Genomic DNA, 57,671 nt, shown 5'->3' on the forward strand with positions numbered 1-57,671 from the left:
ATGTCGAACGAACGATCCATGTTGAGCGTTCCGGCAAATACGTGATCGCCTTCCTTCTTATCGACAGGAATCGATTCGCCCGTGATCGGTGCTTGATTGATGGTCGTCGTCCCGTTCAGGATCGTGCCGTCCAGTGCAACCTGATCACCTGGTCGAATCCGGAGGATTTCTCCGACTCGCACCGCTTCCACCGGTTTACGTCTAACGTCCCCGTCCGTCAGCACGAAGGCTTCCTTCGGAGACAGTTCGATCAGTTTCTGAATGGAATTGCGCGTCCGCGCAAGGGAGCGATTCTGAAGCAAATTGCCGATGGCTCGAGGAAGACGACGGTCGCTCCCTCGAGCCACTCCCCGATACATGCGGCACCGATGGCTGCTACGCTCATCAATACTTTCATGTCGAGTGAGCGGGCACGGACGGCATAATAGGCACTCCGGAAAACTCTCCCCCCACTGAGGATCAAGGCGATACCGTACAAAACATTCGGAAGATACGCTACTCCGCTCGTTTGGATGAGCAATCCCAGACCAATCAAAATCCCGGACAGGATCAAGGAGATCCCCTCGAACGACCGGACCGGTGCCTCGGACGTTTTCTTTCCCTTGACGTATCCATCGAAACCGATCTTGTTCAGCTCGCTTTGGACTTGTCGAGCATCCAGCTGATGGTCGATTTCCATCTCCCCACGGGCAAACGAAACTGTGACGGTCTGGACATTTTGCATCTTTTGAAAGTGTTGTTCGATCGTCTTAGCACAGCTACTACAGTCCATCCCGGAAACGGTGAATGTTTGGACGAGCTGATCTGATTTATCGGGAAGGGGCGGAAGCGATGACCGCGCTCTATCTGATCGGCGATACGCTCCTCTACGGTTGTCTTGCGCTGTTGATCGGTTTCTTTTCCGTCCAGCTCATCCCTCGTTCTTACCGACCTGACGTATCGCTTTCAATCCGCTGGGTTCGCATGCTCATCGTGCTGATGCTGTTATCCTTTTCCCTGTCCGTCTTACGAATCGTACTGTATTTATATGAAGAGATCGGTTTTTGGATAACACTGCAATCCGTGTTACTTACATTCGAGGCAGGGAACGCTTGGATTCTGATGGCTCTCTGGAGTGTACTCCTTCTCATCGTCATCAATCGTTCATCACTCAGTCCTGGACGTATAAAACTAGGGGTATTCCTTGTTATAGCGATGGTCGTTACGTTCGCGTGGTCCGGGCACGCCTCTAGCATCAAAGGGGCAGAAGGCATGCTCGTACATTCTATTCACGCACTCGCCGTCTTCATCTGGACCGGTGGATTGCTCATACTCGGCTTTTGGAGTCCATCAGACCGTAACTGGGGCATCTTCCTCGAATGGTTCAAACCACTCGTGACGCTATGTTTCTTACTGATCGTCGGTTCCGGCATCTATCTGATGTCTGTCGTCGTGCAGGTAGAGGAGTATTCCGATTCCTGGATTTTACCGTATGGACAAGCCTTACTCTGGAAACACGTCCTGATTCTACCCGTGCTGATCATCGGTATCATGAACGGGAAGTGGAGTTACGCGTCTCCTGAACGATCGTTTGAAGTCCGACGGATGCGGATGCGCATGGAAGGCATCTTGATCCTGCTTCTCTTCACAGCGACTGCGTGGCTCGGTCAACAGGAACCCCCTCACTCGATCAAGGATACTCTTCAATCCAGCGGGGCTGGTCCACTGTCAGGGTTTCTTTTCCCTAGCTTGCGTTTCACCTATTCTGATATCCGGTTCGAGCCGACCATGATATCCCTCTTCTTGATGGCAATCAGCCTCCTTTTCGTGGGATTGTTGGTGTACGTCATCCGATCAACCCAAGACTCCATCAAGACCCTCTATCTTGGATTAGGCGTCTCGATCTCATTATTTTTCGCAGCGTTGTATAGTATTTCCGTGTATTTATGATCCTCCACATGAGCATTTCAGCGTGTGCGACGTCTTATACAAAAAGAAAGGCATGCGATACAGCAGTCTTTCTTTTTTCATACTTATTCATCATTTTCATACTAGTTATAACAGGTTCAATCCTATTTTAAATCGGTGCCATTTCTAGACTACTACTGGAATATGTATTACAATGTATTACAAAGGAGCTGATAATCATGAGTACCATTTCCGTACGTCTGGATGACCAGGATACACGACTCATCAAAGAATATGCGAAGGCAAAAAACATCACGATTTCTACACTCGTTCGCGATGCCGTCCTCGACCGCATCGAAGACGAAATCGATTTACAACTCTATCATGATTCGATGGCAGCACACCGTAAAAAATCAGAAGCGATCTCTTTCGACGATATGATGAAGGAACTTGATTTAGAATGACAGCATTTACGGTAGAGTTTGAGCGCGGAGCTCAAAAGTCTCTCAAGAAGATGGATCCTCAACAAGCGCGGATCATCATGTCCTGGATCAAGAAGAATCTGGTCGGGACGGATGATCCGCGTCGTCACGGTAAAGGACTCGTCTCGAATCGCTCGGGTGAATGGCGGTATCGCATCGGTGATTATCGTCTGATTGCTGACATTCAAGATGAAAAAGTCGTGATTTTGATTCTCGAGATCGGGCATCGTCGTGATATCTATAAATAAGACAGGTAGAACTCACATCTGAGGAAATATGTGAGTTTTCTTTTTTTGTTTTTAAAACGACCGTTATGTATACAAAAATGATTATTCTCTCACAATGATATATCTAGCTGATTGATTGTGCTATTAAGAGTTCTATAAACTCATCTTTTTATCAATGTGCTTTAAATAACCTGGAATACGTATTTACGATAAAAATTATTTTTTAAATTGTGTTTCGTCCAACCGTTGTTAGTCAAAAAATATATAATTCTTTTCAGAGCTCCAATCAGTCTTTTTAAACAACTGTATGAAAAGAGGCTTCTCTCTGCATTAATATTTTGATCAATATCAATCAAAACGGACTTTTCTTCATCTACCTAATTATCAACGATTATGTTCGTAAAAATAGCTCTAAAGAGCATAGAGAAAAGCGTATACATTTCGATGTCGAAATATGTATACGCTTTTCTTATTTATTCATAATCGAACTTTCTAATAGCATCTTCAAGTCCACTCAGAATGAAAAATGCTCATCCACTTGCCCCATCATTCATCGACCGATGTGGACGGAAGTGAAGACGAACTTATCGTAACGGTGCCTCGAGAACGAGTACTCGAACGGCTTCCCGTTCCCGAGGAAGACGACTTGCTCGACCTCGATGATTGGATCGGTCTCCTCGTTCCCGAGATAATCGCGGTCCCACTGGTCCGGTTTATCCGCGCGGATCATCTTGTGTGAGCTCGTGATCGTGTAACCGAGGTCCTCCTGGATGTATCGATAGATCGAACTATCGAGAACCTCCTTCGTCACACCAGTAATCAACGAGGAGGGCATGAACGTATGCTCGATCACGTAAGGTTCGTCATCGACATAACGGACGCGCCGGATTTCATAGACGGGATCCGTCTTCTCAATCATCAGATGACGGGCGACCTCTGCATCCGGGAAGCGTACCTCGAACTGGAGGACCTCACTCCTGACGGCCCGCTCGCCGAGCAGCTTCGTCAACCCTTGGGATTCTTTGTTCAACACGTTGATCCTACCCTGCGAGAAGCTCGAAGGCAGGATGAAGGTCCCCTGTCCTCGCTGGCGATAGATGATGCCTTCCGATACCAGGATTTCGAGAGCCCGCTTCATCGTCATCCGGCTGACCGCGAACTCCTCCGCGAGTTGGATCTCGTCCGGCATCGCTTCCTCGACATCATAACCTCCGTTAAGGATTCGTCCGCGCAGTTCATCTGCGATTTTCTCATACTTTGGTTTCTTTTTAGTAGACATGATTACACCCCATGTATAGACATATACGTATAATATAACAAAAAAGGATGACCAGGGCTAGATATACCCTGATCATCCTTCCTCATCTCACGAACCCATTCTCTTCGATCACGCGCTTGAACCAGTGACCACTCTTCTTGACCGTCCGGCCCTGACTCGTAAGGTCCACGCCGACGAAGCCGTAGCGGTTCTTGTAGGCGTTACTCCAAGACCAGTTGTCCATGAAGGTCCAGAGGTGGTAGCCCTTGACGTTCGAACCTTCCTCCATGGCTAGATGCACCCACTTCAGGTGCTCCGCGATGAAGTCGATCCGGTAATCGTCCTGGATGCTGCCGTTCGCGTCGCGATAGCGTTCCTCCCCTTCGACCCCCATCCCGTTCTCCGAGATGAAGCACTCGATGTTCCCGTAGTTCTCACGAAGGTTCGTCAGGATGTCATAGACGCCCTTCTCGTAGATCTCCCAGCCACGATGACGGTTCATCTTCCGCCCTGGCATCTCATAGTAGTCGAACAGGTGCTCCGGCATGAACGGTGCCTTCGGGTTCGGGAGATGTTCCTTCACCTTGATTCGTCTCGGCTGATAATAGTTGATGCCGAGCAGGTCGACCGTGTGGGTCGCAATCTTCTGTCGATCCAGTTCCTCCATCAGAGGAAGTGCATCCTGTTCCTTCAACAGGTCTATCAACTCTGACGGGAATGTCCCGAGCACGGACGGGTCTAGGAAGGAACGGTTGAACAGGATGTCCGCCAGATGAGCGGCTCGTAGATCCGCCTCGTTCTGGCTTCTCGGATAAGACGGCGTCAGGTTGAGGATGATGCCAATCTTACCAGCCTGGCCCGACTCCTTATACGCCTCGATGGCAAATGCACTCGACAAGATCGAATGATAGGCGACCTGGACAGCGCGCTTGAAATCCACCACGTTCGGATAATGGAAGTCGTACAGATAGCCCCCCTCGACCGGGACGATCGGTTCGTTGTGCGTGAACCATTTTGTCACACGGTCCCCGAACAGCTCGAAGCAGACCTTGGCATAGTCGACGTAACGTGCGACAACATCCCGGCTCTCCCAGCCACCCTGATGCTGCAACGCGAGCGGCATGTCGAAGTGGTACAGGTTGACGAAAGGCTCGATGCCGGACTGGATCAGCTCGTCAATCACGCGGTTGTAGAAGTCGACGGCGAGCGGGTTGACCTCTCCTTCCCCGGTCGGGAACAGACGGGACCAGGAGATTGACATCCGGAACGAGTTGTGCCCGAGTTCCTTCATCAGGGCGATGTCCTCTTCGTACTGGTGATAGAAGTCGGACGCCACCGTCGCACCGACGCCGTCGAAGAAACGATTCGGCTCCTGCTCGTACCAGTAGTCCCAGATGTTCGGTCCTTTTCCTCCCTCATACGCAGCGCCTTCCATCTGCGTCGCGGATGCGGCCGTCCCCCACCAGAAGTCGGTCGGGAAGGTATACTTCTTCTCCTGCACGGTCGTGTTCTCTGTCTGATTCATCCTATGCACATCCTATCTATAGTTGTTTTTCACTCAACCGACGTCGTTCAGCCGATTTGTTCCTTCTTCTCCTGCGTGGCGTTCGCCTCCTCGCGCTCCTTCTTCAGGTTCAGTCGATCGATGAAGACGAGGAACGGGAACCATACCGCCATGATGATGGCGAAGTTGACGAGCTGTAACAGACCTCCGGCGAGGGAGTTGGTCGCCATCATGCCGCTGATGAACATCGGGACGGTCCACGGCACGGCTACGCCGGTCGGAGGCGGGACGATGCCCGTCGACATGGCGAAGTATGTCACGGTCACCGTGATCAATGGTGCGACGATCCATGGAATCATGATCAACGGGTTCATGACGATCGGGAGCCCGAAAATCATCGGTTCGTTGACGTTGAAGACACCAGGCCCGATCGATAGTTTCCCAATCTGCTTCAATTGCTTGGAGCGCATGAACAACAGGATGGCGACGACCACCGCCAGCGTCGAACCGGATCCCCCGATCCCGACGGTGTAGATTTCGATGAACTGCTTGCTGATGATGTTCGGGATTTCTCCGTTCGCGGTATAGGCGTTCAGGTTCTCGAGGGACAGCGTGTTCCAAATCGGATCCATCACCGAGTTGACGATGACCTGTCCATGGAGACCGAAAAACCAGAACAATTGGACGAAGAAGATGGCAATCAATGTCGGGACGAGACCGTTCCCTAGGTTGACGAGTGGTTTCTGGACGAGATTGAAGATGAGGTCATGTAGGTTCGTGTCCAAAAGTGAAGTGACTGCGATGTTAATCCCGAGGAAGACGGTGAGCGTAAGTAATGCCGGTACGAGTGCCGAGAACGATTTGGCGACCGCGGTCGGTACACCAGCCGGCATCTTGATTGTCCAGTTCTTCTGGACGATGAAGCGATAGATCTCTCCTGCCAGGAATCCTGTGATCATGGCAAGGAACATGCCCTTCGCGCCGAGTCGGTCGAGCGGGATGACGTTACCCACCGGATCCGTGACGTTTTCGACCGAGACGAAGAACGGCGTAAGTAATAGGAACGAGACGAGGGCGATAACACCACCGAATACAGCTTCGACCTCATAACTTTTGGATAGATAATAGCCAATCCCGAAAACGACGAACAATGACATGATGCCCATCGTCGCGGATGGTGCATTCCCGAGCGACGTCTTGAAGGCATCGAGCACTCCAGGGGACATGAACTTGTCGAGAAACGGTAGGTTGGCGACGACGACGATCAAGGAACCGAACATCGTAATCGGGAAGGCAAGCATGAATGCGTCACGTAACGTCTGCAGGTAGCGACTGTTGTTCAAGAATGCCGCCATCGGCATCAGGAAACGGCTCAACAGGTCGAACCACTTACTATTCTCAGTCATCTCAAACACTCCTTATCGTTTTTTAGAGAACTTATGCTCCATGAGCTCGATGAGCCCGGCCGTCAGATCCAGCATCGTCTGCGTCGACATCAGATGGTCCTCTGCGTGTAGCAACAGGAGGGACAGCGTCGTCGGTTCACCGCTCGCTTCCTTCTGGACCTGCCCGAAATGGACCTGATGTGCTTCTTGTAGTTGAGCGCGTGCATCCGACAGCAACCGCTCGAACTCCTCGAACGTCCCTTCCTTATAGGCTTCGATCGCCTCACGAATCGTACTTCTGGCATTCCCGCTGTGTAGGATCATCATGAACGCGACTTGCTCGATCGTCTGTTCGTTCGTCTGCATGTCGTTCACCCCATCAACTTCACGGCTTGTTCATAGGCCGCTTTTCCGTCCGCCATGCCGTACGCCATCATGTCGATCACCTCGACGGGCTTGTCCGTCGCCTGCTGGAACTTCGAGAGAAGGAACCGCATCTGTGGTCCGATCAATATGACGTCGGCGCCATCCATCTCCTTCATCGCCTGGTCCTGTCCGACCGCCCAAATCTTCGCTTCTTCTCCGATGCCCTTCGCATGCTCCTGCATCTTCGACACCAGGATGCTCGTCGACATTCCTGAACTACACGCCAACATGATTTTCTTCATCTGAAATCTCCTCCTTATTTGTAATCGCTTACAAATATGATTATACGTATTTTTTATTTCATGTCTATACTTGATATTTAATTTGTTTATTTTTATTTTATAAAAGTGTAGAGTTGTAATTGAAAATAGGATGAAGGAGGAGTTAGCATGCAGGAAGCGATTTATTTCGAACCAATCGTCAAGGAACGGATATGGGGCGGACAGAGACTTCTCGAGTATGGATTTTCCATTCCCGAAGACATTCCGACGGGAGAGGTATGGACACTCGCGAGTCATCCGGACGGGACTACGCGCGTCAAATCCGGACCTTTCGTCGGTCTCGATCTGGAAGAGTTGTGGTCAAACCAACCTGAAATCTTCGGCATGGAGACGGATTCCGATTTCCCGCTCCTGTTGAAGTGGATCGATGCCTCGACGGACCTATCCGTCCAGGTCCATCCGAACGACGCCGATGCAAGATGTTATGAGCAACAACCTTACGGAAAGAACGAATGTTGGTACATCATCGATTGTCCGGAGGACGCTTCGCTCATCCACGGTCATTCCTTGTCCTCCCCGGAAGAGTTCGACGAGGCCGTCCGTCAGGGGACATTGTTGCAGTCATTGCATCACGTACCGGTATCGAAGGGTGACTTCCTCTATGTACCGGCGGGGACAGTCCATGCCTTGACCGAAGGATGTGTCGTCCTCGAAATCCAACAGAACTCGGATACGACCTATCGTCTGCACGACTATGATCGTCTCGATCCAGTCACCGGCACTCGGCGCACACTCCACATCGAACAGGCCCGTCGCGTGATACGGTTCCCTCACTATCGTTACTTAGAGCCTTCCGTCCCGTTGTCCCCATCCAGAAGACGGTTGACGCGGAATCCTGATTTTTTCGTCGAGGAGTGGACCATCCGTCAGACCCATGCACTAGACCCGAGTCCGTCGTTCCGTATCATCACCGTCGTCGAGGGGACCATCGAATTGGACGACGTCGTGTTATCGGTCGGGGCGACCGCACTCCTCCCTGCCGGCAACGAGCATGTCGTCTCCGGGGACGGTCTCATGTTGGTCACCGGACCTGCTCCGAAGACGACGAAGCCATTCCGGATCGGTGTCGACCTCGGTGGTACGCAGACACGCGTCGCCGTCGTCGATCAGGAGAACGTCATCAAGCAGTTGTCCTTCCCGACTAATCCGGTCGCCGGCCCTGAGCAGACCATCTCGCACATCGAACATGCCATCCGATACTTCTCGGAAGAGTTCTATCTGACGAACATCGGCATCGCCGCACCTGGTCCACTCGACGCGAGGACCGGACACCTGTTATCCCCACCGAATCTGCCTGGCTGGGACGACGTCGACCTCGTCACCCCCATCGCCTCCCGATTCGGGCTCCCGACCCATCTCGAGAACGACGCGAATGCAGCGGCGCTCGGCGAGGCGTTGTTCGGAGCAGGACAGACATCCTCTTCCGTCTATTATGTGACGGTAAGCACCGGAATCGGTGGTGGCTATGTCCATGAGAAAAAGCTCATTCGCGGGGCCAATGGGTATGCGGGAGAAATCGGCAACACCATCATTGATTCATCCGGGCCCGTCCATCCGGTTCTCAACGTCGGATCCCTCGAGGGGTTGGCGAGCGGCACCGCACTCCAATCACGTGCCTTGGAGAAGGAAGCCTCGTCCATCGAGATGTTGCTCACCGTACCCTCAGAACGAATCCGGTTCATCAACCACTTGGCGACAGGGCTCGCGAACATCATCCATACCATCGACCCCGAGGTCATCATCATAGGAGGGGGAGTCACAGGATCTGCAGTTGTCTTCTGGGAAGAGTTGATCTGTCGAGTCCGCGAGCTCGTCTATCCTGCTCTTCGTCCGAGCATCGAAGTACGTCTCGCGACGCTGGAGGGTCATGCGGGGGTCATCGGTGCTGCCCATCTCGGCTGATTCTGATCATGTCAAAGAAAGTCTCGAACATCGCACTCATTGGCTAATCAATCGTAAGTGATGTTCGAGATTGAATGTATTAGTTAATAATGAATTAGAGAACAAAAAAAGATTGTATACATTTCGACATCGAAAAGTATACAATCTTTTTATTTAAGATTAGAAATCGACGTGCCGTATATATAAAGGAATCAGGCACTAGTATGAGTAAACAAGTGGACCTTTATTTTATTTTAAAAGAAGATGATATACACAGATTCCAATCAATCGATTGATTGGATAAAAAGTCATAGAACTAGAATTATTACGCAGATTATACGGTTGGACCTCTTCAGAAAAATGAAGTCGTATACGGCTCATCATCATTCGTGATGTTCAATGCCTTCTTCCTTCTAATATTTCAATCAACTGTTCGACCGTCAAAACTTCATCTTTTTTTCTATGAATCATTCTATGGCAGTTAGCGCACAACGGGATTAAATCAGTTCTAGGATTAATTTCAGCGGGCTCTTCGAGCCCACTCAATTGCTGGATATGATGGATTTCGATATACTCCTTCCCACGTTCTCCATAGACGGCTTCAAAATCAAAACCACACGCCTTACAGATGACGCCATGCTCTTTGATTGCCAACAATCTATTTTTAGGATTGCGCTCGTAGCTCTTGACATATCGATACTTGATTCCGCCATCGACAAATCGTCCTTCTTGCACGTCTTCCGACGCGACGTCTAGATTCACGACTTGCTCTAGCCTCTGCGAATCCTGAGCCTTTTTCAAAAGTTCGATTGCAATCCTGAAATCTTGATCATCATTTTTACTGTTGTTATTTTTATTGGAATTAAATAGAGCGTATACATTCTAATATCGAATGTATACGCTCTTTAACCTATTTTTCTTAGTTTTTAGTTGTATATCTGAACGAAGATATTTTATGTTTATTTAATCTTTTATCCTCCCCATGACGGAAATTCTTTTTTATGATCACTTAACCAATCAAGCTGAATTTGCTTTAGGGTATTAATCAGATTTAGCAAATTGTCCGAATACATGTTGAAAAAAAGTTCGGAAAACTTCAACATAAAATGAATCAAGAATATACATGAAAAATAAATTACGAAATAAATGATTAACTCCTCGATGGATGTACTACTTTTATTTGCAAATAATGCTATAAGCGTAATTCCTATAGCAACGTAAGGGATTGTTACGCCGAATTTTTTAATACTTTTATCTCTTTCTTCTGTTATAGACTTAATAGCTATCTCGAGTTGAGGCACATTAGTAATTTTAAAATCTTTTTTCAATTTGCGTTCAAGTTGTCTTTGATAATCTTTATTGTCATAAAGAAAATATTCTGTGTTTTTTTCTAAATGATCGATATAAAGAAACATGCTACTACCGCTTAAAATTGCCAGTACAAATAAAATAAATGACGTAATATTGTCGACAACACCACTTAAATTAAATAAAAAAAACGTGCTACCCATAAAAATAACCATTAAAATCACACTAATAGCGAACTCTTTCGTCTTAAAATTTCTTTTGATTTTTTGTGGTTTATATGTGTTTTTATGAAAGACAATTAATTTCCTCATAGACAACTCTCCCTGATTACTTTGAATAAAATTAAGGATGGGGTTATTTTAAACCATCATCCTTAATTAAATCTTACAGTCCTTACTTACACTCTTTCAGCTCGGTTAACGCTTCAGAGATTTTCAATTCAATCTCTTCAATAACCTCTTGATGTACTGGAGAAAGGAATACTGTTTCCGTACATAATGGTGGGAATACAATACCTTTGCTAGCTAGCTTTTGAATAAATGTTGTATACGTTTTAGAGTCGTGGTTAGGACTAAGTCCTTGCTCGAACTCTTCACAGCCGAACGCAACAGTTAGCATAGAACCGACTCCTTGTACACTAGCGTGTAGATCTAGTCTATCAATCTCATCTCGAATATGCTTCCGTAGTCGGTCACCAAGAGCGTTCACCTTTTCATGAATTTTTCCGTCAGACAATCGAGAATAGACGTGCTTAGCAACAGCTAAAGCTAAAGGATGTCCATTAAAAGTCCCAGCAAAGAATACATTTCCTACTGGCATGAATTCGTTCATAATGAACTCCTTACCACATACTACAGATAGGGGAAGAGCATTTGCGATTGCTTTAGAAAACACCGTGAGGTCTGGAGTAACGTTATAATAACTTTGTGCCCCACCCACATGAATTCGTGTTCCAGTTACCACTTCGTCAAAAATCAAAATAGTATCAGTTTCACTGCAAATTTCCCGTACCTCATTTAAATAATTTTCGCGTGGAGGCGTACAACCAGAATTTGCTAAGATTGGTTCTAAAATAAATGCAGCGTACTCTTTTGATTTTAATTTTTCTTTTACATAATAAATATCGTTATAAGGTATGAAGTCAACGTTTGCTTCTGTAATCTTGTTTACGCCTGCACTTTTAATCACACCTTCGTGAACACCATGATACCCTCCTTTAATTGTAAGAATTTTATCTCGTTTCGTATGAGATCTTGCAGCACGAAGCGCATATGCAACTGCATCTGAACCTGTAGTTGCGTATCGAACTTTTTCTGCGGAAGGAATGAGTTTATGAATTGTTTCTGCTAATTCCAATTCAACGATTGGCGGGTTAGAGAAAAACCATCCATTAGTAATTGTTTTTTTGATTACATCAATAATTTGTTCGTCAGCATGACCAAAAAGTAAAGCGCCGTACCCCATCCATAAATCGATATATTTTCTTCCACTCGTATCATAAACATATGCTCCTTGTCCTTTAGATACCCATTTCGGATAATTTTCTGGGAAAGAAATTGGAGAATTTGTTCCACCAGCTAGTAAGTTTGGAAGTGTGTCTAACATTATATTTACCTCATCTCATTAAATTTTAAGTTAATTAATTGAATACATATCCTTCTCGTACAAAGGTCTTATCTGTGAACTTTTCAATCCATGTACTCGGTCCAGAAGTGCCACTCTTACCTAAACCACCCCAAGGATCTGTCAAATACACTCTTTCTGGATAATCATTTATAAGCAATCTCGCACTCTTATAGTCATTAGCAAAGTTACTAATGTCTTCTTTTGAACTTCTTGAGAAGACTGCCAAAGATAGCCGATACGGATTAGTCAACATACTTTCTTTTAATACTGTTGTATCACGATACTCTGTCCACCAAATTTCTGAAGAGAACGGTGTTTCTCTATAGTCAGGTGTATCAACATGTTTCAAAACTGGGGTCTTAGTCACTTCTGTCTTCAAGTCGAATGAATCACCAACTACGACATTTTTTATCATTTGTTGAAAAGCATTTAAAAAATGATCTTTAACATCGGAATGGACATAAACGCCTTTAATAGATTGACAAATTTGCCCATCGTGTCTAACTAAACTGTCACCAATTGCATTAACTGCATGCTTAATATCTTCTGGTGATAGTGTGTTGTCTAAAATTGAAATGTCATGACCTTCTGCTTCAAAAGCAAATGCTACATCATTTTCTAAGCACATTTTTCCAATTTCTTTACACGTTTTATATGAACCAAACCAAAAAACGAAGTTACTTTTTTTAATATCCTCTTCAACAGCTTCACGGTTCTGATCTGCTAAAGAAATTTGATTTTTTGTAAAACCACTTTCTTGTAGCATATTAACAATACGCATCATCAGTTCTCGGTTAGTCCCTGCTGATCTAATCTTTACATCATTACCCATCATTAGAGCCACACATACAGGGATGATCCCTACAATTAAAGGCTCGTTAGCTGATAGACCGATAAAGATTTTTCCTTTCGGTCTTAGATTTTCATCGTTTCTAATTTTTTTCGACAGAATTAAATTCTCAACCGCTTCACACGCGTGTTTTACGTCCTCATTATGATATTTTAGTGGCGTTCCGCTGTTTTGAGCTGCGAAATAAGCTAATTCTTGTGAAGCATCTTTAACTTTTTTTATAAACGCAGATAGTTGATTAGAGTAATCTTCTCTCTCGAAGAAATTTTTGATTTCATTCATTCATATCACACCATTTCCTGTTAAATTGTAGTTCCTGTGTAATTAAAAAAGTTTTAACTTATTTTCAATTATTGATTTTATTCATATTTATCCATTCAACAAGTTCCGGTTTATTCTGAAAATAGCTTTGATAAGTAGAAATTCGATTCCACAGATGATACGTCACAAATTGTTTTAACTCTTGAGGTCCAATAATATCTTTTTCGTAGAGATCACATAATTCATCAAAGCTAGAAATGATTGCTTGTCCTTCAGGTCTTAAATTAATCGATACTGGCTTTTCTTTAATCCAAGGCCATACAGAATATTTACATAATTCAATCAATGGATTGTCACTGATTTGTTGAATCGGAGCATATGTTTTTTTAATTTTCTTCGCAATGCTACTTTGTGATTCATGAATACAAATTCTTGTTTTGGAGGTGCTTTGCGACAACTCATTTCCCATTAGATCATGTCCTAATTTTGCACTAAGTACGATTGGTTTTTTAAATCCAATCTTAGGTAATATTTTCCTAGCGAGAGAATACACTCTCAATTGTCCAGAATCACCAAAAGCAATTTGTGCTTTGAAATAGATTAAATCCACAATTTGCATTAAAGATTGTACTAAGTCAGAAATCTTGTTGTTTTCAAATGTAGGAACAGTTTTAGATACATCAGAGAGATTGCTTTGAACAAATGCATTATGCAATAGTTTTGTATATTCTTCTGTAAATTGAAATGAAGAACCGAAAACATAATTAACATTATCTAAGCCGATCAAGTCTTTAAAGTAGGCATGATAGTATTGGCTTTTTATAGATGTAAGATCATTATCATTTTGCTTGGCTAATTTGAGGTGAATGTCTGCTAAGATAATAGTATGTTCAAATCCAGCACTTAATAATTTTTTTTGATTTAAAAGTAACTTATCATACCCTAAATGAATCGGTGCATTTGGTGAAATTCCCCATAAAGAATGAATACTTTCATTAGTTAATCTCGATTTTTCTAATGACTTTTTAAGATCCTCGACTCCTAGCACACTTTCATTAAATTCAGTATCTTGAAATTGATCTAAAATCGAGTTTATGTTGTAGTCTATTGCGCGATCCAAAATCATGTTTGTCATATTGAATTCACCATACTTTCGTCCGAATTTATTCGGTATTTTCAAATACATTGAACATATTAAAAAGTAATTTCCATATCAAAATAAGGTTGCTCTATATTTGGTTCTAAATAGTCTTTTATTTTTTTATCGTCGTTTTCAACTATCTCCTCTAAAAGACTCACATAGTCTTCTATAACACTTCTCATTGTCGATTCTTCATAAAGATTGTTGTTATACTCCATTTTCAAAATGAGCTTATCGGAGATTTTCTCAACATACATTGTATTATCGAACTTTGATGTGTTCTTTGAGACTGCATCTACAGTTACTTTGCTGTCACCAAGATAAAATTCGGTGTTCTCTTTCTCTTGATAGGCAAACATAGAATCAAACAATGGATTTTTAGCCGGGTTTACGGTAACTTTCATTGAACGTAATAATTGATCAAAAGGGTAGTTCTGATATTCAATAGCCTTTTGAAAAATGTTCTTATTTTTCTTAAGTTGACTTCTTAACGACTCTCCCATACCTATTTCAAACTTGAGTACAAGGGTGTTCGTGACCATTCCTACAAGGTCATGAGATGCTTGAACTGTTCGACCGTTTATTGGAGCTCCAATGACTACATTTTCTTCATCCCCATATTTAGATAATAAAATTGAATATGCGGATAGTAGTAACATATAAAGTGTGACTTTGTTGCTTCTCGCTACTTCTGTGAGTCGAGCACATATTTCTTCGTTTAAAATGTAGCGGATTGTAGTTCCATTGAAATTCATAATGGTCGGTCTTTCGTAATCCAGTGGAAATTCTGCATGTGGCACTTTAGGATTATCTAAATGATTGATCCAAAACTTCTTCTCATCTTCAAAGCAAATATTTTTGGTTCTGTCATTTTGCCATTTTGTATAGTCTCGATACGAAATTTCAGCGCGTTTTAATGGTTTATTAGTGATAGTGTTTTTAAATTCTTCTAATAATATTTCTAACGAAACTCCATCAACAATTACATGGTGAAAATCCATAAACACATATGTTTTGGAAGCAGCTATTTCATAAATCTTAAATCTAAATAACGGATCACTTTCCAAATTAAATTTTTTAACCTGTGCTTTGATCACATCATCCACATTCTCTTCTTTTAACAATAAATGTTCTATTTCGATAGATAATTCACTATGAACTATTTGAAATAGTGTTGATCCTTCAAATGAAAAAGTAGTTCTTAGCGATTCATGATTTCGAACTAGCATCTTTAGAGACTCTTTAAGCTGATCGATACTCACTTCACCTTCGATTTTAATCAGAATTGGTAAATTGTATGCTAATACTTCTTCATGTACTTTAGAAATTGTATACAATCGAATTTGTTCAGAAGATGCAGGATAAGTCAAAGGAAGATCTTGGTGCGTTAATACACATTCGTTTTCAGGATTACTTTTTGTTTTTTCTACGTATGTAGCTAATTTATCTATGTTAGAATTCTGAAAAATGTCTTTTACAGAGATTTCAACATTCAATTCTTTAGACAAGTCATTAGCTACTTTCATTGCAGCTAATGAATGACCGCCTATTTCAAAAAAATCATCAGATAGATCAATGGCATCGATATAAAGATGCATTTTCCATATCTGAAGTATCTTTTCTTTTAAAGCACTAGGTTTTGATGCATGATTCTGTGTAGTACTTTCAGTAGAAATAGATGCTTCTAGTAGACGAACGTCTAGTTTACCGTTCATTGTCAATGGTAATTTTTCAATTCGATATAGCTTTGAAGGAATCATATAGCTAGGAAGATAATCTAAAAGGTAGTTCATCAAATCTTTAGGTGTGACTTCTGTTTTAGAAGTATAATAGCCAATCAAATGATTAATGCCGTCTTCCATCGTTTTAACCATCACTACAGCTTTACCAATAAGATCATGAGATTGTATTGCCCTCTCAACCTCTTTAGTTTCTACTCTATATCCTCTAATTTTTGCTTGACCATCGTCTCTCCCTAAAAATTCAATTTCACCTCTTTCATTTTTTCTGACGAGATCTCCAGTCTTGTAGATTAAACCCATTGAATTTTTTGGATTATTTATAAATTTTTCTTTTGTCAGCAGTAAGTTATTGATATAACCTAATGCCAACCCTTTACCACCAACGTAAAGTTCCCCTTTTTCGCCATCTTCAACTTCTCTACCTTCATTATCTAAAATTAGAATATGGACGTTATTTATAGGCTTTCCGATTGGAATAGGATCATGGTAATCTTCTACGAAGTTCGCAATACATCCGATTGTAGATTCCGTTGGTCCATAGTGGTTTAAAATCGAGATCCCATCATTATCTTCAGAAATTTTTTGTACAAGTGATCGTTCGAGTTGTTCTCCGCCAAAAATAATCAATCGGAGCGTTTTCAAATCAAAATGTCCTACAATATCAAACATGACCTGAAATAAAGATGGAGTAGACTTTATATAGGTGATCTTCTTTTCTGATAAATACTTAATTAATTTGTGCGGATCCAATATTGTATTGAGATCAGGTAAATATAAACTTGCTCCAGAAATTAATGCTGAAAATAATGATGTATATGATAGGTCGAATGAAACAGAGGTTAACAAAGCTGCATTATCTTTTTCTGTTATTTTTACTTTTGGCAAGAGCCATTCAAAATAATTAGATAAACTATCATGACCAACCATAACTCCTTTTGGTGAGCCTGTTGTTCCAGAAGTATAGATTACATATGCTAACTGGTTTTCTACTATATATTTATCACTTGTTTGACGATTCTTTTCTGAATGAGAATGACTGTGAGTGAGTTTTTTAACATCAAATTTATAAAAAGTTGATGATTCATTATCGATCAATTTCATATCTTGGGCTGTTACTAAGCACACCGGTTTACTATTCTCAATAATCTTTGCTAATCGATACTCTGGTTGACTGATGTCTAAAGGTAAGAATGCCCCACATGCCTTCCATACTGATAACATTCCAATTATCGACATCATCTTATCTTCTAATTTAAGTGCCACTAAGGAATTTTGCTGTATTCCGTTCTCTTTTAATCTACAAGAAAGTTTGTTTGCTTCTTCATTCAGTTCTTCAAAAGTCAATGTTTTATATGGTGATGCTAAAGCTATTTTTTGAGGATGTATTTTCACTTGTTCTTCGAAAAGAGCGAGTAACGAAAGCTTTGATATCTTTTTCTCCTCCGTAAAGTGATTAATTGATTTCATTTTTAGACACCCCTAGAACTTTTCATCTAAATTATGCTTAATTTAAAACAATTTTTTTCAAACATTAGATCAATCAATTCATTTATTCTATAGATAATCCTTTTACGACTATTAACCAGGAGCTGACTAGATTGGATAAATGTATTATCAATCTAGTCTTACTCTAGTTAGACAAAATAACGTAATTTAAAAATTTATCGATCTATATGCTATTTACGAAATCATTTTGATCAATTCAATCTTTATAGTAACTGGTGCACTTTACTGAATTTCTCGATGATATTATTCTTTAATGTCTTTTTGAATGAATCAGGAACACCATTGAAGAACGTTATTCCTAATTCGTTTCCTTTCGTATATCCCATGATTGGAAAACGTGCAAAGTTTTCATTCTTAATATCCTTCAAAATTTCTGTTTCAGACTCTTCAGTAATTTCTCCGATGTAGTTAAAATTAATAGCTCGATCAATAGCATGTTCAATTTCTGGTGAATCTTTTTTCTCTGCATATCGATATACTGCACTAAGTTCCCACTTATTTTTTTGGAATTCAGTTTTAACAGATTCTAATTCATCAAACTGGTAATCTTCATACGGAGTGCAATCTTGCTTGAAAAGAACTGGATAGCTTGTATGACAATCTCCAATCACATCATAAAATTCTTGATTACTAAACTTTCGACCATTGGATAGAATCCGTACAGGTATTTGAGACATTTCAAAAATCTCATGACACCATTCGACTACAGTGGAAAGTAATTGTTTTTCTTTTTTAAGGAACATACTTTCATCTGAATTACCACTCGAAGTTTCTTTAAATGGAATTGAGAAACTAATCGGTTCCGAAAATACGATAGGCTTTTTGAAGTCTGGATACTTATTTTCTAATTCATCCGAAGCTGTTTTGAAGTTTAGATATGTGTCGGATAACAAGAACGATTCAACCACTTGATCAGATGAACTTTCCCAAAGGAGTGCAGCGAAAGTTTCATAGGTATTCTTTTTCTTGATTTCTTTTTTTTGAAGCATGTTCAAAAAATCATATTCAAACACTTTCTTGCTATATCCATCAAAAATCAAATGATTAGCCATAAACAATAGCTTATATTCAGTCTCATTTAGTTTGATCAAAGCAAAATGGAACATTAGACTTTCAATAGATTGTTTTTTTAAAAACTCTTCAAGTATTTCAGTAGTTTTTTTAACTAGTAATTTTTGATCTTTATTATTAAGAGCAGTTGCATCGAAAATCTGAATCTGATCAAATTTAAAAGATTCCCGCTGGACGAATGACAATTTTGTTGAATTCATTACAATGTACGATCGTAATAATGGATTTAAAGCAATCACGTTTTCCAACGCTCGAAGTACGTCATTAACATCAATACACTCATTAATTTTGATTTCCTGGGCAACTACAGAGTTAAAATTATGCTTGATGTAATCATATTGTTTCACACCGCAATTAAACTCTTTTTCAATGGTTGCATTTGTGAATTTAGCGCTTAAAGAATTATAGTTATAATTAATTACATCAACTAATTCCGAGTTAAGATAATCACTTGATTGACTCAATTTCTTTTTAATTAATTCTGCAGCTTGATTCTTTACGTCCGCATTTTCTTTAATACTAAAGATATAATGAGGTAAATAGTCTGGATTATTTGCAGCTATAAACGCGAGAACACTATGTTTACTCTTATCAGTAAAAAGAACATTCCATCTGCGTTCATCTAAGAGTACAGACTCTGTATTAAATTTTTCTTGGAACTCCTCAAAATACTTTTGTTTCATCATTTCCAAGCTCAGCTTTTTTCCATTTTTTTTGCTGTTTAAAAAACGAGCCATTTCAAACAAGACTGGATTTTTATAAACGGATTCAAAATTTAGATTGATACCCATTTTTTCATCCACTTCGTTAATTAGCTCCAAGATTGATAGGGAGTGAGCACCTAGATCAAAGAAATTATCATTAATGTAAACGTTCTTGATATTTAAAATATCCATCCAAATTTCACTAAGTTTTTCTTCGATTGGATTCATATTACGTTCGATTTTTTGATCATGATTTCTCAATAACTCAATTGGAGACGGTAAACGCTTTTTATCAATTTTCCCGCTGGTTCCTAAAGGCATCTTATCCAAAACAACGATGTAATTCGGAATCATGTATTCCATTAGCCTATCCTTCAAAAATTCTTTAATCTGCATTTCCGTTAAATTATGAGTGACAACGAATGCGCACATTTTACCTAACAAATCTTTAGACTCGTCATTTGCTAAAACAATCGCATCTTCGACTCCTTCAATTCTTTTGATTAGTTGTTCGATTTCACCTAGCTCTACTCGTAGTCCGCGGAATTTAATCTGATCATCTTGTCGACCAATAAATTCAATGTTTCCGTTCTCTTCCCACTGAGCGATGTCACCTGTGCAATACATAATTTCTGCCGGATTATATATATCCTCAACAAATTTTAATTGCGTGAGTTTACTGTTGTTTAAATAGCCTTCAGCGACACCCGGTCCAGCTAAATAAAGTGTTCCCGGATAACCAATAGGAAGTACATTATTAGCCTCATCTAAAATATACGATTTCATGTTTCTGATCGGCTTTCCGATATACATTTTTGTAATGCTTTCATCAATTTGATACCCGGTTGCATAAATTGATGCTTCAGTAGGTCCGTATAAATTAATTACATTAATTTGATCACCAAACATTTTTTTAACTTTTAATGCAAGATCTAATTCGAATGCTTCCCCCGCGACAAATATATATTTAAGGTTATTTTTTAGCAGTTGAACAGCTGCTGGCGTAAGTGCATTAACAAACAATCGTAATAAGGTTGGAGTAAAGTTAAGATGCGTAATGCCATAATAAACAATACAATCCACGATCTCTTGAGGCTCCTTCAGAGTTTCTTGTTTAGGAATGGATAAACTACCCCCATTCCAGAACCAACCAAAAAGTTCTCCAATTGAAACGTCAAATGAATAGCTCGTTTTCCACAAAAATGAATCCTCAGCTTTTAATGGATATTCATCTTTTAAGTAACTGAGTGTATTGAATGCATTCTCGTGAGTAATTTTTACACCTTTAGGATCTCCAGTCGTTCCAGATGTATAGATGACATACATCAAATCCGAAGGTGTGTGATCGGTATCTGACCCTGAATCTACTACATCTTTAAATAGCATCTCAGAATGTAGCACCTTACCCTTAAAGCGTAGGTTTTCTAAGTTTTGCTGACTCGAAATTAATCCTTCAGCTCCACTATTTTCTAAAATATACTCAATTCTTTTTACCGGTGTATTTAAAGAAATTGGTATATATGCACAACCGGCTTTGATGATCCCCATGAGAACAATGTATGTATCGATTGAAGGTTTCATCAAGACTCCGACTAAATCCCCTCGCTTAAAATTCATGACTTTTAAATTCGAAGCTACTTTATCACTTAATGCATCAAGCTCTGAATAAGTTAAATTTTCTGTACCACACTCTAAAGCAATGTTTTCGGAATACATAACTGCCTTTTCTTTAAAAATATGATGAAGGTTTTTAGGAGTTTCTACTAATGTTGAATGGCTAGAAATATTTTTAAGATGATCAATCTCATCTAAATCTTTTACTAAAGAATGATGCAATACATTTTTTTCAGGGTAATTCAATACCATGTTAATCAAGTGTTTATAATGCTCAATGAATCGCATCATCGACTTGATTGGATATTGCTTTTTATCAAAAATCAGTTCACCTAAAAATCCTGACTCAGACTTAGCGAATTTTAGTGCTAATGAACTTTGGTTCGACATCAATTTTTCTTCATCTTGAATTTGATCAAATGAGAATACATAGTCCATCTCAAAATTATTCCCAAGCTGTTCGGCCCAAGATTTTTTCACATCCATCATCATTTTGTTTGATTCGCTTAACTGTTTTTGAAAAATTGATACAAACTCTTTGAAGTTAGTACTTTCGTTAAATGCTGAGAATGTCGGCATCAACGAAGCTTTTTCATTTTTTTTAATAAACGGTGTCCAGATGGCTACAGTTTGATTAGGAAGCTTTTTTTTCAATAAGATGTGGAAAACTGACAATAAAATTACGTATTCGACTTCCTTAATATTCTTCGTTACTTGTTCGAACTTTTTATTATCTAAAGAAAAAACAAGTTTTTCCGTTTGATTTTGCTCTTTATTTTGTGCAGAATATTCACTATTAAGCTCGATCTGTTCAAGAATTTGATTCCAATAGTTTTTCTTTTTTAGCTCACTCACTTTAACCATTTACTTCACTCCTTAGTTCACTATTCTGTTCACTCATTTTTTTATTTTTCATATGCGCAAAGTAAACCAATAAACAATAAACGATACTTACACAAAATACTACTGGCCATATGAGTTTTACATTGAACAATCCGATGTAGAAACCACCTAATAATGGTCCAGTTGTTAATCCAGCACTTTTGATTACACTGAATAATCCGAAAACTCTTCCGCGAAACTGACTTTTTGTATTATTGGCTATAAATACTTCACTATTGGTAGATGTAAGTATTTCCCCAATTGTCCATGTAACTGTTGAAATTACGAGCATAGTCACACTATCAGCAATAAATATCATTCCGAATCCGATTCCTAACAACGCTCCGGATAAGCCCATATTTTTCGAACTACTATTATTTTTTGTGAAATACGTGATAACTGATGTCAAAAGGACTACTGTGAAGCCGTTGATTGCCATCAACATTCCAAATAATGCTGGGCCGTTCTCATGGAAAGTATTTAAGTGTATAGGTAAACTAAAACTGTGCTGAGAGTAAATAACATAGTACAAGTACATACAAGTCAGCATAAATAAGATCGCAGTATTTTTGGATAGGAAGGAGTATACTGATCCTTCTACCTTATCTTTAGAGTCATTACTGATTGGAGCCGCTCTCAGTTTTGGTTTGTTAGGAATAAACAATAGATATAGTGTAATGGCGATAACTAATGTAGCTGCATCTCCTATAAATAGATAGTGCGGGTACTTTTGATATAAAAGACCAGCAATTAACGGACTTATACTCATCGCTAAGTTAATTGAAAGGTACATTAATGAGTAAACAGCTTGTCGATTCTCTCTTGTGGAGACATCTGCTAATAATGATCGTAACGATGGGCTCGCTACCGCACCTAAAAACATAGATAACATTAATAAGAAAATCAGTAATTTATCAAAACCGATAAAAGCACAGATTACGAAAATTAGAGCTTTTAAAGCTAAAACGGCTATGATAACCGCTTTTCTTGAGTTACTATCGGCTAGCTTTCCACCTATTAATGATCCTGGAATATAAAGAATAGTGACAATCGTGATCCAAATACCTGCCTCTGACGGCTCGATTCCAAGTGATAAAGTTAAAATAAACGTCAAGAAAGGAATAACAAAATTTCCTGTGCTATTAATAAATTCACCAATTATAAGTACATAAGCCTCTCTAGGTAGCCCTTTATATTGAGTCATTATTTTCTTCAATCCATGACCTCCTTATTGATAAGATATAAATATTGATTCTATGATTTAATGCTATTTAGATCTTCTTTTACATAACTTAAAATACTCTCAGGTAATTGTTCTTTGTATTTATCAAATTCTTTTCGAATCATCGTAGAAGAAATGTTCCGTTTTACTCTGTCTTTGTCGTAGATTACATTTTCAATCCCTAGATATTCTGACAAATGAGTGGCGTAGTCCTCTGAAGAAATAATGTGAGTCAATTCAATTCCGTTCATTACTTTTTCTAAATATTTTTCTTGTAAGTTTCTAACATAAGGAGTGTCCTCATGTTCGTTCGGTGCATTCCATCCGTCAATAACTACAACATTTTCATTGGCAAAAGTATTTCGGATCCATCCTGCTCTTTGATTTAAAGGAATGTTTGTTTTATCTGGACAATGATAGACCACTACATATAGCTTATCCACTACAGTAAGAGCAAATTTTAACAGATCAATATGACCTAAATGAAAAGGTGCAAATTTTCCAATTACTAAACCAATTTTTAAATTATTGTCTTTATTCATCATTCAACGCCCCTGACGATAAAATAATTTTAATGACTTCATATTCCTCATTACTTTGAATATATACACTTCTTTCTTCTTCAATCATTCGATAATATGCATACATAAAGACGGATCTTTTTAAAGCCATTACAATCACTAATTCCTTCTCTTGATCACTTAATCTACGAGTTTCAGGTGTATTTTCATAGCATTCTAAAAATCGTTGAATATGGTCATGATCTACTTTTCCAGTTGGTTGAATAATAAATTCTTTTACTACTGTTCCAATATCGCTAATTCTGTATGATTGATGCATATCATCAAAATCTACAATCACAAACTCAGTTTCCGATAGCTGCATGACGTTACTTGGAGAAAGATCATCATGGATAATTGTTGCCATCATTTCATCAAATTTAATTTCTTTGAAGCACTTCGCTAGTACACCTAAAGCTTGGTTTATAATCACATCGTTCGTACTTAGATTAAAGACATTCACAAACTCTAATCCAAACGCATTAAATCTCTTTTTGTTTCCTGGATCGAAGGAGGACAAGCCATTGTGAATTTCTGATAGTAGTCCAGCCAAATTTAATACCATTTCTGAATCATAAGGTAAATATTTTACCTCTGTTCCCTCTATAGCTTCAAAGAGCATTACAGGAAAACCATTTACCAATAACGGCTCTATTCCATAGATTTTTGAAATACAATTGATGTCTTCTTTAAGAAGTTTATTCAACACTGCTGCCTCATATTTTCTTTCGCTTAATTCACCAGATGTATAAATTTTTGCAAAAAATTTCCCTTTATCTGTTGTTACAATTAAATTTTTATTCTGCGTCTCATGAATATTAATAGGTTGATAAGCATTTGCTAAAATACCGTATTCGTTCTTCATTTCTAAGAAAAGATTTGAAATAAATTTCTCATTTAAAGTAAACCTATTATCATGAGTACTTTCAGTTAAATTAACTTGACTCACATTACTCATTTGTAGACAACCTCATAAAATCTTTTCTTTCCGATTTTGATTTTAAGTTCATCCATTTTCTCTAAATCAAACTTCTTCTCTTCGTCCTCAATTTTTTCTCCATTAACTGAAACTGCTTTTTGAATAATTAAACGACGCACGTTGCTCTTCGATTCATTAGGCATACAGTGAATAATCAATTCCATTAATGAAATTTCCTTTTGATTGCTTTCGATAATTTCTGCGTCTTTTGAGAAGGTTTTTTTACTAAATGTATTAATAAAGCTCTCGTATTCTTTTATAGCTGCTTCAGGTCCGTAGAAAATTTTTGTAATCTCTTGAGCAGTGAATAATTTAGCTTTCATAGGATTGTTTAAGATATCCAATTTCTTTATTTCGTCAAGCGAAATGCGAGTATTATTTACCAAAATAACTTCAATCATTTCATCTGGTTGTGCCATGATTTGACCAAATAGCGTTTTAGGATCTGTCCCAAGAAAAACTCCGGTTTTGTTGGTTTTCGACATCAATGTTCCATTTTTCGGATTCTCCATAAGGTTTACAGCTACAACAAACTTGTCCTTATCTTTGAATTTTTTTAATAAATCTCGTCCTGCAAGTGCATTAAAAATTTGATCGGTTCCACAAAGTTCGACATCAACATCTAGAGCTACGCTATCGTATCCCTGGAACATAGGATATAAAAATTCGTTAAGAAAAATTGGTTTTTGTGAAGAGATTCGTTTCTGGAACATATCTCGTTCAATCATTTGTTGCACGGTCGAGTTAGAAAACAATTCTAAAAGCTCAGTTACAGAAAATTCATCAAACCACGTGCTATTGTATACAACTTGTGCAGGATTTTCTTCACAGTTGAAATTGATCAAGGAAGAAATCTGGTTCACCCAACTTTCTGCATTTTTCTTAGCCGTTGCTCTAGTTAATTTTGATCTTGCAGAGGATTTTTCACTAGGATCTCCAATACATGCTGTTAAATCACCAAATAGAACAAATACTTCGTGACCAAGCTGACGAAATTCTTCTAATAGTAAAAAGTTTTTTGCATGACTAAGGTGCAATGAATCACCTGTTGGATCTGCTCCGATATAAATCTTAAGTTTTTTATCTGACAATAATAACTCACGGAACTCTTCTTCTGATGGAAGAATTTGTTTGATTACACCTCTGTTTAAAATCTGATTGACCAAAGTTTTCTTTTCAACTGAACACTTATTCATAGTAACCTCCAAAATTAATTTGTTATAATTTATTTGTATTATCCAGGAAATCATTTTATGTTGTGAAGTTTATCTTTATTGACTTAAAAAATCTCAGGCATATCTCTTGCAGATTGATTCACAATTTCATCACTTGCAAGTTCTGTTGTAGTGCTATTTACTACTGTATTGTTATGATATGTAAACGTACTAATAGCTGATCCTTTTAATTCGTCAATCTGTTGATTAAGCCCAGCATTAATTCCGATAGACAATCCTACTGATAAAACAACTAATAATTTTTTCACTTCAATACCCCCGAGTTTTCTTTTTACCAAAATCGTTTTAAAATATATTTCATGACCACTTATTTCTTAGGTCTGTAAAATAAATCTCAATTCGTTTTGACTACATTTTTATGGTAAATGATTTTTTTTAACTGTTTTATGCGAAATAAACATATTTTAAGCAGGTGGTACATTTATGGATAATTATTCTCTCGGAAAAACAATAAGTAAGATAAGAAAGTCTAGGAAAATGTCGCAATCAGAATTAGGAGAATGGGTTGGAGGACAATCAATTATTAGTCGTATCGAGAATGGTTTAGTTCTTCCTTCACTAGACACTCTTTTGATCATTTCAAATCGCTTGGATGTCTCGATTGAATATCTTTTAGAAAGTCTTCGCGCAACTAATTCATTACAAATCACTGAGTCCAAGAAAAAGTTACGATATTTACTCGAGCATAATTCTTACGAAGAAGCTCTTAACATGAGTAAAGAGGAAAGAAAAAAGTTCAAAGAGGATATTGAATACTTGGCTTATTTAGACTGGATCGATGCAGTATCAGAATTTAAATTAAAAAAAATTCATCATCAACAATGTGTAGAAAAATTAGAGAATATTTTAAATAGAGAAGACACTCTCTACGCGGATCGAAATCTTTTTCTATATGTAAGAAGTTCAATAGCAACTGTTTATCTTAGTGTGGGTAATTTTAAACATGCCATTCGCAACTATGAAAAAATTATTGAATCTGAATTTCAATACACTGACGATAACTTTAAAGTAATCGTTTTATACAACTATGCTAATGCTTTAAAAAGAAACAAAAATTATTTAAAAGGACAAGAAATCACAGAGAAAGCAATAGCTCTTGCTAAAATATCAGGTAAATCTGTAGTGCTAGGACCTCTTTATTACATTTTAGGTGAGTGTAAGGAAGGACTAAATTTTCCGGATGCTGAAGTAAAGAACTGTTTTGAAAAAGCTGTCGAATTTTTTAAAGCTTTTGATCGACAGGATCTTATCGAAATAACAAAAATTGAGCAAAATAAATACTTTAATTAAGTACATGATAATGATTTCATTTTTATAAAAACTCAAAAATACCCCCTTCAAAAATAAGAAAGAAAAAGTCTTTCTTATTTTTGAAGGGGGTATTCGTATCATTACTTTAGAAGGTTATTTTTCAATCATAAATGCTTTTAGTAATGTTTCTACTGTTAAATCAATTCGTTCTATATTTATGTTTTTAGGACTGCATATAGCCATAATGTAATCTTTTATTGAATCGATTATACAGAAATGATATTCATAGTTTACTTCAAATGATGTTTCTTTTAAATTCCAATTTTGATTTTCATAAGAAAAATAAGTTCCCTTAGTATCATAGTTCAAACCGACTCCTAAGCACTTTCCGAATGCCTCTTTAAGACACCAAAATTTGTAGTAAGTATTGTTTTTTTCAAACTGATTTAATTCGTCAATCCAACCTAACTCTTGTGGATGTAAGATTCTATTCATAAAACTGCAGTCATCTTTACTGACAAATTCTATATCTATCCCAATCTCCGAATCACTGATTGCACACGCAATATAATGTTCTGAATGAGTCACATTAAAAAAGATGTTTTGAAACGATGCTAAATATGGTTTCCCAAATTCATTTGTTCGAAAGCTTACTTCCTCACTACTTAAGTCGTAGGTGTCGAATATACAATACCTCATGAGTAGCTCAGATAAAATGCTTATTGATTTATCATTAGTAAATTTGAGTTTATTGATTTTTTCTTTTCTATCATTGGATACTTGAGGTGTATAATTCAAAATATCATTGAATGTTTCTTTATTATCTAGGTGTATTATGTAAAGTTTAATCATAAATCATCCTTCTTCCCTCTACACTACTCAAATTTAATCGATGTTCACATTAAATATTCGCAAGGTAAACTTTAACTTTGTACATCAATTTTTTTATTGCATCTATTTATAAAACAGAAAAGTTTAAAATCAAAGGTACCTTTTCTTTATATTTTTTTTATGATCTGAATTTCAAACTACTTTAGTATTAAGGACGGTGTTTATATGAATTATAATGGACTTGATGAAACAGAAACAAAGAATATCATTTTGAAAAATTCGAAAAAATTAGAGGATTTATATAGAAAATACTATATAGATAGAGTTCAAACTCTAAACCAAGATTCTTTTGATGCTAATCCAGCGCCATATCGATTTTACTATGAAAGTAATTGTTCTATCTTAGTTTTAATTTTCCCAGAAGAATTCAATGCAAGGCAAGATTTAGATGTATATTTTTTATCTACTCCAGGTCAAAGACAAGTCAATGCATATGTAGTAAAAGAAGAAGATTTGCAAAATCTCGATTCCTACAGAGATGAAAGATTTTTTATTTATGAAAAAATCTTTCCACAGTTTGGTTACAAGTCTTCCCAGGTTCTTTTCCAAATAGAACAAAGAATTAAAGAAGATATCTACAAAAAGTTATCTATTGTTTCTTATGATATAGAATATATAGCATCAATATATGAAACGAGCATTAGAACTGAAACTATATATAGAATCAGAGAAGATATTCAACAGTACAAAGAAATTGATCAAACACCAGTATCTTACTTTGCTCAGAATGCTACTCAATTCCCTTTTTCGATCATAGATTTAAATCCTTTAATGGAAATTGTAGATGATTTAGACTTTACTTATCAATTGGAACAGGCAATGGCTGCTTACAGACAGAATTTATTTTTGCCATCTGCTGCAACTTTGGGAGTATGCCTTGAGACAGTATGTTCAAAAATTTGTGAAGAACATTCCATTAACGTTAAAAATAGCGATACTCAATTAGGAAAACTAATAAAGCTTCTTTATGAAGATCCTAATACGCGAATCATAACTAGACGAGACAATGGTCGACTTGAAGTAGCCTACAAAATGCGAAATTTAGCATCTCATAGTAGCCCTGGAGCAGTATTAAAAGGGGATTGTCATTTTATGTTGGAAGTAATAGCTGACATCGCATATAAATATTTAAAACGAATACAGTAGTTTTGTATCCCTTTAATATTGGATAGCTGTATGATACTAATTAATTCCAATTATTTTTTTAAATAAAAGAGCATTCTTAATAAGTGAACTGCCCCATAAAAGTTGGACATAAAAATCCAACTTTTATGGGGTGTTTTTTATGACCAAATATACGAAGGCATTTAAGATCAAGGTTGTTGAACGTTATCTGACGGGACGAGACGGATACCAGATTATGGCGGAGGAATTCGGGATACGACCTGAACGAGTCCGTGAGTGGTCGCGTCTTTATGAACGTTGGGGAGAGACAATCTTCGATCCTTCCTATACAACACACTCGCCGGCATTTAAACTGGAGGTATTAAACGACATGGCGACCAACGGACTGTCCTACATAGAGGCAGCCGTAAAATATCGAATTTCCTCCCCGGGGATGATCTCGAACTGGCGATCGACGTATGAACGGGAAGGGACCGCAGGTCTGGTCGCCAGACCGAAAGGACGCGCCCCGATGGCGAGACGCAAGAAGAAAGATTTGGAAGAGATGACAGAAGTCGAGAAGCTCAAGGAGCGGATCGAGTATCTCGAAATGAAGAACGCTGCGTTAAAAAAATTGAGAGCCTTGGTTCAAGAAGAGAATGCGCGACGAACCGGATCAAGGCACAAGTAATCGATGAATTGCGGTCAATCTATCCCGTTTCGGGACTCCTCTGCGTGCTCGGTATGGCACGAAGTGTCTATTACTATTGGCGGACGCGCCTGACGGGCGAAGACAAGTATGCGGAAGTGAAGGCAACCATCCATGCCCTCTTCCACGAACACGAGGGGCGATGTGGCTATCGTCGCATCCACGCACTTCTCGAACACCAGGGCTTCCAGCACGATCCGAAGACCGTGCGCCGTCTCATGAACGAGCTCGGTCTCAAGTGTCTCGTCCGCATGAAGCGATACCGCTCCTATAAAGGACGGGTCGGAGAAGTCGCACGAATCTTCTCCAACGTGACTTCAAGGCCACCGGTCTGAACCAGAAATGGGTGACTGACGTCACTGAATTTCACCTGTTCGGGGAGAAGCTCTACCTCTCGCCGATGATGGACTTGGGAAACCGTGAAATCATTGCCTATATCCTATCGGACCGCCCCACATACGGGTTCGTTGGCGAAATGTTGGACCAGGCAATCGCGAAGCTCGACGGAGAGGCGCGCCCAATTCTTCATTCCGATCAGGGGTGGCATTATCAGTATCGAGCGTTCACGGGTACGCTCCACGAACATGGTATCACGCAAAGCATGTCCCGTAAGGGCAACTGTCTCGACAACGCCCATCGAAAGCTTCTTCGCCGTACTCAAGTCAGAGCTCCTGTATCTCAAGGAGTTCGATGACATGGATCACTTCAAATATGAGCTTGAGCGTTACATCGAGTACTATAACCATCGTCGTATCAAGAGACGACTAAAAAACCTGAGCCTGGTGGAATACCGGACTCAGGTCCTCAAGGTCGCCTGACAAATTATTTATTGTCTAACTTTTTTGGTTCAGTTCATAAGATGAATGCTCTTTTATTTATCTTTGCTGAAAATGAATAAAAAATAAATACCATTACATTCACAAATAGTATTGTCTAACTTTTTCCCTCATTTTTTTAGGTCTTTTCGAAGTTAATCCCATAGCGAAGGTTAAACTAATGTATGCAGTTGTAAGTAAGCACACAATTATCATACCTACTTTGATTAAGTCTTTAGAAAAACTATAATTATAAAAATAAAACGGAAAAATAATTCCAACAACAGTTATAGAAACTAAATAAACAATTCCCAATGAATAAAATTTTTGATTCTTATGAGACGGTATCATAATAGCTTGATTAAATAACTGGTCTCTTTGGAATTTGGTTGAAATAATAAATTTTTTATACTGTTTCATTTCGTTGGAAGTAAACAAATTTGCAAACTTTCGATTTAGTTCTAAAGAATATTGTTCGATCGTTTGATTTTGAGAAAGAAATTCATATAATGCTTGAAATTCAGCCGACTCTGCCCATTTCCTTCTTAGATTGGACCAACGGATGAAAGTTTCAAAATCTCTACTATACCTTAAAAATTCTGATTGCTTCTTTATTATTTTGACTGCTTTTTTATCCTTTTTATAATTTTTACGCATTTCAAGATAGTCTAGTGTAGATGTGTAAGGAAGCTGTATATGTCCAAATTGTCCATCTATATACATAGAATATCGATGTGATTCTTCTTCAAATTTTTTAATCTTAGTAATTAATTGAGATGATAAAGTATTTTGCTCTTTAAGAATCTCCATATAAAGTAACTCTATCTCAAACTCCATTTTCCGTTTACTTTCATTGATATTGTGGCTTATTGTAAGTAAAAACCCTCCTAAAATTGAAACAAACGTTGCGGTTACTCCAATCAATGCTATCAGTAACTCTGATTTTTCCATTTTCTACATCCTTTACATTAAAAATATATATACTTTTAGTTATTCATAATTGATGTATATGATTTAGTTCTTACTTTTTTACTTTATTAATTAACAAAGGTTACATATTTTATTTCCTCCTATCATAATAAAATAACTATTCATAATTCTTATACAAAAATTTAAAACTGTGGTAAGAAATTTTTTTCTATTATTTGAAACGAAAACATTTTTTATTTTAGTTTTCTTGGAACTTAAATGTGATAACCAAACTATTGATTAGTACATGATATACTAAGTCAAAATACACTTTAACGAGGTTTTAAGAATGTCATCTAACGAAATGAAAAATAAGTCATTCCGTCTATCTGAAGAAGTAACAGATAAGATTAGTGAATTACTTAAAGGTCGTCAAATCACGACAAATCAATTATTCGAAGAGTTTATTGTACTCGCTGAACAAAAGGAAATTGACCCCAAGCTTAGTGAAGAGGATGCTGTATTAGAAGCATCACTTAAGCAGATCACTCTTCTCTTTCAAGAACGTGCAGCACGTCTTGAGACATTCCAACATGAAAATCAACGCATTCAATCTCGTCATCTAGATACAGTCACTAAATTAGAGTCAGAAGTGCTACAAGCTAAAGAGGATTTAGAAGCAGAGTATATAGAAAAGGTCTCTTTCCATCAGCAAGAGCTTGAAGACCTGAAAGTAAAATTGGAACAGACAGAGCATGAATTAGTGCAGAGAAGAGAGCAACAAGAAAAATTAGAAGTATCTAAAAAGGAAGAAATCACGTCGTTAAAACGAGAAGTATTTCATTTGGAAGGAAACATCACTAAACTTGAGGAAGAACGCGATCAATTGTATCGTCAAAACAAAGCACTAACTGATCGAATCGATGAACTAAAAGAACGTACTGAGCGTTCCGAGCAGTTAGAAGAAGAAAACCGAAGACTGTCGCTAGCGTTGACCATTGCGCAGCGTGATCAAGAATCGTTCGAACGTCGTCTTCAGGAACAAGTTGAGCTAGCTGTTTTACGAGAACGTACACAGACATCTCTCGATAGTGAAAATGCCTAATCGATTAAGCTGAAATCATTAAAAGACCGTTCTACTAAAATGTAGGACGGTCTTTTTTATCCAATCACGTGCGTAAGTATTGTTCTAATGCTGCTCGTATAATTTGATCGGGTTTCATCCCCTGATCTTGCGCGCGCTTTTTCAGTGTTTGATATAATGGATCATTTTTATCGGAGAAATCTACATGGACACGTGCTGGTTTTGGCTGTACAGGAGTTGCATCAATCACTTGTTGTTCTTTTCGTTCGTTTAACATTTTTTTCACTTCACGCAATTGCTCACGTGTCATTTCATAGACCGTAAACTCTCCATCGTTCGTCTTATACTTTCGCTCTTCCAGTAAGGCGACTTTGGGATCTTCTGGCCATGTCAGTAATTCAGCTAACTTAGAAGCACTGAAGTCCTGTTGAATCGCCTTGTCTAAGATCGTTGGTCCAAATATATTCCAGAATGAAATGAACCGATTGACTTGAGGATGAGACATTCCGATTCGATTCAAAAATGATTTCCAACTTCCTTGTTCCTGCTGAAACGCTTCTTTAGTGTCAGCATCACGAAATACTTCATTCGCATGTGCTAGAATACGACATTTCTCAACAAAACTTGTTGCTTGGATTGTATCGATATGATTGTAGTACTGAATAATACCTTCCATATCTTCCGGAAGTCGTTTTGATAAAACACGTGATAAACCGACGGCTGGAAGCGATTGATACGGATTTGACATAGTAGGTGCAGCAAACTTCTTGACCGCTTCGACCTGCTCTTCTCTTAATGCTTCTGTTCCCTGTTCTTGAACAGGTTTCTCAGCTACTGTACTCTGAAAGCTTTTGAACGTTGCTTGTCCTTTTTTACGTCGATTGCTCATAGGGCAAGTACCTCCTCTGCTAACTGTAAGTAAGCATCTGTCGCTGGACTCTTATGGTCAAGGACTGGACGTGCTTCTCGTTGTAAGGATTGAATTTTGACGATGTATGGAATTGTTGTTAGTACGGGAATGCCAACTTCTTTCCCTAACTCCTTTAACTCGTCAACGGTCGTCATATCTCCTTTAGAGCGCGCATTCACCATCGTGGGAATGAATGCTGAAATATGAATGTCTTCCTTATATCCGTTTCTCATTTCTTCTAATTCTTCCGGAGCTGTATAGACAGCATCCATTGAAAATTTCTGCATCTGTACCGGCATGACAATCCGGTCTTGCGCTACAAGGGCACAACGCGCATACGGATTTAAAGCCGATGTCGATCCTGGGCAATCAATTAAACAAATATCAAACAAGTCTTCGAGTCGCGTTAGTTCTTCAATCAAACGGTATTCGTATCCCATCTGACTCGTTAGTCCGGTAGGAGAAGCAGAACGGCGCGTAGGTACTAAGTGAATGATACCTAGTTCATATTCACAAGTGACAATCACTTGTTCAATCGGTGCATATGAGGGATCGTGCTCTTCAATCAAACAATCGAGCAGCACTTTTCCATCGTAATCATCCGTTAACCCTAGTCCATTGGTCGTCGAAGCTTGGTCATCCGCATCAATGACCAGGACGCGTAATCCTTGTCGAGCATACGCATGAGCAAGGTTAATCGTGGTCGTTGATTTTCCGACGCCACCTTTTCGATTATATAAAGCAATTTTTTTCACTGTTCCTTCTCTCCTTCCACGATTTCACTACGATCCTCTATAATGTCCCGCTGAATGGTGTCTTCAATCATCTTTGAAATGTATTCACTAATGCTAAGTCCTTTAGCACGCGCTAGCACATGAATCTGTTCCGATGTTTCTGTTGGGACTCGTGTAGAAAGGACCGTCGATGTCGCTGCGAGTGGCTGGAACGACTTTACTTTCACTTTCGTTGCCGTTGACCGAGCAGCACGAATTTCTCGTACTGTCGCACTTTCTAATGACTTCCGTCCTTCTTCTACAGGTAAACCATTTAAAACAACGTCTTCTGGATCATCGACATACATCAGCTCGAATACTTTGGATGCCGGTAACGTTTGGAGTTGTTCTTCAAATGGTTCTAGGGTATCAAACGCTTTAACATATCGGGAGGCGAGTGAATTTGACATGTTGACGGCTTCTAAAAACGTGCGCCATTCTTGTTGATCGTGCATTTCTGATTTAGCAATCGACAAGCGCTTACCGATCTCGAAAACAGAAATCGTCTGAATCTTAGCTAACTCCTTGATTTCAACTGCGAGATTTTCTAAATCGCGGGAAACCGGTAACTTTTGCACGACAGAGCTCAGATCAGTCAATCCACTTCGATAAGGATGTTGGTCTTGCGGCCTTACTTTATGAATTTGTTTATTCCGCGCTTTCATGCTTCGGACCTCCTGTCATCAAAAGTGCTAGCTCACGAAACGGCTGTGCCAGTTCCAAGCCTTCTTTCGACTTGTATTGTAAAACACTTTTTCCGCTATCTGCTGCCTTCTCAATAAAGGCAGCGCGTCGTACAGAAGGCAGCACATGTAATTGCTCTGTTGTTGCCAATTGTTCCATCGCCTCTGCGTATTCTCGATCCCCTTTTAAACCAAGATCGATTGCGACTGGCATAATGCCTGTTAGCTCTAGCGAAGCATTATAATACTTCTTCACTTGTCGAATCGTTCGAATCGTACTTCCTAACTGATCAAAGACGAGCTTTTTCGGCATGAATGGAATGACCACCTTGTCTGCGCACGATAAAACGACTTTAGATAATTCATTGATTGAAGGAACTGAATCAAGAATGATCCAATCAAACTCATGGGCAAGAGGAACTAGTAAGTCTTTTAATAGAAAAATCTTATCTTGTTCAGATATTAAATTGATTAAACGGGCATTTCGTTCATTAGAGGGAAGAAGACTAATGTTGTGTTTTTCATCATCAAATAAGATCTCTTCAATCGCTAATCCTTTCGCTTGGACGTCGTACAGCGTCATGTATTGAATCGTATCCGACTCTTTCAGCATTAACTTACTTAATGATCCCTGCGGATCTAAGTCAACGAGAAGCGTACGATACCCGAGTTCACCAAGGGCATGACCCATATTGAGCGAACATGTTGTCTTACCGGATCCTCCTTTTGATATATAAAACGTCATAATATTCATCATCTCTCCCCTTTCCTCATTCATCATGGCACATGAAAATAATAATTTCAATGATTATCAGCAATCAAAGGGCAATATGTATGATATTTTTTGTATACGTTATTAAATATCCTGTAAACATTTCGATGTCGAAATGTTTACAGGATATTTAAGCTTTTCTACTTAGATGTTTTGTCTATGCTTTTATAATGCTTCTCCATATTTTAATTTTATTCTTCATCATAATAAGCCGTGATCTACCAGATTATTATCATTTAACACATTGGAAGAGATTAAAAAGATTAATAAAGAATTAATAAGAATTAGAAAAATGATTCACCGCCTCAAGCCTGTAATACCAACAAAAACAAGACATTTTGCGATTCGGGAAACGAACAGCACAATTTGTAGAAATTCAAAGAGTGTTGTTTTTTAAGCATTCATTCAGTGATTTCGTTCAGAATCTATTGAATAAACAACTCTAAAAACTGATTTTTTAACAACAGAATTTGTTTTTTTTCCTAAATAGTATGGCATATTGATATTGTCCTTGGATGGATCAATAAAATGAGTAGCATGACGATGAATTAGATCAAAAAGACTTAAAATGGCGCTGATTTTTTGTCTTTTCACGACTATTTTCAAAAAAAAGCATGACAAATAGACCATCATGCAATGGCCAATTTTTCCGATACGACTCGGAGTCGTTCATTTAGATAGAGAATTGGTGATTCAAAGAAGAGGCGATAAAGTTCTGCATCTTCAAGACGTTCCCCGTATTGATAGAAATCGTTTCGAATCGAACGGATGACTGCATCACAGGCAGCAAATCCGTACGTATCACTCAACGATTGCAGCGATGTTTGCGGAACTTCCAATACATCAAAATCTACGTAGTCACGAGCGACTTCTCGAAGATCGAACCAACTGATCAACGTACGCGCCCGTTCCGCTTCCCGGATACGCTTACTGTTAATTTGGTCTTCGAGTTTCACGTGAAACATTAAAGGACGTGTTACGGTATGTATGCGCTTCTTAAGCGAGAGGTTCTCTTTGACTGCAGATAAGAAGTCTTTCGTGTTCTCAACCAAATGCACATTGAAGAACTGAGAAAGTTGATCAAGCATTCCTTTTACAGCCAAACGGTGTCCACAGTAACGCGGTAAGAATCCACGTACTTCATCATAGGTTAAAGTCGCTTTCTCCTGAGACTGAACATTCACGTCCCGCTCTACTTGCACAAGGGCACGTAAAGCGACACGAAGGATATTCACATGCTCAATATCCATCAGTTGGCGCACCATCTCACACCAAAGAGACGTATAACCGGTCTTCGATGTATACGTACCAGCTTCTTCAAAAAGATCACGGTAGTTTTCAAGATAATCTACGAGTTCAATGGTGACGACTCCAGAGAAATGAATCGAGTAGCGAATAAGTCCAACTGATTCAAAAAGGCGTAGGTTATTGTGTAACGATCGAACGGAAGTACGCGCATAGTGAGCCAATACTTCACTTTCCATCAATGAGAGAACGCCTTGATCATCGCAATGCGATAAAAGCGTCAACAAATGACGAATACGAGATTTTGTCCACTTCAATGCCAGGAAGGGTCCTGGAATGTTATAGTGATGCTGTTCATATAAGAAACTGTCTTGACGTTTTGTCCAACGTGTTAAACCGCTCATCGCGATCAGTAATTTATTAGCGACCAATACATGACGATTTTCATGTTGAAATGACATACCTACACCTCCCCTACTCTGAACTATTATTACTAGTATCCTGTTCAGAAAAGGAACTGTCAAAATGCGGTTTCGGTACGGTCAAAAACGACCAATGTGCTAAAAACGTTGATATGAAGCCGTTTTCAGATACAGAAAAGATGTCATTTCAGTACGGTCAGAAACGACCAGAATCTCTAGAATCGTTATATGATGCGCTTTCTAGAGGTTTTTCTTGAGTAAATTCATACATATAGCGATGCAATATGTCATTCTGGTACGGTATTTAACGACCAAATGATTAAAAGTGTCATTTCAGTACGGGATAAAGCGACTAAAATGTTCAAAAGTGTCGTTTGAGTACGGTATATGACGACCAAATGAATCAGATAACCGCTTTAAAATAATTTTTAAAAATTCTTCTAAAGTGCAGAAGTGTCATTTTGGTACGGGAAACAACGACCAAAATCACAAAACTGTTGTTTTGGTACGGTGATCGGCGACCTAAATACATAAAGTGTTGTTTCAGTACGGTCAAATCCGACAAAAATGCTAAAAATATAAGAAAAAGTGCTGTTTCAGTACGGTAAATAACGTCTGAATTTGAAAAATGGTCGTTTTCCGACACGATTCGACATGTACGATCAATAGATATTCTGGAGAATGAGACATCCAATTATACGTGAGTCTTACAACAAGAAGAAAAATAGAAAAATTAAATAGAACATATGTTCCTATTTTGTGTTTGTTACTTCAAATACGAACATCTATGTTGGTACTACATTACAGATCTTTTGATACGATCGTTTATATAAGTACATGATTGTGATTAGCGAAATGTACATGAACATAGCTGAGTGCTTGATGCTACTTATTTTTGATTATTGTATTGCTGTTAAATCGATCATAAAGCGACCATATTTTTCAATGGCAACATGACACGATAGTTAATCTCGATTTAATAGGACAAAGACAATGTAGGCTAGGCATAAATGTAGGCTAGGCATATGAGAAAAAACGCTTATTTACTATCATATAGTTTCAAGGAGAATTATAACTAGTATTCAAAAGAGCGTACGAGATTCATGATCTCATACGCTCTTTTATTTGAATTTATGAAGAATGGAAGAAGACTACTTTCTATTGATCTGTTCGATATTCCTTATAGGAGAAGTGCATTGCGGCGATCATCATGTTCCCAGCGTTCCAAGGGATGGAAGTATAAGAAATAGTAGTCACCGGACCGATGCCAATCTTGAATGATAAAATCAAGTTCTTTGATACGATCCAAGTTAGTTTCAAGCTCTTTCAAGTTTTCTGCTTTTCGACTCTTATTAAATCGAATCGAGTGTGTAAACTGGCGCCAATGCCGTTTCGCGGGCATTGCTTCGTTTAACTGATACGAGTTAAGTCGTTCCTTTTGAAGTACAAAGGATAAATGATAAGCGAACGTTCCTTTTAATCGCTCAATCTGTTCTCCATAGATACTGATGATCTGTTGTTTTAACAAATCATCATAGACTTCCTCTGAGACAGTGACAGTAATTTGCGTGTCCCGTTTAACAGAAGAAGCATTACTAATTTTAACAGAGGAGAAGAGACCGAAGATCGAGAGATCCCCTTCCTCATTTCTAACAGCTACGCGATAATAACCGAGTTTTACAAGACGTTGGGTTGTGAGGATATAGCTTTTCCCGCTATCGTTCCCATAAATCTTTTTTACAAGTTTTGAGATTGGGAAGACGATCTTTCGACTCGTTTGAAACGTCACATCGCGATATGACAAAATCTCGTTAAAGGCCTCAAAATCACGAGCATCAAGATCCGGGACTTTTCCGTCGAGTTCTGAAAGAAACTCGTTACTGACGAGAACCGATAAATTCGCCGGGATACCTTGTTTGTATTTAGGAACGACAGCGGAGAAGTCGTGGAGATCAAGAGATAAGTCCGTCAACATACCTTCTCCTTGATTGAACTTTTCCGTCGTATTTTTCATGCGATCAGCGATTCCAAAGAACGGTACCGTAATCGAGGTAGAAGTGGCAACGTGTGCCTTTGGCTGCGCACGTTTCAATTCTTTCGCAACCTCTCCGATGACCATTAGAATATCAGTCCGCATTGTTGCCGTTTTCTGATTCTTTGTTTTTTGTCCCCAGTGCGGATACGTATGAATTAGTAAGTTATTATTTTCAGCCCATTCTTCAAGTTCCTGTATGTGTTCTTGCATCAATTTCTCAACACTATCAGCAGAGAACTTTCGCTGGAAGCCTTCTTTTCCCGCAATGTCCCAATACTCCAAATACATCTTATGAAGTCCTCGTAGTTCTTTCATCGGACCTTTGTTCTCAACATAGTTTTTTACGGCTGCTCGTACCCAGCGCCGTTTCAATTTCGTAAATGAATAATAACGTAGCTTTTTGTAAACATCTTCTTCATTTTGAAATTCATAAAATTCTTCATAGAGTTGATTGACATAGGTTTCGACATCAATGATATCGATGGAAATCAGTTGTTCAGTAACATCGTTTTCCAGCAATGTCTTCGCTGCTTGAGAGACAACAAGCTGTCTATGTTGGACGGATGAGGTAGAGTCCATAATGCACGCCCCCTTAATTCGATACAACTAGCATAGCATGTCTGAAGAGGAGTGGGGAAATTAGATAAAAAGTGTGCGCCGGCGCACACTTTTTGAAAAAAGATATTGATCTAGATTTATCTTGCAATAGTTAAACTTTAGAGTATTTGGCTGTTATCAATCACGAAGACTCGTCTCGTTATGGACAATTGTGTCAACTGGAATAGAATAGCCTCTGCAACATCCTCTGGTGTGGAGATTCTCTCTAAGGGAAGGTTACCTGCTAAACCATGCATCCGTTCCTCATTCCCAGCCCACCAACGCGTGGCGAGCGATCCCGGAGAGATACAATTAACGCGAATGTCAGGTGCGAGTGAGATAGCAAGTGAGCGTGTCATCGTATGAATGGTCGACTTAGTGGCTGCATAAGGAATGGAAGAACCGATGCCGTTCACTCCCGCTACGCTCTCAAGGTTAATGATAGCACCTGCGGATTGTTTTTTCATATGTAGTACGACTGCCTTCACACAGTGGACGATGCCTTTTACGTTAACAGCAAAGAGAGAATCCTATATCTATCCCGTCACTTCGTCCAGTTCATTCATAGGAATCTGATACGTGATGCTTGCGTTGTTCACCAGAAAATCAATTTTTCCAAACACCATGAAGGTATGGGTGACCATATCCTGAACCTCGTGTTCTATTGAGACATCTGCTCGAAATGGAATTGCTACACCACCATCGTTCCTAATTTTTTCTACGACCTCTAGCGCCCCTTCTTCAGACTGACTGTAATTAGCGATAACCTTTACTCCTTCTGCGGCTAAACAGATCGCTGTCGCACGACCTATACCGGATCCAGCTCCTGTCACTATGGCTACTTTATCCTTCAAATTCATTTACAATCTTCCTCTCATTCGATGTGATTGATATATTGATTTTCAAGCATGTAGTAGATCTACATTCGATTTAGAGAGCAGCTGAGAAGTTGGATTATGTTCAATCGAACGTCAGTCAGCGGATGAAGATTCTTGAAGACGAGCTAGGTGCTCGTTTATTGATTTGGAATAATCGTGGAGTGAAATTGACGGAAGAAGGGACTACGCTGGGCAAATATGCTGAAGATATCCTGAAGTTGATGCAGGATGCGAAATCCGCAATCGATAAAAATAAATGGAGAGAATACTTGGCGATAGGTGCAACACAGACTGTATCGGCGGCGTTGCTTCCAAAACTCTTTTTGCTATTCATGAAAGAAAACAATGACATTGATATGTCGATGAAGACACAAGACAAGCAACGATTGCAGGAAATGCTCTTCTATGGTGAAATTGACGGCGTGTTTGTCAACGGATTATTCGACGAAGAACGCTTTGAGTCCGTACATAGTTTAACTGAAGATATAGTAATCTTTTCAAATCAGGACTTCAAGTTTATAGAAGATGGATGCCCGACGCTCATCGTCAATAGTGACACTACGTGTACGTACCGGAACAAAACATTCGAAGTCGCCAAGGACAAGGGATATACGGATCCTAAAATAATGGAGTTCGATACACTCGAGTCCATTTTAAGTGCTGTAGAGTCAGGAATGGGCATGAGTGTCGTACCGAAGCGGATTTTAGGTAATCGAAAAACGATGCAGGGAATCATCCAATCTGATTTACCTATGCCTGTTCGAATAGAATTCATAGTTAGCCTGAAAAGGAAACGTAGCAAAAGTCTACAGAAGTTCATTCGCTTTATAAAATCATTATCTCTGAACGTATGAGACTAAGGTATGATCATGTAACATAGAGAACAATTTAAAATTGAAATTCAAAACTAAGCATAAGAAAGGTAAGTCTTCCCCAAAAGTGAAAGTGAAATAAAAAAAAGTATGCGCCGGCGCATACTTTTTTATTTCACTTACCATAATAAACATAAAAAATTGATTTACCACGAGGAATAGCTGATGTTTAATTTAACCTTCGAAAAGAAACGAATAGTCATTAATATATCATTTATTCTTTAATTGACTGGAGTGAAGAGGTTAAAGATCATCATCACGATGTTCATAAAATATGATGAGAAAAGTTCAAGGACGGTACATGTGAATCAAAAACCTTGAATGGATAAAGAGGTTTCACGTGAAACAAGATAATATTAACTCTAATACACATTTTTTAATGAGATGATTTGATCGTTTGAAGAACGAAGTGGATTGATGGAAGGTGAATGAAAGGGTCCTCCGATTGGCTACTTGAGACATAATTCATGAGTCTTTCAGGATTACCATAAATTATGTAATAAAAAAGTGTGCGCCGGCGCACACTTTTTGGAATGAATAAGACAACAAATTGATAGAGATAAAGCGGTAGAGATTTGATCTGAAACCTCTTCAATAGAGAACGTATGATTGATATCTTCTGTGGTTTTATTCATCGTATATCAATTTTAAATTGTGTACATAAAATAAAGTTAAATTAGAATAAAAAAGGCATTTGTGTAGTTCAAATACGAAGGAGAGTTTGTTACTGACGTCAGTTCCAATCACATGCATTTCCATCGTTATCGCGGTCTAAATCATGGGGATCAACTGCCGGACCACCGGCAGCTAGATAAAAATCTTGAGAGGCTTGGGCGCTGGAAAAATCACCACAGTCGCGATCTGCTCCAGAAGGATCGTATTCAAGATCAGTTGCTACTTCTGTATCTGCTTCATCTACGTATTCCTCATCAGAGATACTCTCATCTTCATCTATCATTTCGCTACTTGCTAAAGAGGCTTTGAGTTCATCAATGTTCTCTTCTGCAGCAATGCGTTTCGTCTCTTCTTCTTTAAGTTCACTCTCTAAAGCAGCACGTTTATCTGCTTCTTCCTTGTAGCTTTCAACTGTTTGCAAACGTAATTCTTTTTCTCGTGCTAACTCCTCTTTCAATTTTTTCGTTTCTTGTTGTTGCTCTTTTAGTTTAAGTTGCGTGTCCTTTAAAGACGTTTGTAACTCCTTTGACTCTACCTTTAAAGATTCCAACATCTTTGTTTCCTTAGTAGAAGACCCGGCTTCAATTTTTTGAGGCTCATTTATTCTGTCTACCATATAGATAGAAATTGCAAAAGCAATGAATACGCCTAGCCAAACGACAAAGGTTGCGTACTTCACTGGATTTCGAAGCCTTGGTTTAAAGTAAAAGTATAGACCAATTGCTGAGATCAATAAGCCAATGAGACTCCAAAAGGTGATAGTGAAGAGTAAAAGATAGACAATAGCAATCATGATGAGAAATAATACTTTTCGGATGTTCATAAGTTCAGCTCCTTTAAAAATATTTGTATTTGTATTGTACATATTTACAAGAAAAAATAGATTAGAAATTTATAGTTCTTCTCTAAAAAATCACTTGTAACGCTCGAGTACTAATTTAAATAAAAATTTAAGCCATTACTGATCAAACATAGTTGATAGCTTTTAAAAGAATAGACTTACACCAATCAACGCGACTTAAAAATAATCAGAAAAGCTTGTATGTCGTAGTCGAGACATAAAGGAATGTTTATCAGAAAATTGGGGATGACGCGGTAGAGAAAAAAATGATTCATTACCTTGATAATGAGACAGGCTTTTAACGTATCAAAGCACTTACTCTTACGCAGTTGAGAAGAACTTCAATGCTAGTATGGTAAAGAAAATGAATCGTTGATTGATTTGGTACGTTTTTATTCAAAAAATAATAAAAGCATCAAATAGAGCACGCATGACTTTACGAAGAAACAAATCAAGTCATCAATAAGAAGAGGGAAGACGATATACTTACGGCTTAATTGGTCCCATACAATGATTACACAAGATAAGTTTTACTTATATTGCAAACATCAATGATTCGAACTTCTAGGTCACGTAATCGATCTGCAAAATCAAATCGCTCGTATATTAAGACATCATCAAAGAAAAAAATGATAATTAGGATTGTCTAGTACAAGATATGACCGTAACAAAGCAATCCGGAAAAAGTAATGAATCTATTTTTATGCTGCATATTTTTAGAAAACTATTATCGAATCAATTTCATCATCAGTGACAGGTGTTCACTAGAGCACTAAAGTGAAGGTAACTTAAATAGAATCACTAGGGGTGTTATTTAACTGAGATGAGTAGCTACTCAAACCCTTTGAACCTGAACTAGGTAGTACTAGCGTAGGGAAGTGTAAACTCTGATGAACAAGCGGAGACGATGATGTCGTTCTTTGCTATGTGATTATTTAGACGTGTGCAATAGATTTAAAGTGGTGATAGTTACTATAAAAGCAAGAATGCGGTAGAAAAGCTTATGAGTGAATTTCGTACAGAAAATGCTATTACCTTATATGCAAATGTACGAAGCAGGAAGATGTCGAGAGCATGATGCAATCCGCAACAGCACACTATGGTCAAATCGATGTTGTCGTGAATATTGAGTTAGTAGACTTCAAATTTGATCCGGTTGCTCAAAAATCGTTTATCGACTTGCAATGGAAAGATTATCAAAAGAAACTGAATGAAACATTAAAAGCGGCTTTTCACATCATCCAAAGTGTTTTGCCACAATTCATGGAACGAAACAGTGGTGGCATCATCAGAATCGGAACAAGGACATTGGATGTGATGTATTTACCTTTAATGAATGTCTTCAATTCTTTTCTCGAGAGTCCCCAGTGGTTTACGGCTTCCATATGACTTACTAAAATTTTGGCTTTTAGAGCGGCTTTGTACACCTTCTAGGAATTGATTCTGTCCTCCGTTCAAAATAAAAATCTCTGGTTTACACGTATCGATATTTTTTCACTTCCGAATACCAAACGGTATCACCTGCTACATATAAAGTTTTTTCTTTGTGATGCTGAAAGATAACGCCCATGACATTTCCCATTTTCTTTGCCATCTTTCCGTAGCCATAACGACCATCTACTTCCGTCAGTTTGACGCCTTTAAAGATCGTCGCTTGGCCTTCTTTCATGACTTCGATATTTGTAAAGCCTGTTTTTCGTGCCATATCTGCATCTTTTTTATCTTGCATTAACATTTTGATGTCTTTTGGAATTTGTTCTTTTTGCTGCTTGATCAAAGTAATCTTCATGTGTGTGGGTAATGATGACAGCGTCTACGTCATCCATAATCTTATCCACAGAGAATGGAAGGTCGACTACTGGATTTCGATCATCCCTTGTAGCGGGATCGAACGAATCAAATTCGTCCTTTTTAGAAAACATGGGATCTACTAAGAATTTTCGTCCTTTGTATCCAACTGTCACGATCGCATTTCGAATTTGTTGGACCACCACGTCCTGTTTTTTCGGTTGTAATGGATTATTGTGAAGATCCGCAAGCGGCTAATACACCGCTCAATGTGAGTGTGGTTAGAATTGCAGCTTTTTTTAATTTCGTCATTGATAAAGCACTCCTTTGTGAATAGCTGATTTTTTATTGAGTAGGTAATATCTATCCTATGAGTCGTTTGATCCCCCTTTTATTTTTGAATAGAAAAAAGCTTGATCCTGTTTATTCGCTATGAAATTTAGTATATGGTCAGTATAAGAAATCAAACAAGTATGTACTTTTTTTGCACATAATATCAGAAAGAATAGTGTTACTATGAAAACTTCAAAAGGGAATGTAGCTTATAATCAGGAAACGTTTTTTGGTTATACGCTTTCTCTTATCAATGGAAAATGGAAATTGAGGTGCAGTTATGGAAATGAAGCAGGTAGTGAATGGTTTATCTGAAATAATGGTGGAACATTGGAATACATTGAAGGAAGCTTTGTACAGTGGAGAAACAGAAGGGCTTTCATTAGAAGAAATAATTGGAAAATATACTTTTTTCAAAGTTTTTGATGATGTAGTTAATTCTATGGCATCACAATTCGAAATTTCAATTAAGGATTTAGGAAAGATTTATAGGGGCGTTGGGGTAAATGAGAAGATTGAATTAGATTTCTATCAAAGAATGATTCCTCATCTTGATTATGTGACAAATCATAATAGAATGAACCCTCCAGGTAAAGCATTTATATATTTAGGGGTAATTCCTGTTAGGAAGGGAAAATCTGAGGAAGCGGAAAAAAAGTTTATTTTAAGAACGATAGAAGCAGAACTGAGAGTTGAAAAAGGTGACTTTTATACAAGTGCGCGATTTGAATCCAATAGTGACAACAATATTTTCAATCTGGTAGGAGATTCAAGTCTGCCGATGGATATATATGATTTTGCTAGAATTTTAAAGAAAAAATCAACTGAGGAAAGAAGTCGAATTACTGCATTATTTTACTTTAACTTATTTAATAATGACCAGATATTTAAGCCTGTTCATAGTACAGAACATGATGTAAGAGCAAGGGAGTACGCCCCTTTTCAACTTTTAGCTAAATACTTTATGAGCAAAGGGTATGCAGGAATAAAATATAGAAGTACTGTACATAGAGAAGGAACGAATGTAGTAATATTCAATCCGAAAAACGTTAAATTAGTAGAATCTTCAATGGAGAAAATTGTTCGTTAAATATGAATAATTTAATTGGAAAGAAGCTGACATATAAAAGACGCCACTCTTCTTCATATTTTCAATGATCTTAAATATTTTCTGCTAAGGCATTAAATCTATATTAGTTAACATATAAGGCATTATTGGTAGTTGCATAAATAGAAGGGGAGAGAAGTTGCATTTTGACTAGCATCTACTCTCCCTTTCTGTTTGCAAAAGTGTACTTTTACGAACGCTTAAAAAGTATCTTAAAACTAAATAATTTCGTTTTATGATTTTTTTATCTATTTAATTTTTCTGGAAAAGTATTAATTACAATTTATAACATTATTTAAAAAAATGGTATAATAAAAAGAAGTGTTTAAAGGAGGCGGTCATATGAAACTAAAAAAAGTTAAAATAAACAAGTATAAAAGTTTTTTGCAAGAACAGAATGTTGATATAGAAGATAAGACTACTCGTTTAGTAGGTAAAAATGAATCAGGTAAAACTTCTTTCCTAGAAGCACTTGCTAAATTTAACTACTTCGAAGAAGATACCGAAAAGGAATTCAATGAAACTTTTGATTTTCCTAAGAATGAATTAAAAAGCTATCAGAAGAAAAAAGACCAGGTAGAGGTAGTGGAATGTACATTTGAACTTCTTCCATATCAGTTAGAGGAAATTGAAAAAGATTTAGGTAAAGGAGTTTTTCTCTCAAAAGAGATAACAGTGTCTGTTAAGTACGGTAGTAAATTAAAATCATTTGGTTATGTAAAATCTGACGAGAAAAAATTTTTGAGAAATATTTTAAAGAATTATTCTATTTATGAAGTGTCTTTGAAGGAGTTAGAAAAAACGAATAAAATAAAAGAAGCTGTTGCGTTATGTGAAGGTAATGAAGACTGCCAAGAAATTCTAGAAGAACTTAACGAAATCATAGAAAAATCAATGGAATGGAACGAACCTCTAAATGGATATATTGTATCTCAATATTTAAGAGGATGGATACCTAAGTTTTGGTACTTCGATGAGTACTACTCTATTCCTTCACGAATTAGCATTTCTAAAATGAAGGCCCAGCAAATTGATGCTACTTTTACAAAAGAAGAGTTCAATACAGCAAAAGCTTTGTTTGATTTAGCTAATATAGAAATAGATGAATTAAATGATGCGGATAGCTTTGAAGCATTTATTTCTGAATTAGAGGCAACATCCAATGAGATTACTGACAAGTTTTTAGAGTATTGGACTACAAATCAGAATCTTGAAATTAAATTTGAAATAGAACCAATTACTACTTTTGATCCTAGTAATAGAACAATCATTAGACAAGACAAAATATTAAACATCAGGATTAGAAATACTAAGCATCGAGTTTCTTTGCCTCTTAAAAACAGAAGTAAAGGTTTCATTTGGTTCTTTTCTTTCTTAGTATGGTTTAGCAGAATTGAGAGTGAAAAAAACGATAGCTTCATCTTACTTCTCGATGAGCCTGGACTTAATCTTCATGCTTCTGCACAAAAGGATTTATTAACATTTATAGATAATGAACTATCTGAAAATTATCAAGTCATCTATACAACACATTCTCCGTTCATGATCGATTCTACAAAACTACATGAAGTTCGAACAGTTTATGATTCATTGGACGCTAAAAAAGGCAGTTTAATTTCTAGTGCTATTCAAGAAAAAGATTCAGAAACATTGTTTCCATTACAAGCAGCGTTAGGGTATGATATTGCTCAAAATCTGTATATATCTAAAAATAATCTTTTAGTTGAAGGACCAGCAGATCTTATTTATATAACAGTCATGTCAAGTCTTTTAGAATCTATAGGGCGAACATCCCTTACTGATGTTGCAACAATAGTCCCGGTAGGAGGATTGGATAAAGTATCAACTTTCATTTCTCTCTTAAGAGGAAGCAAATTAAATATTGTATGTCTTTTAGATTCGTTTACCGATCAAAAAGGAAAACGAAAAGTAGAGAATATGATTTCTCAAAAAATCGTGAAAGAAAAAAACATCAGATTTTTTGATGAATTTGCTGATATTGAAGGTACGTATGCTGATATCGAAGATTTATTTGAGAAAGAGGAATATCTGAAGTTATTTAATGATGCATTCGAAGAATATGAAGATATTTCTATTGAACAATTGGGGTCTAATGAAAATCAAATATTAAAGCAAATTAATAAAAAAATTGGAAAATCTCATTTTAATCATTTTAGACCTGCTAATAAATTGGCTCGAATGGGCGTGGATAGTAAGTTTTTTACAGAACAAACACTTGCTCGATTTGAAAATATGTTCAAAGAAATCAACAAGTTATTTTAAACAGTTAAAAGATATTAGAAGAGTAAAGAAAAATGTTTTATAAATCATAATTTTATGTGAAGTAGTGTAAAAGGAATTTAATTGATTTAGCAAAAGACGGAGAATAGTTAAAAACCATTCTCCGTCTTTTGCTAACATGGCATGAAAGTGATGATTTTTATTCAGTGTTTTTAATTTTCAGTGATTCTACATCTAACCAACTATAGTCCTTGAAATAGATTTTAATATATGTTAAATTAATAACAGAATAAGTGTAGTAAGTGCAGCTGCACGTTAAATATTAAAGTGTACTCAATGTAGAATTATGTGTGGTAGAGTTAGCCACACGTCACAAAAATAAGACTCAGCAGAACTATATTCAGTCGAAAACCTCCTACTTATCTAAGTTAGGAGGTTTTCGACTCTTAAAAGGGAAGAGGGACTTCTTTGAATACTGAACATTTTCCATTAAGGCAACTCACAGATCAGTTCTATGAAGAGAATGGTCATTTAGAAAGAGTCATGGATAAACGAAAAGACGCGACGGAATATTTTAAAAAAGACCGTGGATACGGAGTTATCTTGATCGAAGCTTATGGTCAACGATTTGGCATTCCTCTGCGCTCGAATATGACACATAAATTTTGTTTCTCGACGAAAATCACATCTAATCCTGAATCAGGTAGAACGCAGAGAAAAGGGCTAGATTATACAAAAGCCGTTATATTAAATGAGGGCCATTACGTTACAGAAAGGTCATTTAAGATCCCGGCAGATGAATTTGATAAGATTAACGATTCTCAGGAAATGATTAAAAACCAGTTCACCAAATTCATAGAGAAATACATAAAAGCAGTTGAAAAGAATGATCAAAATGTATTAAGTCGAAATTATCGTGATTCTTCATTGATTAACTATCATAAAGAATTAGGCATAGAAAACAAGGATGTAAACAGTACAGACTGAAAATCCCTTTACATTTCTTATTGTTATAACATTAAGCCGTTCTGAAATACTCCATAGAAGTTAGACATAACAGTCCGACTTTTATGGAGTGTTTTTATGGTCAATTTTAAGAAGCTAAGGGTCTTAATCAACGTGAGCATCCTTAGAACAAATACAGGTAAAATAATCAAACATCAGACTAAGCTTCCTTAGAGTTCATAGTTAAAAAATGATGTATATGAAACAGTCGTTTAATATAAAGAACTAATATGCCAATAAATTTAATATAATGGGCAGGAAAGCCTTATATTTTCTAGTATATTAATCAATGTCTATTTATTAATAAGATTTGACGTTTTATATAAAAAGTTCCTTAATCATACGGTAGCACATTTAAATTAGCTTTTTTTAATTGTTGAAGATACGTATTAGTAGTCGTGATGGACTCATGACCAGAAAGATTCATGACTTCATATAAAGGAATCCCGTTTGCTAACAGTTTTGTGATGAAAGAGCGTCGGAACCAGTGAGGCGAATTGTTTTGTGACATTAAGTGGGTAGAAGCTGCTTGAGTGATGAGTCTCAATGCTTCATACGAAATAGGGGTATTCTCTGCTCGTACATTGAAACAAATATGAAAGTTCATTACTCCTTCAATATGCATTAATTTTTTCACACGATTAATAAGATGGATTGATTTTGGGGAGAGTGGGATACGTCGCCATTTTTCACGCTTTCCTTTAAATTCGATATAACTTAAAGAAGATGTTTCATGAACATGGCTGAACTGAAGCGATAATAATTCAGAAGCGCGCATTCCTGTCGTCAGTAAGAGATATCCCATTGTCTCATTACGCAACTGCAACAACTCTCGATTCTTTTTCTGCTTCACCGTGTGACGAAAGGCGAGGGCGATCGCCTCCATCTCATCGAAGTCAATTTCGCGGCGGAGTGGCTCCGGCTTCATCTGATCCTTCACTTGCAGCGAGAGGTCGCGCACGTGGTAATCATTGACGTGCAGAAAACGTAGGAAGCGTCGCAGCATGGCATTGCGTCGTTTGACGGTCCGTGGCGCATACTGGTCGTGGACGTCCTTCAAGTACTCGTGCAGGTTGAGAATCGTCAATTGCTTGACGCCCTGCGTCTTGGTCACAAAGAACCGGAGAATATAATCGAGATCTTGTTTGTAAGCCCGCTTCGTATGCGGGCTTTTTTGACTATAGATCGGGAACAGCTCGGTCGCCCAGAATAACTCGAAGATCTCGAGGTCGCTTAGTGCCTCCATGTTTAAGTGGTCATTCTCGAGCACCGCCAGCAACTTTTCCCGACTATCGGCAAATGCCAAGGCTGCTTCTTCTCTGATCACAACTTTGTTCATTTCTTCTTCATTCATGGTCCATCCTCCTATCTCTTTACTCAACGCTTCCTCTTTTGACGCCTTTTTCGTTTATTTGCATAGTAAACAAACGTTTATTTAAGTATTACATCAAATTACGACTGATATACATTTGTATATAACGCGTAAACACGCGATAAATAATTGTATTACATATTATTTCTATAAATATTATAACAAACAGTTACTTGTGATAATAGATAATTATCACAAGTAAATTGAAGTAGAGAATTCAGTTAACATAACTTGATTATTGAAGAAATTACAGTAGGGCGAAGAAGTGGAATGCAAGTACAATCTCGTTAACTATCCAATAGAGTCTGTCAAAACGAATGTTGTCTCATAAAGAGGAGTATACTTTTTTTAGTGAGATGTAAAGATTTTCTATCACGTAGTAAGCGAACTCGCGCAATCAGCAAACGAACCGTATGATATACAGAGGAGACTCATAGCCTGTAGCCAATCGATCAGAGTACACCTGTTATCCAAAATTACTTTGAATGAAGAGGGGAGACTCGAAAAAACGTACTGGTATCATGTATCGGTTGCAGAAGTGATTAATATGCTACGCGTTCCTCCTATCGTAAAATTCAGCCTCCTAGTCTAGAAGAATACACCCCTCCTCTTCTAGGTAGGGAATATTGTTTAGTCCTGGCACGGGGTCGTATCACATTTCAGATGAGAACATTCACAGTCCATTCTACGAAGTCAGCTCTGATAGTCTTTCGTTCCGAAAGATTACGTAGTTCTTATTTGATTAAGAGCGGATTCCTACTAGGAATCCGCTCTGTTAATTAAAAAATATTCATCGATTTTTTTAGCTGAAAGCTAACACAGATGGAACTTCAATAGGATTTGCTAATCTTAAAAACTGCAGACCAATCCCGGACTTTCCTAAAAATAATCCAGGTGTATCTATCCCGTTAGCAATTCCTGAAACATATTCACCGTACTTGATACGATCTTGGTACACTTTTGTAGCCAATTCGTGAGCAAGAGCAGTCCATTCGTGCTTTCCTGTTTTAATAGCAGCTGTGATCAAAAAATCTACAATTCCCATATCTCCGTGACAAAGACAATGATCTTCTGATAAGTAACTATCTTTAATAGATGCAACGATGATGTCGATATCTTGGATCAATTCAGCATTACAATTCAAATTCATTAAAGATAGCTTACTAAAGCCAATTCCAGTAGATCCGCTACACCAATAGGAGCTATAAGACTCTTCAGCCTTTCTTAAATCTTTCCAGTTTCTACGCTTTACGTCATATAAGGAATTCTCATAGGAAAGAGCTGATAAAGCCATCGAAACCTGTTCGTTATTTGGAACGTATTTGTTCAATCGTAAGAGCGCGCTTAGAATACCAGATACACCATGTCCAAGACCACCTAAATAAATGACATTCCCTTCATGTTGGGTTGGCCATGCATATCCGTTCCCCGTATCGACTGCTTCTTGCTGAATCTTCTTTGCATAGGAAGTGGCGACTTTAAGATACTTTTTCTCTCCGTAGTATTCATAGGCATTCAACAAAGCATGAATGATGCCAGCGCAACCACCAAGTAGATCACAGTTAGTTGATTGTTGTTCTTTCCCTTTGAGATAATCAATAAAAATTTCGACTTTGTTCTTATATTGATAAGACTCATTTGCTTGATCAATCAATGTAAGTGCATTAATCAATGAAATTGGTCCATGGTAAGCGGATAAAAATGCATTGTATGGTTTTGCAGAGCGAATCGCAGAAGCTATTGCAGCTGTAGCAGCTTGCTCAAATCGCTTAACCTGGGTTAGGCGATGGAGATGAGTCAAAAATACTGCAACCCCACTTGTCCCGTTATAAAAATCTTCCCCTATGACTGATACGCCAGCTTGTCCATTGTAGTTTGTCTCAATACCTAACCATGTCAGTTCAGTCATATCCTTGTTCCAAATCCCCGATTCGAGTAGCTCATCCCCTATCGTGACAGCAGCGTTAAGGTAGTCTTTTGATGTGAGCGATTCGATTGGAACAGTATCAACGGAAAGATAAGAACTATCAAGCAAGCCAGCAGATGCCACGATGGAACTTCTAATTAATTGTTGCTGTTCAATCAGCGTCTTATCATCAAGACAGTGAAGTTTTCGATAGACTTTTTCGATTCCCGTTTCTTCAAAGACATTAGGATATTCGTGCCCTGCACTATCAAATAAGGATAGTGAGGACGGTGTTGTATAAAAGTAAGGAACATCTCCGTTAATTAGTTCTCGTTTTTCGGCAGCGACAATCATTGATGGATAATGTGAGAAATACATACGATCCAAGATCATTTCTCGACTATAGGCTTCTCTAAGGAAATTTGGATGATTGGTGTCTGTCAAAAAATTGGCATAAAAGTTCGTACTTCGTAAAATATGCCTGATTTTCAACTTAGAAAATTTATCGATGTTTTCTCTTAATTCATCATTATGTTGCATTGCGATAGAATAGACGTTCGTAAAGCCCTCGACTATTTGTTCAACATAATCTGACGTCTGGATATTTGAACCTTTTAGAGAAGGACGATTTGCTTTCTCCTCTGTCCAATAGGGTTTTGTTACGAATCGCATCTCATCGGTGTTTTCCCTTTCAGATTGAAGTACTGGAAACGGAAGCTCCTGTACACTTCCCCCTATCCCACTCATTTCAATACCTTTACCATCGTGTGACTTAAAACCAAGTGTGGGTAACAGACCGGTTCCTAGTACGGAGTCAACCATCTTGAACTTTGCTTGTACTTCCGCGCTATCTTCGAAAACGTCAGCAAGGTGATTTTGGAATAGAGTCTCGTAATCGATGATAAGAGGATGCTCACCAGAAGCAATAATATTTTCGAAGTGGAGGTCGGTCCCTTTCAAGAGATACATCACACCAAGTAATCCACCAAGACGATAATGATGTCTTCTCAGTTCTTCGGTGTCCTCGCAAGCTAGCCCTAAGACTTTCTCCTCCCAACAGTACTCATTGCGATCAATAATGCGATAAGTAGCGAAAGGATGCTTGAAATCTTTTTGATTGAACCAATTGAGTAGTTCATGTACTTGTAGTGAAACTTGTAAGGACTTTGGTTTATAGATCAGTCTCGTAGTAGTCTCGAGAAAGCTTATTTCGATCACAGACTGACCATGTTCGTGAGAATCTCCAAGACCGAGTTCCATTTCTAAAAGTGTTAATTGCTCCAATCCGAAAATATTTTGTAGGGTTTTTACGTCTGAAACATAACGTTCTATGAAACGCACGATGTTATCGATGAAATAAAGAGTTCGAGTAGCCAATAGCCGGGCGAGAACAATGTATTCCTCATAGAATGCGTTTAATCCATCTAGATCACGTAATTTAATTGCTACAAACGACTCGAACCGTTCTTCTGGGCTATCTCCAACGAGTTCTTCACGAAGTCGTGACACATTCAACTCTAACGTAAGGGTTCGAGCTGCCAACTGAAGAAATTGATTGGACAGGTTCTCAAGAAGTGACGGCATAAATTGCTCCGTACAATGATTATAGAAAGGATGTCCTTTAGGCAATGTTGCATCAATTTCAGACTTTGCAAAGGACAAAAAAGGTAAGAATGCTTCATGGAGACCATCGACTCTTAAATTACCGACCTTAATGGGTCTAGACATGATTGTTCGAAAAGATTGCAACCATTCAGGAATATCAGTATTTCCTTCTATTTCGCCATTCAACATTTTCTCAAATTGCTCAAGTGTCAACTCTTCTGCGTGTAATCGATTTTCAAAAAGTTTTTGATCTTTTAAGAATGAATAGTGTCTCCATTTAGCTACCCGATCATAATCATGTTGTACGATCTTATAACTTTCTTGAATAATAGGACGCTTGAGTTCGTTTAAATACATCGCTTTTTTCCATGAAGTAGATCCTTTGATATCAGTACTCATTTTCGAACACTCCCATTCTCGATAAGATTTTTAAGGATATGCAAGGCATTCGTTGCGTTAACGATGCCTGTTCCTCCCTTCCGTTTGTCGTCTGGATAAAGGAAAGGGGTTGTACTCTTCTTCAATAAGTGTTCAACCGTATCTGGTGAAAGGTTGATCCCTTTAGATTTCGCAACATCTATGAGTAACGCAGCCACTGCAGCTACCTGTGGTGAAGCCAGGCTTGTACCAATCATGAATTCATATCCTTGATCAAGATCAAGCGCTTGACTGATGGGTGATTGAGGGAGATAGGTCGGATATGTAGTAAGGACGAAACTTTTAATATCGGCGATGCCACTTGTCGACCAATCGGGACCATAGTCACCTGCAGGTGCAGAGAGATCCACTTTTTTACCGTAATTCGAGTATTCGGTTGGTTGAAGCAATCGATTGGTTGCGCCGACTGTAATCGTATTTTTGAGCCCTCCTGGAAGATGCATTGCACGTTTCATATTCCCAATCTTCTTCGCCAAATCTTTTTGATTGTCCATGCTGTATCCATCGGTACCGGAAGACGCGACTACGACAACACCTTTTTTATGCGCATATTTAATAGCCTTTTCGTAAGCTTTGATCACTTTGTTATCCTCTTTGTTTGTTGGATCCTTATACGTACCTAAACTTAGATTAATAACGTCTACACCATCCTTAGTGGCTTGTTTGATAGCCTTGATTACCCATTCGGATTCGGATGCTGCTTTCCCAAAGACTTTATAAGGAACAATACCGATAGAAGGAGCGATACTAGAAATTTTCCCTTTAGCTGCGATCTGGCCAGCCACCATGGTACCGTGACCCGTCTGGTCCCTTGTGCCCTCTTCACCGGGTACAAAGCTTCTGCCATCTGATACAATGTTTTGACTTAAAGCTGGATGACTATCATCGATTCCGCTATCGATGATAGCAATGGTAGTTAAGGTGGATCCTTTCGACTGACTGTGTGATTTCAGATCTGAGGTTACATCTCTTACATTCCATCCCCAGTCCGTATAGTATTCTGGAAGTTGTTCGCCAAGATTATGTCCTGGATTTTTTTTCAACGAATTGAGGATGTTCTTTTCGATACGAGAATCTAGTTGTAAACTGCGTGCAACTGGTATTGCAACGTTTTGCTTTTGATTGGAATCTATTTTATTTAAGTAACTTGAATGTATGTCTAGGGTTGAAGGGATTACGTCTCCTGATGCAAATGACTTGTATGGAAATGATGTAGCTAAAAGACAGACAACGATAGTCGAAAGGAACGGTTTTTGATAAAAGTATCTTTGATTATGTGGCATGAATAATCTCCTTGTCTTGAGCATGATAGAGTTCATAGTAGTGTCCTTTGTTCATCATCAATTCATGATGAGAGCCTTCTTCTACGATTTCTCCCTGATCTAATACGATAATTCTATCGGCGTTCCGAATAGTATTGAGACGATGGGCAATGACGATTCTCGTACATTCGAGGTTAGAAATGTTATCATCGATTAAGTTTTCATTTAGGTTATCAAGTGCGCTCGTCGCTTCATCTAAAATAAGGATTGATGGATCGTGATATAGTGCGCGGGCAAGTAGCAGACGTTGACGCTGTCCTCCTGAGAGATTTGTTCCTCCTTCAGATAGCATGGAGTGGTATTGCATAGGTAAGCGCATGATTTCATCATGGAGGTTAGCTTGCCGTGTAGCCCTCTCAACTTTTTCAAGATCATAATCTTCACCCGGACAAATATTATCAAAGATGCTTTTATGAAAAAGCTTTGTCTCTTGTAGGATAACTCCTGTTTGATGCCGCAACTGCCTAATGTCTATTGTATTAAGACTACGTTCGTCATAAAGAACATCACCTTCTGTCGGACGATAGAATCCAATGAGTAGCTTAGCCAAGGTACTTTTTCCTGCTCCTGAAGCACCAACTACACCAATCTTTTCACCAGGTTGAATGATGAGGTCAATATTTTTTAACGTTGGATTTGCGAATGAATCATAAGCATAGGATACGTTTTTCAATTCGATACGTCCTTTTAGACGAGGAAGCGTACCTTCATCAAGATGCAGTTCTTCTTCTTTTGCATCCAATACATCTGTCAAACGTTGGACATAAGATCCTAGATACAAAAGTTCCGTATATCCCATACCAATTGATACGATCGGCATCATGAACATGGTGGCAAGAGCACTAAAACCTAGTAGCTCACCAATAGTCATTCTGCCTTCTAGAATGAGCATGCTACCATACCAGAGAAGAATCGTAGGAACGATAAACTGAACACTACTCGCAATAGTATTGAGGATTGTGTTCCAATAATTCTTTTTTTCTGTAATCATCAGCTGATGTTCAAATTTACTAGACCATTCTCCAACTACTTGACGTTCGATACCTAACATCTTT

Annotated in this window: 48 protein-coding genes, 3 pseudogenes and 1 riboswitch (1 of these 52 running past the window's edge); of the genes and pseudogenes, 17 read left to right on the forward strand and 34 right to left on the reverse strand. The window is 38.2% G+C overall.

Going from position 1 to position 57,671, the window contains the following annotated elements:
• Both KNQ05_RS15845 and KNQ05_RS14240 read right to left on the reverse strand, forming a co-directional pair.
• Positions 1-191 (reverse strand): P-type ATPase actuator domain-containing protein (locus KNQ05_RS15845; RefSeq protein WP_353048698.1); only part of this gene is annotated, 191 nt, incomplete at its 3' end.
• A gap of 59 nt (positions 192-250) precedes the next feature.
• On the reverse strand, positions 251-772 hold the full coding sequence (locus tag KNQ05_RS14240; RefSeq protein WP_214805826.1) for a cation transporter: 522 nt from the start codon (positions 770-772) through the stop codon (positions 251-253).
• A gap of 14 nt (positions 773-786) precedes the next feature.
• On the opposite strand from KNQ05_RS14240, the gene KNQ05_RS14245 reads away from it, so the two are divergent.
• The 3 genes from KNQ05_RS14245 to KNQ05_RS14255 all read left to right on the forward strand — a co-directional run bounded on the left by KNQ05_RS14245 (position 787) and on the right by KNQ05_RS14255 (position 2,617).
• Entirely contained in the window at positions 787-1,929 is a 1,143-nt protein-coding gene (locus KNQ05_RS14245) for a copper resistance D family protein (RefSeq protein WP_214805828.1), read from the forward strand.
• Between the two features lie 197 nt (positions 1,930-2,126).
• Entirely contained in the window at positions 2,127-2,351 is a 225-nt protein-coding gene (gene relB / locus KNQ05_RS14250; protein WP_026829710.1) for a type II toxin-antitoxin system RelB family antitoxin, read from the forward strand.
• A complete protein-coding gene (locus KNQ05_RS14255) occupies positions 2,348-2,617 on the forward strand; it encodes a type II toxin-antitoxin system RelE family toxin (protein ID WP_047395636.1) in 270 nt (89 codons plus the stop codon). The genes relB and KNQ05_RS14255 overlap by 4 nt, the downstream gene beginning before the upstream one ends.
• A gap of 529 nt (positions 2,618-3,146) precedes the next feature.
• Here KNQ05_RS14255 and KNQ05_RS14260 read toward each other — a convergent pair.
• The 5 genes from KNQ05_RS14260 to KNQ05_RS14280 form a co-directional block, all read right to left on the reverse strand.
• A complete protein-coding gene (locus KNQ05_RS14260; RefSeq protein ID WP_035413038.1) occupies positions 3,147-3,875 on the reverse strand; it encodes a GntR family transcriptional regulator in 729 nt (242 codons plus the stop codon).
• Positions 3,876-3,957: 82 nt separating this feature from the next.
• Positions 3,958-5,379: a glycoside hydrolase family 1 protein gene (locus KNQ05_RS14265; protein WP_214805830.1), complete on the reverse strand. Its 1,422-nt coding sequence runs from the start codon at positions 5,377-5,379 to the stop codon at positions 3,958-3,960.
• A gap of 47 nt (positions 5,380-5,426) precedes the next feature.
• Positions 5,427-6,764: a PTS cellobiose transporter subunit IIC gene (celB, locus tag KNQ05_RS14270; RefSeq protein WP_029343446.1), complete on the reverse strand. Its 1,338-nt coding sequence runs from the start codon at positions 6,762-6,764 to the stop codon at positions 5,427-5,429.
• A gap of 12 nt (positions 6,765-6,776) precedes the next feature.
• Entirely contained in the window at positions 6,777-7,109 is a 333-nt protein-coding gene (locus tag KNQ05_RS14275) for a PTS sugar transporter subunit IIA (protein ID WP_214805832.1), read from the reverse strand.
• A gap of 5 nt (positions 7,110-7,114) precedes the next feature.
• The gene (locus KNQ05_RS14280) at positions 7,115-7,411 is read right to left on the reverse strand and encodes a PTS sugar transporter subunit IIB (protein ID WP_029343448.1); all 297 of its coding nucleotides are present in this window, start codon (positions 7,409-7,411) and stop codon (positions 7,115-7,117) included.
• 147 nt (positions 7,412-7,558) lie between these two features.
• On the opposite strand from KNQ05_RS14280, the gene KNQ05_RS14285 reads away from it, so the two are divergent.
• A complete protein-coding gene (locus tag KNQ05_RS14285) occupies positions 7,559-9,352 on the forward strand; it encodes a type I phosphomannose isomerase catalytic subunit (protein WP_214805834.1) in 1,794 nt (597 codons plus the stop codon).
• A 375-nt stretch (positions 9,353-9,727) separates the two neighbouring features.
• Here KNQ05_RS14285 and KNQ05_RS14290 read toward each other — a convergent pair whose 3' ends face one another.
• The 12 genes from KNQ05_RS14290 to KNQ05_RS14345 all read right to left on the reverse strand — a co-directional run bounded on the left by KNQ05_RS14290 (position 9,728) and on the right by KNQ05_RS14345 (position 26,280).
• Positions 9,728-10,093: an HNH endonuclease gene (locus KNQ05_RS14290; RefSeq protein ID WP_214805836.1), complete on the reverse strand. Its 366-nt coding sequence runs from the start codon at positions 10,091-10,093 to the stop codon at positions 9,728-9,730.
• 209 nt (positions 10,094-10,302) lie between these two features.
• The gene (locus tag KNQ05_RS14295) at positions 10,303-10,950 is read right to left on the reverse strand and encodes a hypothetical protein (RefSeq protein WP_214805838.1); all 648 of its coding nucleotides are present in this window, start codon (positions 10,948-10,950) and stop codon (positions 10,303-10,305) included.
• A gap of 82 nt (positions 10,951-11,032) precedes the next feature.
• On the reverse strand, positions 11,033-12,244 hold the full coding sequence (locus tag KNQ05_RS14300) for an aspartate aminotransferase family protein (protein WP_214805841.1): 1,212 nt from the start codon (positions 12,242-12,244) through the stop codon (positions 11,033-11,035).
• 34 nt (positions 12,245-12,278) lie between these two features.
• Positions 12,279-13,397 carry an aldehyde dehydrogenase family protein gene (locus KNQ05_RS14305; protein WP_214805843.1) on the reverse strand — a complete coding sequence of 373 codons (1,119 nt, stop codon included), beginning with the start codon at positions 13,395-13,397 and terminating at the stop codon, positions 12,279-12,281.
• A 64-nt stretch (positions 13,398-13,461) separates the two neighbouring features.
• A complete protein-coding gene (locus KNQ05_RS14310; protein WP_214805845.1) occupies positions 13,462-14,511 on the reverse strand; it encodes a nucleotidyl transferase family protein in 1,050 nt (349 codons plus the stop codon).
• A 59-nt stretch (positions 14,512-14,570) separates the two neighbouring features.
• Entirely contained in the window at positions 14,571-17,726 is a 3,156-nt protein-coding gene (locus tag KNQ05_RS14315) for a non-ribosomal peptide synthetase (protein ID WP_214805847.1), read from the reverse strand.
• A gap of 242 nt (positions 17,727-17,968) precedes the next feature.
• On the reverse strand, positions 17,969-22,018 hold the full coding sequence (locus KNQ05_RS14320; RefSeq protein ID WP_214805849.1) for an amino acid adenylation domain-containing protein: 4,050 nt from the start codon (positions 22,016-22,018) through the stop codon (positions 17,969-17,971).
• A complete protein-coding gene (locus KNQ05_RS14325; protein ID WP_214805851.1) occupies positions 22,011-23,252 on the reverse strand; it encodes an MFS transporter in 1,242 nt (413 codons plus the stop codon). Before KNQ05_RS14325 ends, KNQ05_RS14320 begins: the two co-directional genes overlap by 8 nt.
• Before the next feature lie 38 nt (positions 23,253-23,290).
• Positions 23,291-23,800, reverse strand: a complete 510-nt coding sequence (locus KNQ05_RS14330; protein ID WP_214725395.1) for an adenylyltransferase/cytidyltransferase family protein — start codon at positions 23,798-23,800, stop codon at positions 23,291-23,293.
• Positions 23,793-24,776, reverse strand: coding sequence for a phosphotransferase (locus KNQ05_RS14335; protein ID WP_214805853.1), 984 nt, complete (start codon positions 24,774-24,776; stop codon positions 23,793-23,795). Before KNQ05_RS14335 ends, KNQ05_RS14330 begins: the two co-directional genes overlap by 8 nt.
• Positions 24,773-25,993: a tyrosine--tRNA ligase gene (gene tyrS / locus KNQ05_RS14340; protein ID WP_214805856.1), complete on the reverse strand. Its 1,221-nt coding sequence runs from the start codon at positions 25,991-25,993 to the stop codon at positions 24,773-24,775. The genes KNQ05_RS14335 and tyrS overlap by 4 nt, the downstream gene beginning before the upstream one ends.
• Before the next feature lie 83 nt (positions 25,994-26,076).
• Positions 26,077-26,280 (reverse strand): hypothetical protein, encoded by a 204-nt coding sequence (locus KNQ05_RS14345; RefSeq protein WP_214725401.1) that lies wholly within the window; start codon positions 26,278-26,280, stop codon positions 26,077-26,079.
• A gap of 175 nt (positions 26,281-26,455) precedes the next feature.
• On the opposite strand from KNQ05_RS14345, the gene KNQ05_RS14350 reads away from it, so the two are divergent.
• Positions 26,456-27,322, forward strand: a complete 867-nt coding sequence (locus KNQ05_RS14350; protein ID WP_214725403.1) for a helix-turn-helix domain-containing protein — start codon at positions 26,456-26,458, stop codon at positions 27,320-27,322.
• A 114-nt stretch (positions 27,323-27,436) separates the two neighbouring features.
• Here the strand turns inward: KNQ05_RS14350 and KNQ05_RS14355 are convergent, their stop codons facing one another.
• Entirely contained in the window at positions 27,437-28,135 is a 699-nt protein-coding gene (locus KNQ05_RS14355; RefSeq protein ID WP_214805858.1) for a 4'-phosphopantetheinyl transferase family protein, read from the reverse strand.
• 204 nt (positions 28,136-28,339) lie between these two features.
• Between KNQ05_RS14355 and KNQ05_RS14360 the strand changes: the two genes are divergently transcribed.
• The 5 genes from KNQ05_RS14360 to KNQ05_RS15875 all read left to right on the forward strand — a co-directional run bounded on the left by KNQ05_RS14360 (position 28,340) and on the right by KNQ05_RS15875 (position 30,805).
• Positions 28,340-29,320, forward strand: a complete 981-nt coding sequence (locus tag KNQ05_RS14360) for a hypothetical protein (protein WP_214805861.1) — start codon at positions 28,340-28,342, stop codon at positions 29,318-29,320.
• A 139-nt stretch (positions 29,321-29,459) separates the two neighbouring features.
• Positions 29,460-29,969 (forward strand): helix-turn-helix domain-containing protein, encoded by a 510-nt coding sequence (locus tag KNQ05_RS15860; protein ID WP_483297417.1) that lies wholly within the window; start codon positions 29,460-29,462, stop codon positions 29,967-29,969.
• Positions 29,970-29,977: 8 nt separating this feature from the next.
• Positions 29,978-30,322 (forward strand): IS3 family transposase, encoded by a 345-nt coding sequence (locus KNQ05_RS15865; RefSeq protein ID WP_483297418.1) that lies wholly within the window; start codon positions 29,978-29,980, stop codon positions 30,320-30,322.
• A gap of 11 nt (positions 30,323-30,333) precedes the next feature.
• Positions 30,334-30,681 (forward strand): transposase, encoded by a 348-nt coding sequence (locus tag KNQ05_RS15870; RefSeq protein ID WP_483297419.1) that lies wholly within the window; start codon positions 30,334-30,336, stop codon positions 30,679-30,681.
• Positions 30,572-30,805 carry an IS3 family transposase gene (locus KNQ05_RS15875; protein ID WP_483297420.1) on the forward strand — a complete coding sequence of 78 codons (234 nt, stop codon included), beginning with the start codon at positions 30,572-30,574 and terminating at the stop codon, positions 30,803-30,805. The genes KNQ05_RS15870 and KNQ05_RS15875 overlap by 110 nt, the downstream gene beginning before the upstream one ends.
• Positions 30,806-30,904: 99 nt before the next feature.
• Here the strand turns inward: KNQ05_RS15875 and KNQ05_RS14370 are convergent, their stop codons facing one another.
• The gene (locus KNQ05_RS14370) at positions 30,905-31,753 is read right to left on the reverse strand and encodes a hypothetical protein (RefSeq protein WP_214805864.1); all 849 of its coding nucleotides are present in this window, start codon (positions 31,751-31,753) and stop codon (positions 30,905-30,907) included.
• A 307-nt stretch (positions 31,754-32,060) separates the two neighbouring features.
• Here KNQ05_RS14370 and KNQ05_RS14375 point away from each other — a divergent pair, with 307 nt between their 5' ends.
• Complete coding sequence (locus tag KNQ05_RS14375) at positions 32,061-32,816, forward strand: coiled-coil domain-containing protein (protein ID WP_214805867.1); 756 nt, start codon at positions 32,061-32,063, stop codon at positions 32,814-32,816.
• A gap of 64 nt (positions 32,817-32,880) precedes the next feature.
• Here the strand turns inward: KNQ05_RS14375 and KNQ05_RS14380 are convergent, their stop codons facing one another.
• The 7 genes and pseudogenes from KNQ05_RS14380 to KNQ05_RS14410 form a co-directional block, all read right to left on the reverse strand.
• A complete protein-coding gene (locus KNQ05_RS14380) occupies positions 32,881-33,684 on the reverse strand; it encodes a hypothetical protein (protein WP_214805870.1) in 804 nt (267 codons plus the stop codon).
• A complete protein-coding gene (locus tag KNQ05_RS14385) occupies positions 33,681-34,460 on the reverse strand; it encodes a ParA family protein (protein WP_214805872.1) in 780 nt (259 codons plus the stop codon). Before KNQ05_RS14385 ends, KNQ05_RS14380 begins: the two co-directional genes overlap by 4 nt.
• A complete protein-coding gene (locus KNQ05_RS14390; RefSeq protein WP_214805875.1) occupies positions 34,457-35,143 on the reverse strand; it encodes a DUF3102 domain-containing protein in 687 nt (228 codons plus the stop codon). The genes KNQ05_RS14385 and KNQ05_RS14390 overlap by 4 nt, the downstream gene beginning before the upstream one ends.
• Positions 35,127-35,918, reverse strand: a complete 792-nt coding sequence (locus tag KNQ05_RS14395) for a ParA family protein (RefSeq protein WP_214805878.1) — start codon at positions 35,916-35,918, stop codon at positions 35,127-35,129. The genes KNQ05_RS14390 and KNQ05_RS14395 overlap by 17 nt, the downstream gene beginning before the upstream one ends.
• Positions 35,919-36,562: 644 nt before the next feature.
• Complete coding sequence (locus KNQ05_RS14400; protein ID WP_214805882.1) at positions 36,563-37,639, reverse strand: hypothetical protein; 1,077 nt, start codon at positions 37,637-37,639, stop codon at positions 36,563-36,565.
• A gap of 1,141 nt (positions 37,640-38,780) precedes the next feature.
• Positions 38,781-40,214, reverse strand: a complete 1,434-nt coding sequence (locus tag KNQ05_RS14405; protein ID WP_214805885.1) for a hypothetical protein — start codon at positions 40,212-40,214, stop codon at positions 38,781-38,783.
• A gap of 137 nt (positions 40,215-40,351) precedes the next feature.
• Positions 40,352-41,092: pseudogene (locus tag KNQ05_RS14410) on the reverse strand (SDR family NAD(P)-dependent oxidoreductase).
• Positions 41,093-41,178: 86 nt separating this feature from the next.
• Between KNQ05_RS14410 and KNQ05_RS15785 the strand changes: the two are divergent.
• Positions 41,179-41,280, forward strand: a pseudogene (locus KNQ05_RS15785) (helix-turn-helix domain-containing protein); the annotation flags it as partial.
• A 51-nt stretch (positions 41,281-41,331) separates the two neighbouring features.
• Entirely contained in the window at positions 41,332-41,964 is a 633-nt protein-coding gene (locus KNQ05_RS14415; protein WP_285800491.1) for a LysR family transcriptional regulator substrate-binding protein, read from the forward strand.
• 751 nt (positions 41,965-42,715) lie between these two features.
• Here the strand turns inward: KNQ05_RS14415 and KNQ05_RS14420 are convergent.
• Complete coding sequence (locus KNQ05_RS14420; protein WP_214805890.1) at positions 42,716-43,480, reverse strand: hypothetical protein; 765 nt, start codon at positions 43,478-43,480, stop codon at positions 42,716-42,718.
• Positions 43,481-44,291: 811 nt separating this feature from the next.
• A riboswitch (TPP riboswitch) is annotated at positions 44,292-44,392 on the forward strand.
• A gap of 183 nt (positions 44,393-44,575) precedes the next feature.
• Between KNQ05_RS14420 and KNQ05_RS14425 the strand changes: the two genes are divergently transcribed.
• Positions 44,576-44,887 carry an SDR family oxidoreductase gene (locus KNQ05_RS14425; protein WP_236627156.1) on the forward strand — a complete coding sequence of 104 codons (312 nt, stop codon included), beginning with the start codon at positions 44,576-44,578 and terminating at the stop codon, positions 44,885-44,887.
• Here the strand turns inward: KNQ05_RS14425 and KNQ05_RS14430 are convergent.
• Positions 44,794-45,492, reverse strand: a pseudogene (locus KNQ05_RS14430) (MBL fold metallo-hydrolase); the annotation flags it as partial. The gene KNQ05_RS14425 and the pseudogene KNQ05_RS14430 sit on opposite strands and share 94 nt — an antisense overlap.
• A 407-nt stretch (positions 45,493-45,899) precedes the next feature.
• On the opposite strand from KNQ05_RS14430, the gene KNQ05_RS14435 reads away from it, so the two are divergent.
• From KNQ05_RS14435 to tenpIN, 3 genes are all read left to right on the forward strand, one after another.
• A complete protein-coding gene (locus KNQ05_RS14435; protein WP_214805892.1) occupies positions 45,900-46,709 on the forward strand; it encodes an RES family NAD+ phosphorylase in 810 nt (269 codons plus the stop codon).
• 360 nt (positions 46,710-47,069) lie between these two features.
• Complete coding sequence (locus KNQ05_RS14440) at positions 47,070-49,010, forward strand: ATP-dependent nuclease (RefSeq protein ID WP_029343479.1); 1,941 nt, start codon at positions 47,070-47,072, stop codon at positions 49,008-49,010.
• A 426-nt stretch (positions 49,011-49,436) separates the two neighbouring features.
• Positions 49,437-49,955, forward strand: a complete 519-nt coding sequence (tenpIN, locus tag KNQ05_RS14445) for a type III toxin-antitoxin system TenpIN family toxin (RefSeq protein WP_029343480.1) — start codon at positions 49,437-49,439, stop codon at positions 49,953-49,955.
• 352 nt (positions 49,956-50,307) lie between these two features.
• On the opposite strand, the gene KNQ05_RS14450 is transcribed toward tenpIN, so the two are convergent.
• The 4 genes from KNQ05_RS14450 to KNQ05_RS14465 form a co-directional block, all read right to left on the reverse strand.
• Positions 50,308-51,327: a tyrosine-type recombinase/integrase gene (locus KNQ05_RS14450; protein WP_214805895.1), complete on the reverse strand. Its 1,020-nt coding sequence runs from the start codon at positions 51,325-51,327 to the stop codon at positions 50,308-50,310.
• An 820-nt stretch (positions 51,328-52,147) separates the two neighbouring features.
• Entirely contained in the window at positions 52,148-55,255 is a 3,108-nt protein-coding gene (locus KNQ05_RS14455; RefSeq protein ID WP_214805898.1) for a type 2 lanthipeptide synthetase LanM family protein, read from the reverse strand.
• Complete coding sequence (locus KNQ05_RS14460; RefSeq protein WP_214805901.1) at positions 55,252-56,577, reverse strand: S8 family serine peptidase; 1,326 nt, start codon at positions 56,575-56,577, stop codon at positions 55,252-55,254. The genes KNQ05_RS14455 and KNQ05_RS14460 overlap by 4 nt, the downstream gene beginning before the upstream one ends.
• Positions 56,567-57,671, reverse strand: the 3' portion of a protein-coding gene (locus KNQ05_RS14465; protein WP_214805904.1) for a peptidase domain-containing ABC transporter. 1,040 nt of this gene lie beyond the right edge of the window; only the last 1,105 of its 2,145 coding nucleotides appear in the window; its start codon lies beyond the right edge, outside the window; the stop codon is at positions 56,567-56,569. Before KNQ05_RS14465 ends, KNQ05_RS14460 begins: the two co-directional genes overlap by 11 nt.

Source organism: Exiguobacterium sp. s125 (assembly GCF_018618605.1).
Lineage (GTDB): Bacteria > Bacillota > Bacilli > Exiguobacteriales > Exiguobacteriaceae > Exiguobacterium_A > Exiguobacterium_A oxidotolerans.

What these genes read in the sequence shown, in the direction of transcription:
- KNQ05_RS14305 (WP_214805843.1), bottom strand. Translation starts at nt 13,397, where the DNA reads ATGAATGAAATCAAAAATTTCTTCGAGAGAGAAGATTACTCTAATCAA.
- relB (WP_026829710.1), top strand. Translation starts at nt 2,127, where the DNA reads ATGAGTACCATTTCCGTACGTCTGGATGACCAGGATACACGACTCATC.
- KNQ05_RS14370 (WP_214805864.1), bottom strand. Translation starts at nt 31,753, where the DNA reads ATGGAAAAATCAGAGTTACTGATAGCATTGATTGGAGTAACCGCAACG.
- KNQ05_RS14240 (WP_214805826.1), bottom strand. Translation starts at nt 772, where the DNA reads ATGGACTGTAGTAGCTGTGCTAAGACGATCGAACAACACTTTCAAAAG.
- KNQ05_RS14265 (WP_214805830.1), bottom strand. Translation starts at nt 5,379, where the DNA reads ATGAATCAGACAGAGAACACGACCGTGCAGGAGAAGAAGTATACCTTC.
- KNQ05_RS15875 (WP_483297420.1), top strand. Translation starts at nt 30,572, where the DNA reads ATGGTATCACGCAAAGCATGTCCCGTAAGGGCAACTGTCTCGACAACG.
- KNQ05_RS14245 (WP_214805828.1), top strand. Translation starts at nt 787, where the DNA reads ATGTTTGGACGAGCTGATCTGATTTATCGGGAAGGGGCGGAAGCGATG.
- KNQ05_RS14300 (WP_214805841.1), bottom strand. Translation starts at nt 12,244, where the DNA reads ATGTTAGACACACTTCCAAACTTACTAGCTGGTGGAACAAATTCTCCA.
- KNQ05_RS14400 (WP_214805882.1), bottom strand. Translation starts at nt 37,639, where the DNA reads ATGTCATTTCAACATGAAAATCGTCATGTATTGGTCGCTAATAAATTA.
- KNQ05_RS14395 (WP_214805878.1), bottom strand. Translation starts at nt 35,918, where the DNA reads ATGATGAATATTATGACGTTTTATATATCAAAAGGAGGATCCGGTAAG.
- KNQ05_RS14275 (WP_214805832.1), bottom strand. Translation starts at nt 7,109, where the DNA reads ATGCAGACGAACGAACAGACGATCGAGCAAGTCGCGTTCATGATGATC.
- KNQ05_RS14455 (WP_214805898.1), bottom strand. Translation starts at nt 55,255, where the DNA reads ATGAGTACTGATATCAAAGGATCTACTTCATGGAAAAAAGCGATGTAT.
- KNQ05_RS14285 (WP_214805834.1), top strand. Translation starts at nt 7,559, where the DNA reads ATGCAGGAAGCGATTTATTTCGAACCAATCGTCAAGGAACGGATATGG.
- KNQ05_RS14280 (WP_029343448.1), bottom strand. Translation starts at nt 7,411, where the DNA reads ATGAAGAAAATCATGTTGGCGTGTAGTTCAGGAATGTCGACGAGCATC.
- KNQ05_RS14390 (WP_214805875.1), bottom strand. Translation starts at nt 35,143, where the DNA reads ATGAAAGCGCGGAATAAACAAATTCATAAAGTAAGGCCGCAAGACCAA.
- KNQ05_RS14380 (WP_214805870.1), bottom strand. Translation starts at nt 33,684, where the DNA reads ATGAGCAATCGACGTAAAAAAGGACAAGCAACGTTCAAAAGCTTTCAG.
- KNQ05_RS14440 (WP_029343479.1), top strand. Translation starts at nt 47,070, where the DNA reads ATGAAACTAAAAAAAGTTAAAATAAACAAGTATAAAAGTTTTTTGCAA.
- KNQ05_RS14310 (WP_214805845.1), bottom strand. Translation starts at nt 14,511, where the DNA reads ATGACAAACATGATTTTGGATCGCGCAATAGACTACAACATAAACTCG.
- KNQ05_RS14435 (WP_214805892.1), top strand. Translation starts at nt 45,900, where the DNA reads ATGGAAATGAAGCAGGTAGTGAATGGTTTATCTGAAATAATGGTGGAA.
- KNQ05_RS14295 (WP_214805838.1), bottom strand. Translation starts at nt 10,950, where the DNA reads ATGAGGAAATTAATTGTCTTTCATAAAAACACATATAAACCACAAAAA.
- KNQ05_RS14425 (WP_236627156.1), top strand. Translation starts at nt 44,576, where the DNA reads ATGCAATCCGCAACAGCACACTATGGTCAAATCGATGTTGTCGTGAAT.
- KNQ05_RS14460 (WP_214805901.1), bottom strand. Translation starts at nt 56,577, where the DNA reads ATGCCACATAATCAAAGATACTTTTATCAAAAACCGTTCCTTTCGACT.
- KNQ05_RS14375 (WP_214805867.1), top strand. Translation starts at nt 32,061, where the DNA reads ATGTCATCTAACGAAATGAAAAATAAGTCATTCCGTCTATCTGAAGAA.
- KNQ05_RS14335 (WP_214805853.1), bottom strand. Translation starts at nt 24,776, where the DNA reads ATGAGTAATGTGAGTCAAGTTAATTTAACTGAAAGTACTCATGATAAT.
- tyrS (WP_214805856.1), bottom strand. Translation starts at nt 25,993, where the DNA reads ATGAATAAGTGTTCAGTTGAAAAGAAAACTTTGGTCAATCAGATTTTA.
- KNQ05_RS14350 (WP_214725403.1), top strand. Translation starts at nt 26,456, where the DNA reads ATGGATAATTATTCTCTCGGAAAAACAATAAGTAAGATAAGAAAGTCT.
- KNQ05_RS14315 (WP_214805847.1), bottom strand. Translation starts at nt 17,726, where the DNA reads ATGAAATCAATTAATCACTTTACGGAGGAGAAAAAGATATCAAAGCTT.
- KNQ05_RS14450 (WP_214805895.1), bottom strand. Translation starts at nt 51,327, where the DNA reads ATGAATGAAGAAGAAATGAACAAAGTTGTGATCAGAGAAGAAGCAGCC.
- celB (WP_029343446.1), bottom strand. Translation starts at nt 6,764, where the DNA reads ATGACTGAGAATAGTAAGTGGTTCGACCTGTTGAGCCGTTTCCTGATG.
- KNQ05_RS14360 (WP_214805861.1), top strand. Translation starts at nt 28,340, where the DNA reads ATGAATTATAATGGACTTGATGAAACAGAAACAAAGAATATCATTTTG.
- KNQ05_RS14405 (WP_214805885.1), bottom strand. Translation starts at nt 40,214, where the DNA reads ATGGACTCTACCTCATCCGTCCAACATAGACAGCTTGTTGTCTCTCAA.
- KNQ05_RS14355 (WP_214805858.1), bottom strand. Translation starts at nt 28,135, where the DNA reads ATGATTAAACTTTACATAATACACCTAGATAATAAAGAAACATTCAAT.
- KNQ05_RS14255 (WP_047395636.1), top strand. Translation starts at nt 2,348, where the DNA reads ATGACAGCATTTACGGTAGAGTTTGAGCGCGGAGCTCAAAAGTCTCTC.
- KNQ05_RS14260 (WP_035413038.1), bottom strand. Translation starts at nt 3,875, where the DNA reads ATGTCTACTAAAAAGAAACCAAAGTATGAGAAAATCGCAGATGAACTG.
- KNQ05_RS15860 (WP_483297417.1), top strand. Translation starts at nt 29,460, where the DNA reads ATGACCAAATATACGAAGGCATTTAAGATCAAGGTTGTTGAACGTTAT.
- KNQ05_RS14330 (WP_214725395.1), bottom strand. Translation starts at nt 23,800, where the DNA reads ATGAATAAAGACAATAATTTAAAAATTGGTTTAGTAATTGGAAAATTT.
- KNQ05_RS14420 (WP_214805890.1), bottom strand. Translation starts at nt 43,480, where the DNA reads ATGAACATCCGAAAAGTATTATTTCTCATCATGATTGCTATTGTCTAT.
- KNQ05_RS14415 (WP_285800491.1), top strand. Translation starts at nt 41,332, where the DNA reads ATGCAGGATGCGAAATCCGCAATCGATAAAAATAAATGGAGAGAATAC.
- KNQ05_RS14320 (WP_214805849.1), bottom strand. Translation starts at nt 22,018, where the DNA reads ATGGTTAAAGTGAGTGAGCTAAAAAAGAAAAACTATTGGAATCAAATT.